Origin of the sequence: Streptomyces sp. NPDC003077 (assembly GCF_040611095.1) — a bacterium.
Classification (GTDB): domain Bacteria; phylum Actinomycetota; class Actinomycetes; order Streptomycetales; family Streptomycetaceae; genus Streptomyces.
Map to the genome: position 1 here is coordinate 1 of NZ_JBEXNM010000057.1, position 57659 is coordinate 57659.

Here is a 57659-nt window from a genome sequence, read left to right on the forward strand (position 1 = left end):
GGGGGGGGGGGGGGGGGGGGGGGGGGGCGGGGGGGGGGGGGGGGCCGCCGGGCGGCCCGCCCCCCCGCCCCCCGCCCCGCCCCGGCCGCCCCCCCCCGCCGGGGGGGGGCGCGCCCCGCCGGTGGGCCGGGGTGAGCCGCGGGGGGTACGGCTCACCAGGGCCGCGGGGATCAGGCTTCGACGCGGGGCTTGTCGTCGTCCGTGGCGTCCACGTCCCGCTTCGGGACCTCGGCCGCCTCTGCCGCGGCCTGCTTCTTCGAGGCCATGAGGCTGGTGATCGTCGTGACGACCAGGACGGCGCAGATGACGCCCAGCGAGACCGGGATGCTGATCTCCGGCACCGCGACCCCCGACTCGTGCAGGGCGTGCAGCACCAGCTTGACGCCGATGAAGCCGAGGATGACCGACAGGCCGTACGACAGGTGGACCAGCTTCTTCAGCAGACCGCCGATGAGGAAGTACAGCTGGCGCAGGCCCATCAGGGCGAAGGCGTTGGCCGTGAAGACGATGTACGGATCCTGCGTGAGGCCGAAGATCGCCGGGATGGAGTCCAGGGCGAACAGCACGTCGGTGGTGCCGATCGCCAGCATGACGATCAGCATCGGCGTCATCAGCCGCTTGCCGTTCTCCACGATGAACAGCTTCGTGCCGTGGTACTTGTCGGTCGACCGGAACCGCCTCTCGACCATCTTCAGGAAGCGGTTCTCCTCGAACTCCTCGTCCTCCTCGTCGGACCGCGCCTCCTGGATGAGCTTCCAGGCCGTCCAGATCAGGAAGGCGCCGAAGAGGTAGAAGACCCACGAGAAGTTGGCGATGATCGCGGCGCCAGCGCCGATGAAACCGGCCCGCAGCACGAGCGCGATCAGGACGCCGACCATCAGCACCCGCTGCTGGTAGATCGACGGCACCGCGAACTTGCCCATGATCAGGACGAAGACGAAGAGGTTGTCGACGCTCAGCGACTTCTCGGTGATGAAGCCCGCGAAGAACTCGCCCGCCGGCTGCCCGCCGCCGAAGACGAGGAGCCCGAGCCCGAAGAGCCCGGCGAGGGCGACCCACACGGCCGTCCAGATCCCGGCTTCCTTCAGGGAGACGTCGTGCGGTTTGCGTCCGCCGATGAAGAAATCGGCGGTGATGAGGGCGCCCAGACCAAGAACGGTCAGCACCCACAGGGTCAGGGAAACGTCCACTGCTCCTCCGGCAGAGTCGTACGGCACCAAACAGCGTCGTCGCTGCCGGAGGTCTCCTCCGCCCGGGACATCTGGCCGACCGCTCGACACGATCGCTGCCCGGACCGACGCCCCGGGATCTGTGCAGACTCGCGATCCGTGATGACGGGAACGTCGCAGTGGGAGTACTCCCCTCCGCACGATGAGAGTAAAGGAAATCCATAGGCAAGTAAAGAGATGGGCAAATTCCTTGGTGGGGGCGGTTAGGGGGCGGTTGTGGGGAGGGGGGTAGGCCGGTGGTCAGGAGCCGGCCCCATGGCTGTCCGGCTGGCCGGTGACCGGGGCCTCGCCGATGGCGGACACCGGCTGACGGCCGAGGTCGGCCCCATCGGCCCTGTTGGCCCCATCGGACCCATCGGCCCTGTTGGCTCTGTCGGCCCTGTGGCCGGGGCGGGCTCTCGGAGAGGGGCGCCGGGCGGGCGTTCACGCGGGTGCGGAGGGGCGGTCGCTTCCTGGCCGGTTCACGCGCTTCACGGGTTCACCGCCACGGCCTTGAAGAAGGTGTAGTGGAAGGTCCCGCCCTCGTCCGCCGCCCGCCGCAGCTCGGCAACCCCCCGGTCGAAGTCGGCCGCGGACGACAGACCGGCGGCCACCGCCTCCTCCCGGACCGACGCGACCATGGCGATGAAGGTGTTGCGGGTGAACCCCTCCACCAGGCCGGGTCGGGACGCGTCGGCGTAGACCGTCCGCGGCCGGACCTCGACGTCGGTGTACCCGGCCCGGGTCAGCAGCGGCTGCAGCTCCCGGCCGATCAGCGCATTGCCTCCGGCGACCGCCTGCAGCCGCACCTGGTGCCCGATCACCGCCTGGGCGCGGGCGCCGCGCGGGTGGAAGAACGCCGAGCCGTGGTCGCCCTCGATGACGGTGATCGTGCCGCCGGGCCGCAGCACCCGCCGCAGTCCGGCCAGCGCCCGCAGCGGTTCTCCGAGGTGTTCGAGGACGAAGCAGACGAAGACGTGGTCGAAGTATCCGTCGTCGAAGGGCAGGTCGTGCAGGTCGGCGCGGCGCCACTCCACCGCGGCGGCCGGATGGTGGGCCCGTATGCGGGCCCGGGCCTGGGCGAGGGAATCGGCCGAGACGTCGACGGCGGTGAAGCGCGCCCCGGGGCTGGCCGTCACCAGGTGCGCCGTCTGGGCGCCGACTCCGCACCCCGCCTCCAGCACCCGGCTGCCGGCCCGGTAGTGCGTGCCGGCGTGCAGCAGCGCCGCCAGGGTGTCGGCCTGGTCTCCCAGTCGGCGCGCCTCGTGTTCGGAGTAGCCGTGGACGTAGCCGGCGCCGGGCCGACGGGAGGGGGGTGCGCCCGGGGGCCGTCCTCCCGCGTTGCGCGGACGGTCGGGGCCCGGGGCGGTTCCGGGGCCCGGCGCGGTTCCGGGTCCCGGCGCGGTTCCGGGGCCGAGCCGGGGAGCGCTTCCCGGACCGGGGGCGGTGTCGGCACCGATCACCGGGTGATCGAGGGAGGCGGGTTCGTGGGCGGTGGGAGCCGAGTGATCACGTCGGACGGGGTGGTGCCCTGCGGGAAGGGAGAGATCGAGGGCGGCGGGGCCGGGTTCATGCGGGGTGGGGGTGGTCGGGTCCGTGTCCATGCGGTGATCGTTTCGCCACAATGGCCCGGTGAACAGGTCCAAAGAGAGCGCGAGTGACCGGTCCAAAGCGAGTGCGGGCGGCCGGTCCATATGGGATGCGGGCGGCACCGGCGCGGCGTCCGGCTCCGACTTCCTCCAGTTGGACACCGCGGACGCGCCGGTGGGCGGGCTGTCCGACTGGCTGGCCGGGCGGCTGCGGGAGGCGATCTCGGACGGCCGCCTGCCGGTGGGCAGCCGGTTGCCGGCCTCCCGGCTCCTGGCCGCCGAGCTGCGCGTGTCCCGCGGGGTGGTGACCGAGGCGTACCGGCGGCTGAGCGAGGACGGGCATGTCGCCGGGCGCGGCCGGAAGGGGACGGTCGTGGTCGCCGCGCCGCTGACGGCGCCGCCGTCCTCCCCCGCCACCGCGGCGACCGCGACCGGCGCGCTGTTCGCCGGGGAGCCCGGCGCGGAGATCTTCGACGCGCTGCGGGCCGCCCCCGCCCGCGTCGACCTGTCCCCCGGCCTCCCCGACCTCGCCGCCTTCCCCCGCGCGGCGTGGTTGCGGGCCGAACGCGCCGTCCTCGGCACGCTGTCGGCGTCCGGCTTCGGCTACGGCGACCCGCGCGGCACGCCCGCGCTCCGACGGGCCGTCGCGAACTGGCTGGCCCGCAACCGGGGCATCCGGGCTGACCCCGAGGACATCCTCGTCGTCGCCGGGACCGCCCAGGCGCTCACGCTGCTCGCGCGGGTCCTCCACCGGCGGGGAATCCGGCAGGTGGCGGTGGAGGACCCCGGTTCGCTCGGCGCCCGCCAGCACCTGCGCGACGGGCTGCTGGAGACGCCTCCCGTCCCGGTGGACTCCGAGGGGATCCGCGTCGACGCGCTGCGGGCCACGGGGGCTCCGGCGGTGGTCCTGACGCCCGCGCACCAGTTCCCGACCGGCGTGGTGCTCGGCGGCGAGCGGCGCCGCGAGCTGATCCGGTGGGCGGGCGAGGGCGGGCTGATCATCGAGGACGACTACGACGCGGAGCACCGTTACGACCGGCCGCCGGTCGCCGCCCTGCGGTCGATGCTCGCCGAGCAGGTCTGTTACGCGGGGAGCGTGTCCAAGCTGCTGGCACCGGCGCTGCGCGTGGGCTGGGTGCTCGCGCCGCCGCGGTACCGGGACGCGTTGCTTGACGCCAAGCGGTACGCGGACCTCGGCAACGCCGCGCTGCCGCAACTGGTGCTGGCCCACCTGATGGAGTCGGGCGAGTTGGAGCGCCACCTGCGACTGCTGCGCCGGCGCCACCGCCACCGCCGGGACGCGATGATCCGGGCGCTGGCGGCCCACCTCCCGGACGCTCGGGTGCACGGCGCGGCGGCGGGGCTGCACCTGATGATCACGCTGCCGGGCGAGGTCGCCGACCGGGACCTGGCCGCCGCCGCGCTCGCCAGGGGCGTGAAGACCCAGCCCCTTTCCTGGCACGCCCAGCGCCCGCACCCGCCGGGCCTCGTCCTGGGCTACGCGGCGAACACGCCCACCCTGATCACCGAGGGGGTCGCGGTCCTGGGTGAGGTGGTGCGGGAGTTCGTCGGGTGAGGGGGAAGGGACGGTGGGTGGGGTGGTGGGTAGCGGTCTGGGGGGAGCGGGTGCCTCGGTCGGCCGGAGGGGGTTCCGTCGGCCGGTGCGCGGAGAGGCCGGCACGCCGGTACGCGGAGAGGCCGGAATCCGTGTGCCGGCCGTCCCCGTCGGCGGGACGGGGGACGGGAGATGGGGACGAGGGACGGCCAGGTGGCCCAGCCGCCGGGAGCGCCCGGACCGCCGCCCGGCCGCTGCCCCCGGACACCGCGCCCCCGTCGCGGCGTCCCCTCGTTCTCGTCCCCCCGTCCTCGTCCTCCCCCTCGTCAGCGCAGGCCTGCCTCCTTCATCTGCCGCAGTTCCTTCTTGAGCTCGCCCACCTCGTCGCGCAGCCGGGCCGCGACCTCGAACTGGAGCTCCGCGGCGGCGGCGCGCATCCGGTCCGTCATCTGCTCGATGAGCTCGGCCAGTTCGGTGGCAGGGCGGTCCGTCGTGGTGGCACCTGCCTTTGCGGCCTTGCCTCCCTTGGCCGCGGCCTTGCCGCCCAGCGCCGGGACCGGTGCCTTGCCGCCCTTGGCCTCCTTGCCGTCGGCGCCCTTGCGGTAGCCGGTGCCCAGGAGTTCCTGGGTGTCGATCTCCTCGCGGGCGAGGGTGGCGACGATGTCGCCGATCTTCTTGCGCAGCGGCTGCGGGTCGATGCCGTGCTTCTTGTTGTACGCGAGCTGCTTCTCGCGGCGGCGGTTGGTCTCGTCGATGGCCTTCGCCATGGCGGGGGTGACCTTGTCGGCGTACATGTGGACCTGGCCGGAGACGTTGCGGGCCGCACGCCCGATCGTCTGGATCAGGGACGTGCCCGACCGGAGGAAGCCCTCCTTGTCGGCGTCCAGGATGGCCACCAGGGAGACCTCGGGCAGGTCGAGGCCCTCGCGGAGCAGGTTGATGCCGACCAGGACGTCGTACTCGCCGGCTCGCAGCTCGCGCAGCAGCTCCACGCGGCGCAGCGTGTCCACGTCGCTGTGCAGGTAGCGGACCCGGATGCCGAGCTCCAGGAAGTAGTCCGTCAGGTCCTCGGCCATCTTCTTGGTGAGCGTCGTCACCAGGACGCGCTCGTCCTTGTCGGTGCGCGTCCGGATCTCGTGGACCAGGTCGTCGATCTGCCCCTCGGTGGGCTTGACGATGACCTCCGGGTCGACCAGGCCCGTCGGACGGATGATCTGCTCCACGTACCCGTCGGAGCGCGAGAGTTCGTACGTGCCGGGGGTGGCGGACAGGTAGACCGTCTGGCCGACGCGCTCCAGGAACTCCTCCCACTTCAGCGGGCGGTTGTCGAGCGCGGACGGCAGCCGGAAGCCGTGCTCGACCAGGGTGCGCTTGCGGGAGGCGTCGCCCTCGTACATGGCGCCGATCTGCGGCACGGTGACGTGCGACTCGTCGATGACCAGGAGGAAGTCGTCCGGGAAGTAGTCCAGGAGGGTGTTGGGGGCCGTGCCGCGCTCCCGGCCGTCGATGTGCAGCGAGTAGTTCTCGATGCCGGAGCACGTGCCGATCTGGCGCATCATCTCGATGTCGTAGGTGGTGCGCATCCGCAGCCGCTGGGCTTCGAGGTGCTTGCCCTGCTTCTCCATCGTGGCAAGGCTGTCCGCCAGCTCGGCCTCGATGCCGGCGATCGCCTTCTCCATGCGCTCCGGCCCGGCGACGTAGTGGCTGGCCGGGAAGACGTAGAGCTGCTGATCCTCGCTGATGACCTCGCCGGTGAGCGGGTGGAGGGTGGACAGGGCCTCGATCTCATCACCGAACATCTCGATCCGCACGGCCAGCTCTTCGTAGACCGGGAAGATCTCGATGGTGTCGCCGCGCACCCGGAAGGTGCCGCGGGTGAACGCCAGGTCGTTGCGCGTGTACTGGATGTCCACGAACCGGCGCAGCAGGGCGTCCCGGTCGATCTCCTGGCCGACCTTGAGCGGCACCATCCGGTCGACGTACTCCTGGGGCGTGCCCAGGCCGTAGATGCAGGACACGGACGCGACGACGACCACGTCGCGGCGGGTCAGCAGCGAGTTCGTCGCGGAGTGGCGCAGCCGCTCGACCTCCTCGTTGATGGAGGAGTCCTTCTCGATGTAGGTGTCCGACTGAGGGACGTACGCCTCGGGCTGGTAGTAGTCGTAATACGAGACGAAATACTCGACGGCGTTGTTCGGCAGGAGCTCGCGGAATTCGTTGGCGAGCTGGGCCGCGAGGGTCTTGTTCGGTGCCATGACCAAGGTGGGCCGTTGCAGCTTCTCGATCATCCACGCGGTGGTCGCCGACTTTCCGGTGCCGGTCGCGCCGAGCAGGACGACGTCCTTCTCACCGCCCTGGATGCGCTGCGCGAGCTCGGCGATGGCCGCCGGCTGGTCGCCGCTGGGCTGATACGGGCTGACGACCTCGAAAGGTGCCACCGTGCGTTCGATCTGGGAAACGGGCCGCATGGAACCCACCGTACGACCCCCCACTGACAACCGACCGCAACAACGCTCTGACCAGCTACTTTTCCAGCGAACGCGGCCATGCCGACGCGCGGTCCGCCCGGCGGCGGGCGGGCACGGCGAGTAACCGCGCGGGTCTTGCCGACGCGGGCTTGAACGGCTTCGGGCACGGCTTGGGCAGCTTCGGCGCGGGCCTGGCCGACTTCGGCGCGGGCTTGAACGGCTTCGGCGCGAGGTCCGCTGTGGCATGGGCCTGATCGGCGCACGGGGTGGCGTTGCGGCGTGTGCGGCCGGTCACCGGGCTCGAAACGAAAGTACCGGCCTTGTTCCCTTTTCGGCCTTTGGCTCATCCGCACGCGGCCGTCCGCCCGCCCTGCCGTTTTCCCCGGACTTCCCGCTCCGCCGCATACGGACCCGGCACACCGGACACCTCTCGTTCCATATCTGTCCATCCCGCGCCTATCTTCCGGCCCGTCCCGGCTGCGAACCTCTGCCTCACCCCCCACGGTCCGCGTTCACGCCACCACGAGGAGTCCGTATGCGTATCCGCTCCATCGCCGCCGCCACCGGAGTGCTCATGGGTCTGTCCGCGCTCGCCCTCCCCACCGCCTCCGCGCAGCCCGCGGCACCGAAGCACCGCCCCGTGACGGTCGTGGCCCACCGTGGCGCCTCCGCGTACGCGCCGGAGAACACCATCGCCGCCGTGGACGCCGCCGAGAGACTCGGCATCGAGTGGGTGGAGAACGACGTCCAGCGCACCAAGGACGGCGAGTTGATCATCATGCACGACACCACGCTCGACCGGACGACGAACGTGGAGCAGGTCTTCCCCGACCGTGCCCCCTGGAAGATCTCCGACTTCACGCTGGACGAGATCGAGAAGCTGGACGCGGGGAGCTGGTTCGACCCCAAGTTCGCCGGCGAGCGGGTGCCGACGCTTGAGGAGTACATGGAGGCGGTCGAGGACAACGACCAGAAGCTCCTGATGGAGCTCAAGTCCCCGGAGCTCTACCCGGGTGTCGAGCGCCAGGCGCTCAGGGAACTGCGGAACCAGGGCTGGCTGGACCGCCACCACGTCAAGCACCGGCTGATCATCCAGAGCTTCAACGCCGACTCGGTGAAAAAGGTCCACGAACTGCGCCCCGACATCAAGACCGGTTTCCTCGGCACCCCGGCGGTGGCCGACCTCCCCGCGTACGCGAAGTTCTCGGACCAGATCAACCCGCAGTACAACTCGGCCACTCCGGCGTACGTCAAGGCCGTCCACGCCGTACGCGGCGCGCACGGCCGTCCCTTGGAGGTCTTCACCTGGACCGTCGACAGCGCCGCGACGGCGGTCAAGGTCGCGAAGGCGGGGGTGGACGGCATCATCTCCAACAAGCCGGACGTGATCCGTGACGCGCTGGAGAACACCCGGCGCTGACCTCCGGCGGGCCCCGGACCAGCGGCGCTCCGGAAGCGAGTCGGCGATCCGGAAGCGCGCGGGCGGTCCGGGGGTGCGCGGGCGGCAGCACGGAAGCGCGCGGGCGGCCCGGGCGGTTGGCCGCGGGTCGCCCGCCCGGGCCGGTCCGCGGTCGGCGTCCGCGGCGGACGTGCCCCTCCGAGGCCAAGGGAGCGGGTCACAGGCCGTTGTCAGTGGCTCGCCCTAGGCTGATTTCCGTGATGAACGCAGAGCGGGACATCGAGCCGGGCGCCGGCGCGGACACGGCTGTGGCGGCTGCGGCTACCACCCGGTCGGCACCGGACGTGGAGCGAGACGCGGGCACGGCACAGGGTGGGGCGCGCGACTGGGCCTGGCGGGTGCTGACCACACCGATAGGCCCCCTGCTGCTCGCGGCCACGCGCGCCGGCCTCGTCCTGGTCGCCTTCCACGCGGACCGGAAGACGACCGGCCGGACGCTGAGCCGTCTCCGGCACGCATTCGGCGGCGAACCGCTCGCCGAGCTCCCCCACCTGGCCACGGCCCGCGCCGAGTTCGCGGAGTACTTCGCTGGCACGCTGCGGGGCTTCACGGTTCCGCTGGACTGGTCGCTCTCCTCCGGGTTCAACGAACGCGTGTTGCGGGAGCTGGCCGCCCACGTCCCCTACGGCGCCGTCGTCGGCTACCAGGATCTGGCCGACCGGGTGGGCGAGCCGGGCGCGGCCCGCGCGGTGGGGGCCGCCATGGGCTCCAATCCGCTCCCGGTCATAGTCCCCTGCCACCGCGTGGTCGCGAGCGACGGTGGCATCGGCGGCTTCGGTGGCGGCCTGGAGACCAAGCGGCTGCTCCTGGCACTGGAGGGCGTCCTTCCGCAGCCCCTGTTTTGAGGCCGGGCCGCGTCTCTTCGAGAGGGCGAGGGCGTGCCCTTCGAGGGGGTGAGGGCGCATATCACGCCTCCATTCCCCCGCGGAGTGGTGGCTTCGTCCGCGCCGTGTCCGGCGACGGGCCGCAGCGGGACCCGGAGGGCCGTCGGGAGGTCGTGCAGCGGTTCCGGCGGCTCCGGTCCCTCAGCCGGCACCGCTCCACGCCGGGTGCCGCGGATCGTCCGCCCGTACGACAACGTCGGCGACCTCCTCCGGCCGCACCTCGTCCTCGTATCGCGCGAAGGCCGGCAGCGTCCACCGCTCGCCGTCCGGGGAGCGCCGGGCGAGGGCGGCGGGGGACAGCTTCACGTGGACCGACAGGTCGAAGGGGAACCAGTGGCCGAACAGCAGCGGACCGTGCAGGAGGAGCACCCCGCCGGGCGGCAGTTCCCGGTAGCCGCTGCGCGTGGCGCGGTCCGTCACCGGGTCCCACAGATCGGGCAGGACGCGCCCGGTGCCGCCCGGTTCCAGTGGCTGGAACACTTCCCGCCAAAGGGCGCGGCGGTCGAACCACTCGTCGTAATAGGCGTCCGGGTCCTCCTTGCCGTACTCCAGGCGGAGGGAGGCGGGCCGCAGGAAGCCATGGGTGCCGGCCTTGTGGACGGACCGCCCGCGCACGCGCAGCCCTTCGGCGAGCCGCGCGGCCAGGGCGTCCGGCCGGGCGGCGGGCGCCCCGTCGATCGCCACCCTCAGCCAGGGGCTCCCGTCGTCCGCCGTCGTCCTGAGGACGCGCTCGACCAGCGCGTCGGTCAGTCGCTCCCAGGTGATCGCTTCCAGCCGCACCCCCTCATTCTGCCGGGACCGGGGGATCAGCCGTTAGGGTGGCCGACCGGAACACGGGTGAAGGGGTGCCGTACGTGGGGGCGCAGGCGGAGGCAGGGAGAGGTCCGGGATGGCTCCGGGTGCCCGTGGGGCCCGAAGGCCAACGGTGGTCGACGCGGGCCGCGACCGAACGCGTGCTCCTCGTCGTGCACAACGTCACCTCGGCCACCCGCCTGCTGGACGTGCTGCCCCTGTTCGCCGGTGACACCCGTGTCCAGTGCCTGGCGACCTGCACGGGGTCCTCGCCCTTCCAGCACGGGGTCCCGGAGCTGCTGGCCGAGGCGGGGCTGCCCGTCGTGCCCTGGGAACAGGCCCGGGAGGTCTCCCCCGGCCTGGTGATCAGCGCCAGCTACGGCGGTCAACTGCACCATTTCAAGGGAAAGTTGGCCGTTCTCTCCCATGGCGTTGGCTACAATAAAAGACTCTCTACACCGGACACCGGACACCGGACACCGGACACCGGACACCGGACACCGGACACCGGACACCGGACACCGGACACCGGACACCGGACACCGGACCTCACCGCGTCGCCTTCGGCCGGGCAGGTGGCGGACGCTCCCCCGCCCGTCTTCGGGCTGTCTCCCGAGTGGCTGCTCCACGACGGCGAACCCCTCGCCACCGCGACCGTCCTGTCCCACCCGGAACAGCTCACCCGTCTCCGCCGTGCCTGCCCCCAAGCCGCGAGGACCGCGGTACTGGCCGGCGACCCCTGCTACGACCGGCTGCTGGCCGCGCTCCCCTACCGCGACCGCTTCCGCCGCGCGCTCGGGGTGTCCGCCGGTCAGCGTCTGATCGTCCTCAATTCCACCTGGGGTCCCCGCTCCCTCTTCGGTGACGGGAACGACGTCCTCCCGTGGCTGCTGCCCCGGCTCACCGACGAACTCCCCACCGACGAATACCGCCTCTGCGCCGTCCTGCACCCCAACATCTGGCACGGCCACGGGCCCGGCCAGGTCCGCGCCTGGCTCGCCCGCGCGGAGCGGGCCGGGCTCACCCTCGTGCCGCCGCTCGGGCCCTGGCGGCAGGTGCTCGCCGCCGCCGACGCCGTCATCGGCGACCACGGCAGCGTCACGTACTACGCCGCCGCCATCGGCACGCCCGTCCTCCTCGCCGCGTTCCCCGCGCAGGACCTGGACCCGGCGTCCCCCGTCGCCGAACTGGGCCGGCTGGCACCCCGCCTGCGCCCGCGCGGACCGCTCCGCCCTCAGCTCGACGCGCTCCTGGCCACCCACCGCCCGGACCGGTACGACCGGCTCACCGCCCAGGCCACGTCCGACCCGGGCGCCTCCGCCGCCCTGCTCCGCCGGGTCTTCTACGACATCCTCGGCATACCCGAGCCGGCCACGCCCGCCTTCCTGCCGCGCCTGCGCGAACCGACGCCGCTCACCGGCGACGCCGCGCTCGGGGCCCCGTTCCCGCCGCAGATACCGGGCCCGCCCGAGACCACTGCGGTGCCCGCGCCCCTGCGCCCGCCGCTGACGCCGCTCCGCGTGCTCACCCGGGTCGTCACCACCGGCGCCCCCGGCACGCCTCCCGAGATCGCCGTCACTCGCTACGCGGGCGGCACCCGGGACCCCGAACCCCCGTCCTCAGAGCCGTACGAGGGCACCCCGCCGCCCGGCGCATCGGGGGACGACGCCGAGATCCTCACCGGCGTGCACACCGCCGTCCACGAGGACACCCCGGACGCCGGCCGGCTGTCCCTCGCGGACCTCGTGCTGCACGACCGCCGAGACGAGCCCGAGGCATGGGCGCACGAGACCGTGCACCGCTATCCCCACAGCGCCATGGCCGTCTGCGTCACCGCCCCCGACCGGTGCCTCGTGCGGGTGGCGGACGGCAGCCTGGTCACGCTCGAAGCCTCCCGCGCGGCGGACGGCTACCGGGACGCCTGCGATCCCACCGCCTACGCCTCCGCCCTGTACGCCTGGTACGAACTCGGCCGGCCACTGGAAGACCTCGGCCCCGTCATGACCGTCCTGACCGGCGGCGCACGCCATCACGTCACGGTGTCGGTCAGCCGCGCGCGGCGGTGAGGACGAGTCCGGCGGCGGGCGACGAGGCCGGGGCCCGGCGGCGCGTGCCCCAGTCCGCCGGGCCTCCGCCTCCCGACGCCCCGGTGCGAGCCCGCCCCTTACGCCTCGCCCAGCTCCCCCAGCCGCCCCCGAACGGCCACTGCCCCCGGCGCCCCCGTCGCCTGATGGAAACCGAGCGCTTCCCGCAGGAAGCGGATCTCGGCCGCCCGGTCGCCCGTCATCCGGGCCGCGCGGGCGCGGAGCTCCGCGACATCCGCCTGCTGGACGACCGCGCCTTCGGCCGCCATCACCACCGCCGCCTCCGTGAGCAGCGGCTCCGCGCGGGCCGGGTCCCCCGCCGCCAGGTGCGTGCGGCCGAGGCTCATCAGGACGCGGGCCTCGTTGTAGGGGTCGGGGAGGGCGCGCATCAGCTCGCGCGCCCGCGTCAACCGGCCGAGGGCGGCCTCGTGGCGCCCGGCGCCTTCGAGGGCGCGGCCGAGGTGGTGTTCGAGGAGGGCGAGCGCCCGGGGGTCGCCGACCCGGCGGGCCAGGTCGCGCGCCGCCTCGAAGTGCCCGGTCGCCTCCGACCACCGCTCCTGTTTGAGGCTCAGCAGGCCCGACGACTCGACGGCGGTCGCCTCGCCCCGGACGTGCCCCGCGCGCCGATCGGCCTCGGCCGCCGCCGCGAACGCCTCCCGCGCCCGTTCGTGGTCCCCCAGGCCCATGTACGCGAAGCCCAGTTGCGTCCGCATCCGGCCCTCGGCCTCGGGGCACTCGTCCGCGCAGCGCGCCGCGGCTTCGACACCGAGCAGATGCGTCCGCACCCACTGCTCATGGAAGCCGAGCCGCAGGTGCAGCCCCCACATAGCCTCGCAGAGCTGCCACACCAACTCGTCGAGGCCGTACTCGGCGGCGGCCCGCACCGCCTCGGCCAGGTTCTCCCGTTCGCCGCGCAGCCAGTCCAGGGCGCGGTGCCCGTCCGGGTACGCCGGGGGCCTGCCCGCCAGTCGCGCGTAGGCGGGGCCCAGGTGCCAGCGGCCGGGGAGCACGCAGGCGTCCGCCGCGGCGGCGGCGCGCACGTACCAGAGGACGACCCTGCGGACGGCGCTCGCGACCCCCGCCGCGCCGTCCTCCGCGAGCGCGCGCTCCTCCGCGTGCCGTCGCCAGACGTCGTGCAGCCGGAATCGCGCCGAATCCGCCCCCGGGACCGTCACGTCCTCCACGACGCGGACCCGGGCCAGTTCGCCGAGGGCCGACCGCGCCGCGTCCTCGTCCACGCCCGCGGCGGCAGCCGCCGCGCCCGGCGTCACATGTGTCCACGGCCGCACCGCCATCCGGCGGTAGACCACGGCCGCGGTGTCCGACAGATCCGCGTACGAGGCGTCCAGGACACCGCGCAACGGCTCGTCGGGAACGGCGGGATCCGCGTCACCGGCCATGTCGCGCGCCACCGCCTCCCAGTCCAGGTGTTCGTGTTCCGCGACCCGCGCCCCGACCGCGCACAGGGCCAGGGGCACTCCGCCGCACCGCAGGGCCACCGTTTCGACCCCGCGCCCCGTCCCGCCCATCCGGGCCAGCAGCCGTACCGCGTCCGTCGTCGCCAGCGGCCCGATCCGCACCACCCGGGCGCCGTGCTCCATCACCAGGCGTCCCAGGTTCCACCGGCTGGTCACCAGCGTCAGCGATGCCGCGGACGGGGTCAGCAGCGGGGCCACCTGTGCCGCCGAATGCGCGTCGTCCAGCACCGTGAGCATCCGCCGCCCCGCCGTCAGGCTGCGGAACAGGCTCTCCTGGGCCTCCTGATCACCGCCGATCCAGTTCTGGTGGACACCCAGGTCGCGCAGGAAGCGCGGCAGGACCTCCGCCGGGCTCGCCGCCGTGTCCGCCGACGCGCCGCGCAACCGCGCGTACAGCTGCCCCTCCGGGAACCGCTCGCCCAGCGCCGCCGCCAGCCGCAGCGCGGTGGCCGTCTTGCCCACGCCGCCCGGCCCGCACAGCACCACCACGACGGGTGCGCCGCCGGCCTCGTCCAGCAGCGCGCCGACCTCGGCGAGGACGGCCTCGCGGTCGACGAAGAGCCGGGTCGCCCCCGGCACCGTCCGGGGCACGGGCGCCCCCGGCACGAGCGCGGGGACCGCGGCCTCCTGGAAGACCACCGTTCCGATGCTCCCTGCCTGGACGGCGTTCCCGTACACCGTCCCGCCGCTCAACTCGTTCCGTACGGCGCGCGTGTCCATTGCGGGGCTTGTATGTCTTACCTCGCGCCCGTGCTCGGCGGGGCGCGCCGGGCTCGCGTGCGGGATGGCAGGGGCGCCTTCCCGCTCGTCCGCGCCTGTGTCAGCCACGGGCGCGCCCTTCGGGTGCCGCGTGCAGGGTGAGTCCGGACACCACGCCCGCCTGGATGACGGTGCCGTGCTGCACCCCGCCGCTGATGACGTTGTGCACCTCGCCGACGCCGCCTTGTCCCACCTCCCGGCGCAGTTCGTCCACCAGGACGCGCAGTTCGGCCGCCCGGGCCGGGTCCTCCCGCAACAGCCGCCGCAGCCGCGTCCGCAACGCGGCCTCCACGTCCCGCACCCCGTCCTCGTCACCGCTCTCGCGGGCGTCGACGAGGTCTTCCCGGGTCCGTTCCAGCTCTCCTTCGAGCGCGTGGACGGTGTCGTCGGGGAGAGTGCGGGCGCTCTCTTCGGGGAGGGTTTCGGCCGATCCGTCCGCCGCCGCGCGCCGGCGCGCGAGGAAGGCCGCGACTCTTCCGCGTGTCCGCTCCCAGCCGTCGGTCACCATCTGCTGCATCAACGTCGTCGCCCCCGCCGTGACGAGCGCCGCCAACTCCGCTTCCACCCAGCCCCCTTGCGTCCGTGGCAGTCGTACGAGATTCCGACCAGCCGCCGATGCCACCGTAAAGAGCGCCTCCCGGTCTTGACCAGCCCGACCCGCGGTGACGGACGACGACCGACGCCGGTGGCCCCGCGCTAGGGGGGACTCCACGCCCCTTCCCCCGAGACATCCTCTGCTTCCTCCCGACACGTTGCCTGTCCCCCCGTCAGCGGCCATGCAGGTGGCGCGCGTCCGTCTCCATGCGCCCCGCACACCTCGTCAGCGCCCTGCCCGGCGCCCGGACCGCCTCCTAGCGTCGGCTGTCATGAGCGGGAAGAAGATCTGGCCCTACTGGGGGCTCGTCGTGTTCGTCTTCGCCATCACCGCATGGCTCACCTCCGATGTCGGGCCCGCCGGGCTGGCCGGGCTGTTCGGCCTGAGCTGCCTGTGGTTCCTCCTTCAGGCGCCCATCCCCTGCGGGGCGCCCATCCGGGCCGCCGGCCGCAGCTGCCGCAACAACGCGCGCGGCGTCCTGCGTGGCTGCCATCTGGAACAGCACAAGTGGCAGCGGGCGCGCGGCCTGTTCGTCCGCCCGAGTTGGCGCCGGGCGTGCGGCGCGCTGTTCGCCACCCCCGTCACCGGCCTGACCAGCCTCGGGGGCATCGTCACCCTGGTGTCCACGGTCCTCAACATCGTCCTGTCCGTCCTGGGCAAGGGCGGCGGAGGGTAGGGCGCGCACCGCCGTGGACGGGCCCTCGCAACGGGCCCTTTGCCAGGTCCTGCGGAGGGGCGCCTGCCTGCCGTTCGTCGGCAACCGGAGAGCGGGCGTCCTACGGGTTGCTTACCTACGGGTTGCTGACGGAGGTGCGTCCACACCCTCCTGTGACGAAACGGGCGCCCGAGGTCTCCCCTCACGAGGCCAGCAACCGTTCGGCGAGGGCCAGGGTGGTGTCGGGCCTGCGGGCCGGAGCGGGGGCGGCGGAACGGTGGTGGGCGAGCCGTTCGACCACCGTCGTCCCGGTCTCCGACTCCTGGGTGGGGGCGTACCCGGCCGTGCGGAGGGCTTCGAGGGTGGCGGCCGGCGGGCCGGCACTGACGAGGACCGTCGGCGCGATGAGCCGCAGGCCGAGGGAGCGCAGCCCGCGGTGGGCGACGAGTTCGCGCAACAGGGCCTCGTCGTCGGAGCGGACGCAGCACCCCGCGGACACGACCCGTATCCGGCCGTGCGTGCGCGCCACGTCCTGGACGAGGTAGCGGAGCGGCTGAGGCAGCGCACCGGTCGCCGAAGCCCCGGTCAGGTCGGCCAGGAGCGCTTCGGGGTCGTGACCTGCGTCCAGTGCGCGGCGGACGGAGGCCGGGGTGAACCGCCAGGTGACGGCCTGCCCTTCGGACTCCCGATCGGCGCAGGCCGCCAGCAGCCCGGCCAGCTCGGGCCCCGGTTGCCCCGGCACGACGGCCGTCAAGTCCGCCTGGAAGTGCGCCTGTCGCAAGGGTGGCGGCAGCAGGTCGTCCAGGGCGGCCCGGAGGGCGTCATCGCGGGTGGTGGGGTCCGGGGCCGTGAGGAGGAGGTGGCCCAAGGGTGTCCGGGCGCCGTGGGCGACAAGGGCGAGGAAGCCGGCTTCCTCCACCGTGTGCCGGGCCCGTTCCTCGATCATCGGCTGGCCGAGGACGGCGAGCGGCCGGTGCCAGGCGGCGGTGCTCAGCAGGGACGGCGACGGCGTGAGGCCGGACGAGGCCGCCGCGTCAGCCGACGGTGCTCCCCGATCGGGGGCGGGGTGGGCGGCGAGGAGGGCGTGCCGGAGGGCCGGGGCGTGGCGGTCGTGGCCGCGGACCAGGGCCGTGGCCGTCTCGCCGGGAGGGGTGTGGGTCGGGATGGACCGCAGGTCCCACCAGGCGGTGAGGACCGGAACCAGCCGCGCGCCGGGCGTACACGCCAGCCAGTCGTCGTACGCGGCGGTGGGGAGGGCGGTGGTGCCCTCGGGCGTGCGGGTCAGTGTGATCAGTTCGGCGGCGAGGGCCAGGTCGAGGAGCAGGCGGGTGTGGGCCTCCGTAGTCCCGGCCGCCTTGGCCAGCCGCTTGGTCTCGCGCAGGGCCAGGCCGCCCGCTTTGCGGAGCGCCGCGGGCCGGGCGGCCAGGGCGGCGAGGAGCCGGTCGAGGGCGGCGGCGAGCGTGGCCGCGGCGGCCTGGGCTTCCGCGCGCGGCGAGCGGGAGAAGGCGGCTGATGTGGGGATCCCTGGGGTGACGGCCCGGTCGGGGGCCGCGGGGGCCGTGGTCGCTCCGGAGCCGTCCGGGGGCGTCGGCCCGGAGCCGTCCGGGCGTGCCACTCGGGAGCCGTTGGGGTGCGTCGCTTCGGCGGGAACGTCGTCCACTGCCCGCGAGTCCGGCGAGGCGGAGCCCCCCGTCTCCCCGGGCGCGGCAGGCACGAAGGGGCCCAGGTCATGACCGGACAGGAGCTGGGCGGTGCGCGGGGGCACGACGACGCGGCCGTCCGGAACGGGGGCGGCCAGCCCGTCCTCGTACAGGCCCTCAAGCGCGGCGACGGCGGCATCCCGAGCCGGTCCGGGGGCCTCGGCACCGAGCTCCGCGTACACCCCCTCGACCGGGACGGGCTCGCTGGCCAGGTCGGGGAAGGACAGCCGGTGGGCCATCAGGGACTGGTAACCGGCTCCCGCGTCCGGGGCGGCAGGGGCGGCCGTCCTCACCTTCGCGAGCCGGCGGCTGAGGCGGGCGGCCGTGGCCAGCACGTGCAACCGCGGGTGGTCGAGGTGCAGGACCAGGTGGTGCAGGGTCTCGTACGACCACAGGGAGGTGGCCAGGGCGTGCAGCCCCGTGGGCGCGGGGCGCCGGGAGAGCGGTTCCGCGTGGCGGGTGAGCAGCGCGGCGAGCTGTTCGGGGGTGCGCTGCCCCAGTGATCGGGTGAGTGCGTCGAGACCTTCCACGGCCTTGAGGGTAGTCATCGGGCGAGGAGGGCGGTCAGCGCGCCCACGGGGTCGGGATCGGCGCCGCCCGTCGGCCACCATTCGTCGCTTCCGGGCTCGGCTTCGTACGGGTACCAGCGGTGGTCGCGGCCGAAGCGGAGCTGGATGCCCCGTTCGGGATCGGTGAGGTGGTTGTGCCAGGGGCGCAGGGCCGGGAGGTCGGCGGCGAGCAGGGCGCCCCGCGCCCGGTCGAAGTCGCCCGCCGGAGGGTTCCAGGTGGTGTCGAGCAGGGCGAGCCCCTCCGCCCCGCCCTGGCGCCAGGCGGCGACGCCGCGCGCCACGTCGGTGACGGTACGGCCGGTGGCCGCGGCGAGGTCGCGGTACAGCGCGCGGGTGGTGGAGGTCAGCCCGGCCGTGGGGTGCGCGCGGGCGGCCAGCCGGACGGCGTCCTGCCAGAGGCCGAGCCGCGGGAACGGGGACGGGACGGGCTCCTGGACTGCGCCTTCGCGTCCGTGGCTCGCCGACGCGGGCCCCTGCACGGCATTTCCCCGCCCACGGCTCGCCTGGGCGGAGTGCAGGTAGGCGTGGGCGCGGGACGCCGCGTCGGCCGCGAGGAACTCCAGTGCCCCGGCGTCGAAGGGCAGCCCTTCGACGCCCGGCAGCACCGGGCCGGATCCGGCGTGCTCCGGCAGCGGCATCGGCGGCGGGAGCCCCGGGCGCAGCCGCTCGGCCAGGGCCGCGCGCGCCATGATCCCCGGGTACGGGTCCGAGGCGCCCGAGGCTTCCGGGACCACGAGGGGTCCCCCGTGGGCGCCCGCCCCGTCGTCGGCCCGTGGACCGGCCGGGCCCGGGGACGGCGACGGATCCGTGGACGGGGCCGTGGTCGGGGCCGTGGTCGGTGGCGGAGCCGGGGGCTCGGTGCTGCCGCGTGCCTCTCCGGCGGCGTGGGCGGCGCTGCGGCGGGCCAGCTCGTCGAGGAGTTCCCGTTCGCCGCGACCGCGCATGAGGAGCAGCACGAACGGATCGGCGTCCAGCAGGCGGGCCGTCTGGAAGCAGAGGGCCGCCGCGTGCTTGCAGGGGTACCCGGCGTCGGGGCAGGAACAGCGGGGCACGAGGTCGCCGGGTCCCGGCAGCAGGCGCGTGCCGCTCTCGGCGAAGGCGCGCGGGAGTTCCTTGGCCAGGAGGGCGGCGAGCTGGACGGGATCGGCGGTGACGGCGTCGAGGAGGGCGGACCACTCACGGTCGGTGAGGACCTGCAGCCGCACCTCCGCGCTGTACGGGCGGGGGCGGCTGCCGCGCACCGAGGCGGCGATGCGTCCCGGCGTGATGTTGATCGTGTCGACGTGGCCGTCGCGGGCGTAGGCGCGGCCCCGTTCGAGCCGGCCGGCGTCCAGGGCCGTCGTCCGCAGCGCGTCCAGCCACGCGTCCCCCCACCAGGTCGCCGCGAAGGGCGTGTCGGCGTCGCCGTGCGGCGGCAGGGGCGGGAACGTGCGCGAACGTTCCGAGCGGTCGTAGCGGTTCGGCCGGGCCGAACGGCCCGCGCGCCCGGAGCCGGCGACGCGCACCGGAGCGGTGGAGTGGACGACGGGGCCGGGATCGCCCGGCCTGTGGGCGGGGCGGGGGCGGCGCGGGCTCATGCGGGCCTCCTCAGCTTCACCAGGTCGGCCAGCTCGGCGTCGGTGAGTTCGGTGAACGCGGTCTCGCCGCCGGTGAGGACCGCGTCGGCCAGCGCGCGCTTGGCCGCGAGAAGTTCGGCGATGTTGTCCTCGACCGTGCCCTCGGCGATCAGGCGGTGCACCTGGACGGGTTGGGTCTGGCCGATGCGGTAGGCGCGGTCGGTCGCCTGTTCCTCCACCGCCGGGTTCCACCAACGGTCGTAGTGGATCACGTGACCGGCGCGGGTCAGGTTGAGGCCGGTGCCCGCGGCTTTCAGGGAGAGCAGGAAGACGGGCACCTCACCCGCTTGGAAGCGGTCGACCATCTGTTCGCGCTGGGCGACCGGGGTGCCGCCGTGCAGAAGTTGGGCGGTGACGCCGCGGCCGGCGAGGTGCCGTTCGAGCAGCCGTGCCATCTCCACGTACTGCGTGAAGACCAGCGTGGCGCCGCCCTCGGCGAGGATCGTGTCGAGGAGTTCGTCGAGCAGTTCCAGCTTGCCCGAGCGCGCGGCCAGCCCCGGCGCCACCTCCTTGAGGTACTGCGCGGGGTGGTTGCAGATCTGCTTGAGGGAGGTGAGCAGCTTCATCACGAGCCCCCGACGGGCCATGCCCTCGGCCGCCTCGATCCGTGCCAGCGTCTCGCGGACCACCGCTTCGTAGAGCGCGGCCTGCTCGCGGCCCAGCGCCACCGGGTGGTCCGTCTCCGTCTTCGGTGGCAGTTCGGGGGCGATGCCCGGGTCGGACTTCTTGCGGCGCAGGACGAAGGGCCGGACCAGTCCGGCCAGGCGTTCGGCCGCGGCCGGGTCCTCGCCGCCCTCGATCGCGCGGGCGTACAGGGCACGGAAGGTCTTCAGGGGCCCCAGCAGCCCCGGAGTGGTCCAGTCCAGCAGCGACCACAGCTCGGACAGGTTGTTCTCGACCGGGGTGCCGGTGAGGGCGATCCGGGCGGGCGCCTTGATGCCGCGGAGCGCCCTGGCCGTGGACGACCGGGCGTTCTTGATGTGCTGGGCCTCGTCCGCGACCACCCACGCCCAGGCCTGGGCGGCCAGTTCCGTGGCGCTCGTCCGCATCGTGCCGTACGTCGTCAGGACGAAGCCGCCTTCCAGGCCCTCCAGGCTGCGCCCGGCCCCGTGGAAACGGCGGACGGGCGTGCCGGGCGCGAAGCGTTCGATCTCGCGCTGCCAGTTGCCCAGGAGGGAGGCCGGGCAGACCACCAGGACGGGCGCGGCGGGCCGTCGGTGCAGGTGGAGGGCGATGACGGTGATGGTCTTGCCCAGGCCCATGTCGTCGGCGAGGCAGCCGCCGAGCCCGAGGGAGGTCATCAGGTCCAGCCAGGCCAGGCCGCGTGCCTGGTAGTCGCGCAGGGTGGCGCGCAACCCGGCGGGGCGCGGCAGCGGACGCGCCTCCGTGGTGAGGCGGGACCGCAGGTCGGCGAGCGCGCCCAGGGGCACCACCTCCACCTCCTCGCCGTCCACTTCGGCGGTGCCGTGCAAGGCGGTGGCGAGGGCGTCGACCGGCTCCAGGTGCCCCAGTTCCCGCTTACGTGCCTTGCGGACGAGGGCCGGGTCCACCAGTACCCACTGGTCGCGCAGCCGCACGACCGGGCGGTGCGCCTCCGCCAGGGTGTCCATCTCCGCCTCGGAGAGCGGCAGGCCGTCCAGCGCGAGTTGCCAGCGGAAGGTGGCGAGGCGTTCGACGTCGAAGAAGCCGAAGCCGTCGGCGGCCGACCCGGGCGCGGGGCGGAGCACCGCCGTGGCCGTCAGCCCCCGGGCCAGTTCCTTCGGCCAGTGGAGCGTCACGCCCGCGGCTCCCAGGCGGGGTGCCGTCTCACCCAGGAGCTCGTACAACTCGTCCTCGGACAGCGGCAGGACGTCCGGCACCGGCCGTTTCAGCAGACGGCCCAGCGGCGGCCACACCCGGGCCGCGCGGCGCACGGCGAGCAGGGTGTCGACCCTGGCCCGGGGGCCGAACAGGGCGGAGCCCTCGCCCTCCCACAGGTCACGGGCGTCCGCCATCAGCGTCGGGTCCGCGAGGCTCTGCACCTGGAGGACGGCCGCCGCGGCGCTGCGCTCCTCGAAACGTCGGTCGGCCAAGGCTCCGCCGGCCCTCCGGCCGTCCTGGGCTTCCCCGGTGGCCCGGCCGTCTTGGGTTTCCTCGGTGCCCTGATGGGTCTCGGCGGGGTACTCGTGATCCGACGACGCACCGCCCGGCCGGTCCCGCCCTCGGGCGGCCCCGGGCACCAGGCCGTCGCCCGGTCCGCCGAGCGGCTGCCCGTGATGCGGCTCACCGAACGCAGGCCCCGGGCCGTCACCGGACGCCACCAGGGTGTCGTCCGCCTCCGGGGTGTCGTCCCGCCGGTCGAAGAGGCGGTCCGGGCTCAGGTCCAGGCGCAGCGCGAGCCGCACGCCGGCGTCCACCCCCGCTGCCACCTCGGCGGCCCAGTCCCGGGCGCCCGGGACGCGGTGGGGGCCCGTACCGGCGTACGGGGCTCCCGCCACCCGGGCCGCGGCCGGGGTGCGGGGCAGCGTGTCGATCACCGCGTCCACGAACATCCGCACCAGGGAGGCGGGGTCGTGCACCTGGAGCGGGCGCCGGCCGCGGAGCGGCACCGCGTACGCCTCGGGGGGCATGGCCGCCGCGATGGCCCGCAGGTGCGCCACATCCTCCGGGTCGAGCGGCCCGGCCCGCCACGCGTCGACGTCGTCCGGACCCAGCCCCGGAAGCAGCCGTCCGCGCGCGGCGAGGTGCAGGGCGTGCAGGGCCGCCGCGCCCCAGCACGCCGTTGCCGGATGCGCGGACGGATCGTGCCGGGCGCGTGCCAGCAGGGGGACGGCCTCGGCGAGGGACAACAGGACAGCGGGGACCGTGCGGCTGCGGGCACCGGCACCGTGCCGCCGGGCGACCGTCAGCTCCACGCGGACCCCGGACACGGCCGGATCGACGCTCGGGGTGGTGCCGTCCGCACCGGATGCGCCGGCCGGCAGGGGCCCGCCATCGGGGCACCAGAAAGCGACCTTGCCGTCCCGCGGCACCGGGGCGGGCAGGAAGACCGCGGCACACCGGGCCGACGCACCGTAGTGGAGGCCGTCCCCGCTGCCGGGCTCCTCGTGGATCCCGGCCGACGGCCGCTGTACGCCCGCGGGCGTCCCGCGCCGCCGCGCTGTCATGCCGCTCCTCTCCCTCTCTGCCATCCGCCCCGCCACTCCCACCCCGACCTGCGAGTCTACGGGCGCACGCAGGGGGCTCCCCCGTCGTACGGAGCCCGCCTCCGCCGACCCCGCACGGCCGGTCTTCCGTGGCCGCGTGGGCCCCTCCGGGAGACGGGCCCCAGGAGAGCGGGCATCAGGCGGCCGAGGCCGCGACGCGCCCGCCCGCGCCCTCCGCCCTCTCCCTGCTCGTCCCCATCCGACGTCCCGTGCCAGCCCGTCCCGCGTCCGCCGTTCCGAAGCCTCGGGCCTCGGCCCTCCGGGTCGACCGCCCGGCGGCCCGTCGTCGACCGCGCGGCCCGCACGTCCCGGTCCCCGTCCCGCCCGCGCCGGCCCCCGCACCGGTGGCGTGCTTCCGGGTACCCGCCGCATCCCGTCGTCGCGGGCGGTGACGAAGAACGGCCCCCTGAGAAAGAACCGAGCGGAAGTCTGCTGCATGTCGTCCTCACCCCCCGTCGTCTGCCGCGGGACCGGGATTCCGACCTCGCGACGTTGCGTGAAAACGATGAAAGCAGACGGCACTGACAACGCCCCGCGAACAACCCCACCATCCCCCGGACCGGCCACCGTTTACCCAGCTCAGAGGCCCTATGCGGAAACATTCACCGGGCTCGCGCACCACCCCCGCGCCACCCCGCCGGACGGCGTCCGGCGTCGCGCTCGGTAATCCCCGCAGGCCGCCGCGAAGGAACCGAGCGACGGCGGCGGAAGCGGATGACGAGCGTGCGGATCAGGAGGATCCTGGAGACAGGGATTGTCGCGATGTGTGGTGATGTGTCGTGGTACACCGAGCAGGAAACGAGCCTCTGCAGGCACGCAGCCCCCTGCGGCTGCGCTCGGGGCTGGCAGCGTTCGGCGTGGTGTGCGCCGCGGCCGGCGCGGTGGCCTTCGCCATGATCGACCATCCGGGGTGGGCGCTCGTCTGCGCCATCGTGGCCGTAGTGGCCGCCCTGGACCTCGTCATCGTCATCTGGCGCATCCGCCAGGGCCCGCACTACCAGCCCGGCAGGGACGTACCGCCTTACGAGCCCGCTCGGTCGCAGGACATCGGGCGCACCACGGGCAGGCATCGCAAGAAACGCTGAGATCGGCCATCGCAACAAACGCTGGGATCGACGAAATCGATCGACGTCCGGAGCACGCGGACAGCGGTCAGGCTCAGGCGAAGACTACGGATCTCCGCCGGTGAAAGACCCGTGAACTGGGCCTTTCACCGGCGGAGAGGCAGCACGGCGCCTGAATTCTCCGCAACAACGTCGTATTCGGATCCTCCGCGACATCGCATACGGGTTCTCAACGGCCGACCGCCGCCGACCGACCACCGACCTCAGTTGCCGGTCGGCCCTTCACCCGACCCCGGTCCCCGTCCATCCGGCCACCGCTCGTCGGCGTCGGCGTCGGCGGCCTCGGTCGGCCGCTCCTTCGAGAAATTGGCGGCTTGAATGAATTCCGGGCTCGGGTCGAGCGCCGCCGCCAGCCGGAAGTGGCGCCGGGCCTCCCCGGCCCGGTTGGCCCGCTCCAAAGTGCGCGCCAGCGCGAAGTGGGCGAAGGCGTTGTCCGGCTCGCGTTCCAGGACGAAAGCGAACTCCTTCTCCGCCGACTTCAATCGCGCCGCGAGGAAGAACGCCCGGGCGCGCAGCAGCCGCGCGGCGGTGTTCTCCGGGTGCTCGGCGATGACCGGGTCCAGCAACTGGATGGCACCGCGCGGATCGCGCGCCGCCAGCAGGTGCTCCGCGGCGCGGAAACCGATGACATGGGTCTGCGGGCTGCTCTCGGACATGGCCATCTCCTCTCCCACCCCATCGGACGGGCCTTCGCCGTCCCGCACTCCGGGAGGGTCGTCACGCGCCCTACAACAACCCGCCCTCCCTCCGCATTCCTCGCCTCGCCCGCACCACGCTTTCGTCCCGCACCGCGCGGACGCGACACCCCGCCCGCATCACATGAGAGCGGCTTCCGCCACCAGCCACGCGCGACGGGCCCGGACCCGAGCGGCATCATCACGCCCGCGCCCCCGGCCTGTCCCACCCGCTCGAACGCCTCCCTTCGCCTACCGCGCGTCGGCCTCCTCCTCATAGGGGAACCGCGCCGGCGGAGTCTCCCGCTCGAAGAAGGTCTTGGCCCGCACCATCGCCCGCTCGTCGTTCCGCACCTGGCCAGGCCGCGAACCGTTGCCGAACAGCACCCCGCCGAACCGCATCCGCATGTACGCCGCCGTGTTGTTGAGCGTGGTCACCAGCCCGTCGCCGACGGCATCGTCGCGGTCCGCCATGACCGTGACCCCCCACAGCGTCCGGCCCGCCATCCGCTGCTTGAAGTCCGAGCCGGGCTCCGTGAGCCAGCCCGACCAGTAGTCGAGGTAGCGCTTGGTCTGCGCGGACAGGGTGTACCAGTACAGGGGCGAGACCAGGACGACATCGGTGGCCTCCACGGTCGCCTGCCGCAGCGTCTCCTCGTTCTCCACGGCCGGCCAGGTCTCGGTCTCGTGCCGCCCGTCCTGGAAGTCCGGCAGCGGCAGTTGGTTCAGGTCCACCCAGCGCTGCGAGATGCCGGCGGGCAACTGCTCGGCTGCGGCCCGGGCGAGGATCTCGGTGTTGCCCTCAGGGCGGGAGCTGCCGAGAACGAAGAGGAACGAGCGGTCGCTCGCCGCCCGGTCGGCGCGGTGAGCAGCGGAAGCGGTCATGTCTCACTCCAGTGGTGTGCGATCCATTGGTACGCGGTCACGGCAACGGAACAACCGGCCCGGCCACGGCGGCGACCGGTTGGCCGACGACCCGTCCGGGACGGGCGGCCGTCCCCTCATGCGACGTGCCGCCGGTGTCCGGGTCTGGGCCGACCGCGGCAGGGCTGCGGAACAGGGCTTCGCCGACCACCCCCAGGCCACCGGCGAATGCCGCCGGACGCGGACAGCCGCCCGACGCCGGCACCGCCGTCACGAGCGCGGAATGCGCGCTCGTGCAGTGACGTTAAGGCTTGACACTGGTGAGAAGGTCAACAACCTCGGAGGGGGCGGGTTACATGCTGATCGGAGAATTGTCCCGGCGCACGGGAGTCAGCCCGCGATTGCTGCGGTACTACGAGGCACAGGGGTTGCTCGCCGCCGGCCGCAGTCCCAACGGCTACCGCGACTACGACGAGGACGCGGTGGACACCGTGCGGCAGGTGCGTGCCTTGCTCGACGCGGGCCTGTCCACCGAGGTGATCCGTTCGGTGCTGCCGTGCGTCCGGGACGGCGAGGGCGGGACCCCGGAGTTCGACTGGTGCGCGGGCCTGCGGGCCACCCTGCACCGGGAGTTGGCCGCCACGGACGAACGCATCAACAGCCTTCAGCGCAACCGCAACGCTCTCGCCGGCTATTTGGCACAGTCCTCAACTGCCGCTCGTTAGGACGAGGGCGGCCCGGACGGCTCTTGAAGCCGTCCGACGGCAGCCGAAGACGCGCCTGGTGAGGTGGCGGGTTTCGCCCGTCTGCCTGCACGACGGCTACTGATGGGGCGTCAGCCATCAAGCGCCGTTGAAGAAACCACCAGGCCACGCGCCGACGGCCCTCGGACGGCTACCGACCCGGTCACCACATACCGCGGGCCCAGACACGGCGTCAGCCATCCTGCCGGGCGCGCCGATGACACCGATCGCGTCGAGGAGGCGAGGAAGCGCGTCCTTGCTCCTGACCCACCCATGGCATCGACTACGGGCGCCCGAAACCCCGCCCCGCAGCACGCCTACCAGCACGGCAAGGCCACCGCCGCCAAAACACGACGGGCGCGGGCAGCCGCCCGCCCCGGCATCATCGGCCCGCGCTCTCCCTGAGCCGCTCCCACACGGCACGCACCTGCGGCTCCAACGCCTCCAGCGGACCATCGTTGTCGATCACCAGGTCCGCGACCGCGAGCCGCTTCTCCCGGCTCGCCTGCGCCGCCATGCGGGCCCTCGCGTCCTCTTCCGTCATGCCGCGCAGCCGCACCAACCGGTCCAGTTGCGTCTCCGGCGCGGCATCGACCACGACCACCAGGTCGTACAGCGGCGCGAGCCCGTTCTCCGCCAGCAGCGGCACGTCGTTGACCACCACGGCGTGCGGCCCGGCCGCCGCCTCCAGTTCGTCCGAGCGGGCACGCACCAAGGGGTGCACGATCGCGTTCAGCGCCTTGAGCTTCTCCGCGTCGTTGAAGACGATGCCGCCCAGCTTGGGCCGGTCGAGTATGCCCTCGGGCGTCAGCACCTCCGCCCCGAACTCCGCGACCACCGCCGCCAGTCCGGGCGTACCCGGCTCGACCACCTCGCGGGCGATCTTGTCGGCGTCCACGATCACCGCGCCGTACGACTCCAGCAACCGGGAGACCTCGCTCTTCCCGGCGCCGATCCCACCCGTCAGTCCCACCTTCACCATGAGCCCACGCTATACGGCCCCACTGACAACGGCATCGGGCCCGCCGGAACCCGGCACCACTCCTGCGGCCGAGCGCCCGACGCCGACCCCACCCGCAAGTCCGACGCGTCCGGCATCGGCACCGCTCCCGTCGGCAAGTAGTCCGACGCGTCAGGCGCCGCCCTCCCCTTCGCGCTCCGCCAGGAAGCGCTCGAACTCCATCCCGATCTCGTCGGCCGAGGGAAGCTCGATCGGTTCGGCCACCAGGTTGCCCCGGGTCTCCGCCCCCGCCACCGCGTCGTACTGGTGCTCAAGCCCGCTCACGAGCGCGACGAGTTCCTCGTCGCCCTCCGAGATCTGACGCTCGATCTCCTCCTGGGTGCGCAGCGCCTCCGTCCGCAGGGAGTGCGCGGCCGTGGGCAGCACGAGGCCGGTGGCGGCCGTCACCGCCTCCAGGGCCGTGAGCGCGGCGTCGGGGTAGGGCGACCGGGCCACGTAGTGCGGTACGTGCGCGGCGACGCCCAGGACATCGTGCCCGGCCTCCGCGAGCCGGAACTCGATCAGCGCCTCGACGCTGCCCGGCACCTGTGCCTCGTCGAAGAAGGTGGTGTGACCGGGCATCAGGTCGATGCGGTTGCCGTGCGGAGTGAGTCCTACGGGGCGGGTGTGCGGCACGCCCATCGGGATGCCGTGGAAGTTCATGGACAGCCGCACGCCGAGTCGCTCCACCATCTGCCGCACGGCGGCGGCGAACCGCTCCCACTCCACGTCCGGTTCGGGACCGGACAGCAGGAGGAAGGGCGCACCCGTGGTGTCCTGGATCAGCCGCAGGGTGATCTCCGGGGTCTCGTACTTCGTCCAGCGGTGCTTCTGGAAGGTGAGCAGCGGACGGCGGGCCCGGTAGTCGACCAACCGGTCGTGGTCGAAGCGGGCGACGACCTGGTGCGGCAGTTCGTCCAGCAGCCGTTGGACGATCTGGTCGCCGGTCTCCCCGGCGTCGATGTAGCCGTCGAAGTGGTACAGCAGCACCAGTCCGGCGGAGTCCCTGGCGGCGATCGCCTCGACCGCCGCGAGCCCGCTCGACTCCCATGCGTACAAACCCTGGGGATCCAACACAGTGACCGCTCCTCCTCTTGTCCGCCTCGGAAAACGTGGGGCGGCGGCAGAACATTCCCGGCGGTAGTAAGCACCCGCTATCCGGACGCACCTGACGCGGCACCGGCAGACGGCCGATCGCGCCCGCTCGCACCCCACACCGCCACGCTGGTGCCCGCTCCCGCGCGCCACGCCACATTCTCGTACGTGAACACCGCAAAGGAGGAAGCGATTTCGGAGCGGCCCACCGATCTCGCCCCCCTCTCCGCCCTTCTCGACGACCGATCCGGCCCGCCCCTGGCTCCTCCAAGGCCACCACCGCCCCAAGCACCCCCACACCCGTCGCCCGGAAGGGACGTGAGTCGTGTACGAGTTCCCTTCCGGCACATCCCGTCCCCGCGGACGCCCCAGCCCCTCACCGCCCCACGAACAGCGCCTCGCTCATCCGCACGTCCGGCAAGAACGGCGTCCTCAAGAACTTCCGGATCCACGACATCGGCCGGAACGGCGGCAGCATCGGCGACGAGATCCACTTTGGCAGCGTGAGCGCCACCGAGAACCGAGGCGACAACGTCCAGAGCCCGGGCAACGCCACCGAACCGGGGACCCCCCTCACAGTCGGCATCACCGTCACGCCCGTCCGCTCATCCATACGGCCCGCCCCGGACCTCCCGCCCCGGACCTCCCGCGCCGCCCATCCCCGGACGCGCCGTTTTCGCTCATGGCGAAGGCCCGCCCCCCGAATGGGGGACGGGCCTTCGCAGCAGATCAGCTACCGCCGACTAGCAGCGGCGTGTGGTCAGCTCTGGCCGCCGGCCAGCTTCTCGCGGAGGGCAGCCAGGGCCTCGTCCGACGCCAGGGCGCCGGAGTTGTCCGCCGACTCCGAGGAGTACGAGCCACCGGAGACGTTGCCACCGGCGTTGCCGGCCGCCGGGGCCGCCGCGCCCTCGGCCGCCGCCTGCTCGTCCGCCTCGCGGGACTTGATGACCTGAGCCTGGTGCTGCTCGAAGCGCTGCTGCGCCTCGGCGTACTGGGTCTCCCACGCCTCGCGCTGGGCCTCGTAGCCCGGCAGCCAGTCGTTGGTCTCGGGGTCGAAGCCCTCGGGGTAGATGTAGTTGCCCTGGTCGTCGTAGGACGCGGCCATGCCGTACAGGGTCGGGTCGAACTCGACCGCCGTCGGGTCGGCGCCGAAGGACTCGTTGGCCTGCTTCAGCGAGAGGCTGATGCGACGGCGCTCCAGGTCGATGTCGATGACCTTGACGAAGATCTCGTCGTTGACCTGGACGACCTGCTCCGGGATCTCCACGTGGCGCTCGGCCAGCTCGGAGATGTGGACCAGGCCCTCGATGCCCTCGTCGACGCGCACGAACGCACCGAACGGAACGAGCTTGGTGACCTTACCCGGGACGACCTGACCGATCTGGTGGGTCCGGGCGAACTGCTGCCACGGGTCTTCCTGGGTCGCCTTGAGCGACAGGGACACGCGCTCGCGGTCCATGTCGACGTCCAGGACCTCGACCGTGACCTCCTGGCCGACCTCGACAACCTCGGACGGGTGGTCGATGTGCTTCCAGGACAGCTCGGAGACGTGGACCAGACCGTCCACGCCACCCAGGTCCACGAAGGCACCGAAGTTGACGATGGAGGAGACGACGCCGGAGCGCACCTGACCCTTCTGCAGGGTGGTGAGGAAGGTCTGGCGGACCTCGCTCTGGGTCTGCTCCAGCCAGGCGCGGCGGGACAGGACCACGTTGTTGCGGTTCTTGTCCAGCTCGATGATCTTGGCCTCGAGCTCCTTGCCCACGTAGGGCTGAAGGTCGCGGACACGGCGCATCTCGACCAGGGAGGCCGGGAGGAAGCCGCGGAGGCCGATGTCGAGGATGAGACCACCCTTGACGACCTCGATGACGGTACCGGTAACGATCCCGTCCTCTTCCTTGATCTTCTCGATGGTGCCCCAGGCACGCTCGTACTGGGCGCGCTTCTTCGAGAGGATCAGGCGGCCTTCCTTGTCCTCCTTCTGGAGGACCAGGGCCTCGATCTCGTCGCCCACGGCGACGACCTCGTTCGGGTCGACGTCGTGCTTGATCGAGAGCTCACGGCTCGGGATGACGCCTTCGGTCTTGTAACCGATGTCGAGCAGGACCTCGTCCCGGTCGACCTTCACGATGACGCCGTCGACGATGTCGCCGTCGTTGAAGTACTTGATCGTCTCGTCGATCGCGGCGAGGAAGGCTTCCTCGTTACCGATGTCGTTGACCGCAACCTGCGGGGTGGTGGCGGTGGTCTCGGTGCTGCTCGTCATGTGGGAAAGGGCTCCGGTACGGACATTGAAGTCGTAGGTACTGCTACGCCGGGAGCCTTTATCGCCTCTGCAATAAGCCGGACAGCGTCAGAGGCGCTTCCTTCTTGGGACTCCGGCCGACCGGAATCCCGAAAACGCCCCGAAAACCGAGGGGACATACTTACAGATGCGAGCGCGACCTGCTCCGTCTGAGGCGCGCAGGCCCGCAGCGCAACTTGTAGCATACGGGGGCAGCCGGACACGGTCAATGCACGAAGGCGCACACCCGGGGCAGATCACCCCATAACCGGCACATACGAGGTTCCAGGAGGCCACAGCGCCTCGCTATCCTGCGCGAGCCGTAGCGGGCCGATCCGCTCGCTACAAGCTTCAACCAAACATACGGCGACGGGCACGATGATCCAAGAGTTCGAACCGGAAGCGACCCGGCGTACCGCCTCGGCTGCGGAGAGCAGCCGGGCCAACCGTGGCTGGTGGGACCGCAACGCGGACGAGTACCAGAACGACCACGGCGCCTTCCTCGGAGACGACCGCTTCGTGTGGGGCCCGGAAGGGCTGGACGAGGCGGAGGCCGGCCTGCTCGGCCCGGTCACCGAGCTGAAGGGACGGCGCGTCCTGGAGATCGGCGCCGGCGCGGCGCAGTGCTCGCGCTGGCTCGCCGCGCAGGGAGCGCACCCCGTCGCCCTGGACCTCTCCCACCGCCAGCTCCAGCACGCCCTGCGGATCGGCGCGCAGGACGTGTCCCTGGTCGAGGCGGACGCGGGAGCGCTGCCCTTCCGGGACGGCGCCTTCGACCTGGCCTGCTCCTCGTACGGCGCGATCCCCTTCGTCGCCGATCCGGTGCGCGTGATGCGCGAGGTGCGGCGCGTGCTGCGGCCCGGTGGGCGCTGGGTCTTCTCGGTCACCCACCCGATCCGCTGGGCCTTCCCCGACGAGCCCGGCCCCGAAGGGCTGTCGGTGGCCGCCTCCTACTTCGACCGCACGCCCTACGTGGAGCAGGACGAGACCGGGCAGGCGGTGTACGTGGAGCACCACCGGACCCTGGGCGACCGGGTGCGTGACGTCGTGGCCGCCGGGCTGCGCCTGGTGGACCTCGTGGAACCGGAGTGGCCGGACTGGAACGCGCAGGAGTGGGGCGGCTGGTCCCCGCTGCGCGGACGGCTGATCCCGGGCACCGCGATCTTCGTGTGCGAAGCGCCGTAGGGCGCCACTCGGAGTAGAGCACCCCCGGCCCCCCGATGTCCCCGCTCCGGAGGGCAGGCGCTGGGGGCCGGGACGCGGTGGGCCGCGGCGACCGCCCGCCGCGGGGCGGTGGTGTGCCGTCCGGGAAACTGGGCGGGTGATCCGCCACGACGTTCTCGGACAGCTTCCCGTACGGAGCGCCCTGCCACCCCTGGCCGAGGCGCTGGACCGGCGCGGGGCCGCAGTGCTGTGCGCCCCGCCCGGCACCGGCAAGACCACGCTGGTGCCCCTGGCGCTGGCCGGGCTGCTCGGCGGGACGGCGGGCCCGCACGCCTCCGGCCGGGATGGGGCGGACGCGGTGCGCCGGGTGATCGTCGCCGAGCCGCGGCGGATCGCCGCGCGCGCCGCCGCCGCGCGGATGGCGTGGCTGCTGGGTGAGGGGGTCGGCGAACGGGTCGGCTTCACCGTGCGGGGCGAGCGGCGGGTGGGGCCGCGGACCGTCGTGGAGGTCGTGACGACCGGCGTCCTGCTGCAGCGGCTCCAGCGTGACCCGGAACTGGCCGGCTGCGAGGTCGTCGTCCTGGACGAGTGCCACGAGCGGCACCTGGACGCCGACACGGCGGCGGCCTTCTTGCTGGACGTGCGCGAAACGCTCCGCCCGGACCTGCGGCTGGTGGCCGCCTCGGCGACCACGGACGCGGAGGGCTGGGCCGGGCTGCTGGGCGGCGGCGAGGGGCCGGTGCCGGTGGTCGAGGCGGCCGGGGTGTCGCATCCCGTCGAGGTGGTCTGGGCGCCTCCGGAGAAGCCGGTGCGTCCCGCCCATGGGACGTGGGTCGATCCGGCGTTGCTGGGACACGTCGCGGCGGTGGTGCGGCGGGCGCTGGGCGAGCGGACGGGGGACGTGCTGTGCTTCCTGCCCGGGGTCGGGGAGATCGGGCGGGTGGCCGGGCTGCTGGGTGATCTCGGCGCGGCCGGTGTGGAGGTGCTCCAGGTACACGGCCGGGCGCCCGCCGCCGTCCAGGACGCCGTGCTGGCCGGCGGCGCCGGCGGGCGGCGGGTGGTGCTCGCCACCTCGGTGGCGGAGTCGAGCCTGACGGTGCCGGGGGTGCGGGTAGTCGTGGACTGCGGGCTGTCCCGTGAGCCCCGGATGGATCACGCACGCGGGCTCGGCGCGCTGGCGACCGTCCGGGCGTCCCGGGCGGCGGCCCGGCAGCGGGCCGGGCGGGCCGGGCGGGAGGCCCCTGGGACCGTCTACCGCTGCTGGTCGGAGGGCGAGGACGCGCGGTCGCCGCGCTTCCCGGCTCCGGAGATCCAGATCGCGGACCTGACGGCGTTCGCGCTGCAGGCGTCCTGCTGGGGCGCCCCCGACGGGGCCGGGCTGGCCCTGCTCGACCCGCCGCCGGGCGGGGCGCTGGCCGCGGCGCGGGAGGTCCTCACGGCGATCGGCGCGGTGGACGCGGCGGGCCGGGCCACCGAGCGGGGCGTGCGGATGGCACGGATGGGGGTGCATCCCCGCTTGGCGCGCGCCCTGCTGGACGGCGCTCCCGAGGTCGGTGCCCGGCGGGCCGCCGAGGTGGTGGCCCTGCTGAGTGAGGAACCACCGCGCGGATACGGGGACGACCTGGCGGCGGCGTGGCGCACGGCCCGGCGGGGCGGTGACGCCTACGCGGCGCGCTGGCGGCAGGAGGCCCGCCGCCTGGCCACGGCCGCGGGCGAGCGGGAAGAGGAGCGTCGCAAGAGGAACGAGGACCGCCACGGCAAGGACCAGGACCACCGCGGCAAGGGCGACGGACGGGCGGCGGGGCACGGGGCGGGCGGCGACGACGCGGCGGCCGGGCTGATCGCCGCCCTCGCCTTTCCCGAGCGGGTCGCCAAGGCGCGCGGCGGCGGGGCGTACCTGATGACGTCCGGCACCGGGGCCGAACTGTCGGGGACCGGGGGCCGCCCGGACGCCGGGGACGGCACCCGGTTGCGCGACGCTCCGTGGCTGGCGGTGGCGGTCGCGGACCGGCCGGTCTCCGCGGCGTCCGCGCGGGTGCGGCTGGCCGCCGTGATCGACGAGGAGACGGCGTGCCTGGCCGCCCGGGCGCTGCACTCCTCGGGTGAGGAGGTCGGGTGGGCCGACGGGGACGTCGTCGCGCGCGACGTGCGCCGGCTGGGCGCCATCGAGCTGGCGGTCCGGCCGCTGGCCGCGCCCGATCCCGTTCTCGTCCGGGACGCGCTGTGCACCGGGCTGCGGCGGGAGGGGCTGGGGCTGCTGCGGTGGTCCGAGGGCGCGCGGTCGACACGGCAGCGGATGGCCTTCCTGCACCGCGAACTGGGCGGGGAGTGGCCGGACGTCTCGGACGCGGCCTTGCTCGCGCGCCTGGACGAGTGGCTGGACGTGGAACTGGGGCGGGCGCGGCGGCGCGCCGACCTGGAGCGGATCGACGCCGGTCAGGCGCTGGCGCGCCTGCTGCCGTGGGCGAGTGGTGCGGCCACCCGGTTCGACGAACTGGCGCCGGAGCGGATCGAGGTGCCGAGCGGCTCGCGGATCCGCGTCGACTACAGCGGTGATCAGCCGGTGCTGGCGGTCAAGCTGCAGGAGTTGTTCGGCCTGCGGGCCTCGCCGCGGGTCGCCGACGGGCGGGTGCCCGTACTCGTCCACCTGCTGTCGCCCGCCGGGCGGCCGGCGGCGGTGACGGCGGACCTCGCCTCCTTCTGGAGCGACGGCTACCGGTCCGTACGCGCCGAACTGCGCGGCCGTTACCCCAAGCACCCCTGGCCCGAGGACCCCACGACGGCGGAACCGACCCGGCACACGACGGCCCGCCTCAAGCGCGGCTGAGAGCGTCCGGACGGCCCGGCGTCGGCGGCCCGCCGCGGCGTGCGCCGTGCGGAACGGCGACGGCGGTGGGTGGTGGTGGGGTGTGCGGCGGGGCGTGGGAGGCGTCATGTGCGGCACGCTACGGGTCGGGACTGACAGTGGGAGGGGTTTGCGGGGCTTGGCGGCAGGGTTCGGGGTGGAATCCGGGTTCGGGTCCGGGATGGGTCAGGGACGGGGGTGGTTCCCGGTCCGGGTTCGGTCGGGGGAAGGCATCCGGGTCGGTGTCAGGGGCACGGGTGTTGGGTCTGCGCGGGGTGGTCCCGCGGGTGCGCGGGTGGCGGGTGCGCGAGGGTCGGCGGCCGAGCGACCGGGCCGGGGTCCGCGGTGGGGGCCGTGCGGGTTGCTGGGGGGTGACCCGCGAGCAGGCGCGATGGGCTGGAACGGGCAGTCGGCGAGGAACGCCCCGCCGGAGGTGGGGGGTCTCCGGGGAGCGCACCGGGCAGTCGGCGGGAACGCCTGCCGGGAGCGGGGACCTCCAGGAAGCGCGCCGGGCGGTCCGCGAGAACACCCGGCAGAGGCGGGACACCTCCGGAAAGCGCACCGGGCAGTCGGCGGGAGCGCCTACAGGAAACGGGGGGCTCACGGAACGCGTCCGCGAGAGGGGCGGCTCGTGGGAACAGGCATCAACGGCGAGGCACGGAGCGGCAGCCCAAAACGCAGCCGCCCCACCCGGCGAACCGGGCGGGGCGGGCAAGCGGCCTGGGGCGCGCGGTGCCGGGGCGGCTACCGCGAGGCCGGCGGGGCCACCGTCAGCTGGACCAGGAGGACGGCGCCGTCGGCGGTGGTGAGGCGGAGGGTGAACGTGCCCGTCTGGCCGTCGGTGAAGATGCGCGGGAGGACGAGCAGGCCGTGGGCGTCGGTCTTCAGGCCGGTGAGCGTACGGACGGGCTTGCCCTCGGGGCTGTTGGCGGCCGGGGTGCCCGGCTCGCCGGTGACGGGGGCGCCGTCCGCGCCGACCTTGAAGTACGGGCCCTTGTCGTTCTCCACGGGGTTGTTCGCGTCGCCGGTGACCATCGTCGCGGTCACCGCCGCGCCCGCCGCGGCCTTGCCCTTGTAGGTGGCCATGACCTGCACCGCGTCCACCGCGAAGGCACCGTCGGCCGGGGCCTGGAGCTTCACGTCGGAGGTACGGGCGAGCTTGTCGGCCTTGGGGGTCGGCGTGGGAGTCGGGGTCGGCGTGGTCGCGCCGCGAACGGTCGCCCAGACCTCGGCGGCCGGGAGGCGGTGGCCCACGGCCAGCGCCCGGATGACGAACGTGCCGGCCTTGCGCCCCGCGTGGATGACGGGCGGGGTGGCGACGCCGTCGCGGCCGGTCGTCACCGTGACGCCGGTCGCGTCGTTCGCGAACCGCGCCTCCGTGGCACCGACGATCTGGTACCGCACCCGGACGCCCGCGACCGGCTTGCCCTCCGCGTTCTCGACGCGGACGCGCACCGGGTCCGTGAAGTCCCGGCCGGCCGTGGCCTCGATCCGGTCCTTGCCCACGAGTTCGAGGGCGGCCGGCGGGGCGGGCTTCTGCGGGGGCTTCGGTGTGGGCTTGTGGCTGCCGCCGGGAGAGGGCTCGCCGGTGGGGGGCGGGGTCGTGGTGCCGCCGTCGCCGGGCCGGGGGGTCTCCGGCTTCGGCGTGCCCGGACGGTCCGTGCCGGGACGCTCCGTGCCCGGGCGAGGAGTGCCGGGGCGGTCGGTGCCCGGGCGCTCGGTACCCGGACGCGAAGTGCCGGGCGAGGGCTGCGGCGTGTGCCCGCGCCCCGCACCACCGTTGCCGCCGTCGTTCTTGTCCCCGCCGTCTCCGCCGTTCTTGCCACCGCCGCCGCGGTTGACCGGCAGGACACCGGTGCCGTCCGGCACCTCGAAGGTGCCCTTGCGGTAGTACTCGAACCAGGCCAGGACCCGGCGCAGGTAGTCCTGGGAGTGGTTGTACCCGAGGATGGCGCGGTTCCGGTCCTCCGGTACCGACAGGTCGCGGTCGCCGGCGCACAGGTAGCGTCCGGCGGCCAGCGCCGCGTCGTAGATGTTGTTGGGGTCCTTCTCGCCGTCGCCGTTGCCGTCGGCGCCCCAGCCCTGGCCGTCGGGACCGCCGGTCGACCAGGTGGAGGGGATGAACTGCATCGGGCCCACGGCCCGGTCATGGGTGACGTCCCCGTCGTACCGGCCCTGGTCGGTGTCGGTGATGCGCGCGAAGCCGTCGCCGTTGAGCTGCGGGCCGCGGATCGGCTGGAGGGTCGTGCCCTCGGTGTCCACCGCGCCGCCGCGCGCGTGCCCGGACTCGACCTTGCCGATCGCGGCGAGCAGTTGCCAGGGCAGCCGGCAGCCGGGGTGGGACTCGGCCAGCGTCGCTTCCGCCTTCTTGTAGGCGGCCAGGACGGTCGCGGGGATGCCCGCCTCCGGGGCGCCGATGGCGATCGGAGTACCCCCGGTGGGGCCGGGCTTGGGGGTGGCTCCGGGGGGCACCGGGCTGTTGAGGGGGGGCAGGTCGGTGTAGTAGGACGATCCGCCGTCGATCGGGGGGTGTGCGGGCGGGGTCGGCTCCTCGGCGCTGTTGACGGACGTCTCCAGGGCGCTCGGCGCCTGGGAGGCCGTCAGCGCGGCGAGCGCTACCGCCGCCACCGCCGTCGTGGCCGCTCCCCTGCGGAACCGCCGACCGAATATGGCTGTCATGCCTGCCCATCCCCTCCGCGTCGAGCAACCGCCCCGTGTGGTTCCGCGCTCCCCGGCGCACCAACCCACCTGACACTACGACAACTCATGGCGCGCATCCACTGGTCGCAACGCACTACATACTGATCCGAATCGATCAGGGAGGGGCCTATGCCGTTCACACTCAGCCACGCCGCCGCGGTTCTGCCGGCCATGCGCCGAACGGGAGCGGCGCGCGGTCCGCTGATCGCATCGGCGCTGGTGGCCGGGTCGTTCGCCCCAGACCTAACCTACTTCGCGGGCACCGTCGTTCCCGGCGCCATGCTGTTCGGGGCCTTCACCCACTCCCCCATGGGTGTCCTGACGGTGGACGTCCTGATCACCGCCGCGCTCGTCGGCGTCTGGCTGCTGCTGCGCGAGCCCCTGCTCGCCCTGCTGCCCCGGTCCTGGCGCGGACCGGCGTACGCGCTGGCCCGGGGCCGGCCCTGGCGCACCCGGCGGCCCGTGGCGCTCGCCGGCTGGTTCTTCGTCTCGGCGGTGCTGGGATCGGTGACCCACGTCGTCTGGGACGCCTTCACCCACCAGGGGCGCTGGGGCACCCGGCTGCTGCCGGTCCTCGAACGGGTGGTCGAAGGTTTTCCGCTCACCACGTACGTGCAGTACGGCACCTCGGCGCTGGCGCTGGGAGTGATCGGGTGGTTCCTGTACTCCGGCACACGACGGGCGCGGCGCGCGGAGGCCGGTACCGGGGGTGCGCCGGGACCGCGTTCCCCTGGCGTCCCCGGGCAGTGGGCGGGCCGCGCGGCGGCGCGGCGGCGGAGCGCCGCCCCGGCGGTGCCGGGCCTGCCGGACCTCTCCGGTGGGCAACGGGCGGGCGCCTGGCTGTTCCTGGGGCTGTGCCTGCTCGCCGGCACCGTGCACCGCGTCCTGCGGGCGCGCTCCGTGTACGGGGACGCGGCGACCTGGTTCGACTACGTCCCCACGGTGGCCTTCGGTGCCGGGGCGGGGCTGGCGGCCGGACTGCCGCTGTACGCCCTGGCGGTACGGGCCCTGCACCGGACACCGGGCGTGGCGGCCACGCCCGGCCCTCACCAGGAAGCCGGACGGCCGTACCAGGAGCCCGGACGCCCGCGCCGCGAGGTGGACCGGGACGTCCCGGCGGAGCCGAGCGCGGCACGGGAGCGTACGTGAGACCGCACGCCCCCTGACGACGAGCGCCACGCGCCCCGCGGGAGCGGCGGACGGGAGCGCCCCGCCCGCCGCATCCCTCAGTGCGCCGCCGACTCCCAGTCGGTGCCCGCGCCGACCGACACGTCCAGCGGGGCGCGCAGCGAGACGGCCCCGGACATCTCGCGGCGGAGGATCTCCTCGACCCGCTCCCGCTCGCCCGGCGCGACCTCCACCACGATTTCGTCGTGCACCTGGAGGAGCATCCGGGAGGACAAAGCGGCGGCGCGCATCGCCTCGTCCACCCGCAGCATCGCGATCTTGACGATGTCCGCGGCGGTGCCCTGGATCGGGGCGTTCAGCGCCATCCGCTCGGCCATCTCGCGGCGCTGGCGGTTGTCGCTGTTCAGGTCGGGGAGGTACCGGCGGCGGCCCAGGATCGTCTCCGTGTAGCCCGTGGCGCGGGCCTGGTCGACCACCCGCTGGAGGTAGTCGCGCACCCCGCCGAAGCGCTCGAAGAAGTTGTCCATCAGCCTGCGGGCCTCGTCCGGCTGGATGCCGAGCTGCTGGGACAGGCCGAAGGCCGAGAGGCCGTACGCGAGCCCGTAGGACATCGCCTTGATCTTGCGGCGCATCTCCGGGTCGACCTGGTCCTTGGCCACCGAGAACACCTGCGAGGCCACCGTGGTGTGCAGGTCCTCGCCGGAGGTGAACGCCTCGATCAGGCCCTCGTCCTCCGAGAGGTGCGCCATCACGCGCAGCTCGATCTGGCTGTAGTCGGCGGTCAGCAGCGTCTCGTAGCCCTCGCCGACGACGAAGCCGCGGCGGATGGCCCGGCCCTCGTCCGTACGGACGGGGATGTTCTGAAGGTTGGGGTCCGTGGAGGACAGCCGGCCGGTGGCCGCCACCGTCTGGTTGAAGGTGGTGTGGATGCGGCCGTCGGTGGCGACCGTCTTGATCAGGCCCTCGACCGTGGTGCGCAGCTTGGCCTGCTCGCGGTGGCGCAGCATGATCACGGGCAGTTCGTTCTCGGTCTGGGCCGCCAGCCAGGCCAGGGCGTCCGCGTCCGTGGTGTAGCCCGTCTTGGTCTTCTTCGTCTTGGGCAGGCCCAGCTCGCCGAAGAGGACTTCCTGAAGCTGCTTGGGCGAGCCGAGGTTGAACTCGTGGCCCGCCGCGGCGTGCGCCTCCTGCACGGCCTGCTGCACCGCGCCGGCGAACTGCTGCTCGATGCGCTCCAGCCAGCCGCGGTCCGCGGCGATGCCGGCGCGCTCCATCCGGGCCAGCAGGGCGCTGGTGGGCAGCTCCACGTCGCGCAGCAGCTCGGCCGCGCCGACCTCGACGAGCCGCGTCTCGAACGCCGTGCCGAGGTCCAGGATCGTGCGGGCCTGGCTCATCAGGGCGTCCGCCGCGGCCTGCTCGTCCGCGCCGAAGGCCAGCTGGCCGCTGTCCGCGGCGGCGGCCGGGGCGACCTCGCGGCCCAGGTACTCGATGGAGAGGGCGTCCAGGGCGAAGGAGCGGCGGCCCGGCTTGACCAGGTAGGCGGCGAGCGCGGTGTCCATGCCGACGCCCTCGACGCTCCAGTGGTGCTCGGCGAAGACCCGCATCAGGCTCTTGGCGTCGTGCATCACCTTGGGGCGGGACGCGTCCGCGAGCCAGGCGGCGAACGCCTTGTCGTCGGCCTCGTCCAGCTCGGAGGGGTCGAACCAGGCGGCCGGCCCGTCGGCGGCGGCCAGCGCCACCTCGGAGACGTTGCCGGTGCCCAGCGCCCAGGTGTCGACCGTGGCGACGCCGAGCGGCCCGGTGCCGTGCTCCTCCAGCCAGGGGGCCAGCTCGCCGGTGCCCAGCACCGTGCCGTCCACCTCGACGCCGGCGGACGGGGCCGCCTCCTCGTCACCCTGCTCGGTGCCCGGGTCGGCGGCCAGCAGGCGATCCCGCAGCCCCTGGTTGCGGATCTCCAGCGCCTCCAGGAACACGGTCAGCGCCTTGCGGTCGTACGGCGCCCGGGACAGCTCGTCGGGGCCGCAGGGCAGCTCGACGTCGCGCACCATCTCGGTGAGGCGGCGGTTGAGCTTGACGGCCTCCAGGTGATCGCGGAAGTTCTGGCCCGCCTTGCCCTTGACCTCGTCGGCCCGCTCGACCAGCTCCGCGAAGGAACCGAACTGGTTGATCCACTTGGCGGCGGTCTTCTCGCCGACGCCCGGGATGCCCGGGAGGTTGTCGGACGGGTCGCCGCGCAGCGCGGCGAAGTCCGGGTACTGGGCGGGGGTGAGCCCGTACTTCTCCTGGATCTTCTCCGGGGTGAAGCGGGTCAGCTCGGACACGCCCTTGGTGGGGTACAGGACCGTGACGTCCTCGGTGACGAGCTGGAAGGAATCCCGGTCGCCCGTGACGATGGAGACCTCGAACCCCTGGGCCGCGGCCTGCGTGGCGAGCGTGGCGATGACGTCGTCGGCCTCGTAGCCCTCTATGGCGAAGCGCTTGACGCCCATCGCGTCCAGCATCTCGCCGATCAGCTCCACCTGGCCCTTGAACTCGTCGGGCGTCTTGGAGCGCGTCGCCTTGTACTCGGGGAACTCCTCGGACCGCCAGGTCTTGCGGGAGACGTCGAACGCCACCGCGAAGTGCGTGGGCGCCTCGTCACGGAGCGTGTTCGCCAGCATGGAGGCGAAGCCGTAGATCGCGTTGGTCGACTGCCCCGAGGCGGTCGTGAAATTCTCCACCGGCAGGGCGAAGTACGCCCGGTACGCCATGGAGTGCCCGTCCATGAGGAGCAGGCGGGGACGACCTCCCCCCGCCGCTTCGGTGCCGGTCGGTCCGCTCTTCTTCACTGCCTTTGCTGCCACGTCCCCGATCCTGCCACGCCCCACTGACAATCCCCGCCGCGACCGCCGGGCGGGCCGGCGGTGTCCGGTGCGAGGGTGATCCGGCCCACCCCGTCGGGCCGCGGACGGGCACCACGCACCGGGCGGCAGCGGACGGCGCCCCGGCCCCGTACGAACGAGCGCCCGCACGCGCCGGGCGGGGCCACCACCCACCGAACGGCACCCCGCCCCAGGCCCGTCCCCAGGCCCTCCTCCGGCGAGCGCCCCTCCCGCCCCTGACCCCGCCCCCGTCCGCCGTGACAGGATGCGAACGCGTGCGCCGTCGCCGTACGCACCCACAACGACCCGCCGCCCACCGGCGGGATCGGCACCACTCACGGCACACAGGGAGAGCGCCATGGCAGCCAAGCCGCCCGCCTCGGACCCCATCCAGGACGCCCCGGAGACCGGCGGCCCCGAGCACTCCGCCGTGGGGCTGCCCGCCATCACGAACGCGCTGAAGATCTCGCGGCAGCAGATGGGCGTCCGCCGGACCGCCCTGACCCTGCTGCGGGTGAACCAGAAGGACGGGTTCGACTGCCCCGGCTGCGCCTGGCCCGAGGGTGACAAGCGGCACACCGCCGAGTTCTGCGAGAACGGCGCGAAGGCGGTGGCCGAGGAGGCCACCCTGCGCCGGGTCACCGAGGCGTTCTTCGCCGAGCACCCCGTATCCTCCCTGGCGCGGTGCAGCGGCTACTGGCTCGGCCAGCAGGGCCGCCTGACCCGGCCCATGTACCTGGCCGAGGGCGCCGACCACTACGTGCCCGTCTCCTGGGACCGCGCGTTCGACATCGTCGCCGAGGAACTGGCCGCGCTGGACTCCCCCGACGAGGCGGTCTTCTACACCTCCGGCCGGACCAGCAACGAGGCCGCGTTCCTCTACCAGCTCTTCGCCCGCGAGTTCGGCACGAACAACCTGCCCGACTGCTCCAACATGTGCCACGAGTCCTCGGGGTCCGCGCTCACCGAGACCATCGGCGTGGGCAAGGGCAGCGTCCTGCTGGAGGACCTCTACAAGGCCGACCTGATCATCGTCGCCGGGCAGAACCCCGGCACCAACCACCCCCGGATGCTGACCGCCCTGGAGAAGGCCAAGGCCGGCGGCGCGAAGATCATCTCGATCAACCCGCTGCCCGAGGCGGGCCTGGAGCGCTTCAAGAACCCGCAGACCCCGCGCGGCCTCGTGGGCGGCGGCACCGCCCTGACCGACCTGTTCCTCCAGGTGCGCATCGGCGGCGACCAGGCCCTCTTCCGGGCGCTGAACCGGCTGGTCCTGGACACCGACGGCGCGCTGGACGAGGCGTTCATCCGGGAGCACACGCACGGCTTCGAGGAGTTCGCCGCCGCCGTACGGGGCGAGGGTCCGCAGGACGCGCACTGGGACGAGACGCTGCGCGCCACCGGCCTGACGCGCGCCGAGATCGAACGCGCCCTGAGGATGGTGCTGGACTCCAAGCGCACCATCGTGTGCTGGGCGATGGGCCTGACCCAGCACAAGCACTCCGTGCCCACCATCAAGGAGGTCGTCAACTTCCTCCTGCTGCGCGGCAACATCGGCCGCCCGGGGGCCGGCGTGTGCCCCGTACGCGGCCACAGCAACGTGCAAGGCGACCGCACCATGGGCATCTTCGAGCGGCCCGCCCCCGCGTTCCTGGACGCGCTGGAGAAGGAGTTCGGCTTCGCGCCGCCGCGCGCCCACGGGTACGACGTGGTGCGCGCCATCAGGGCGCTGCGCGACGGACAGGCCAAGGTCTTCTTCGCCATGGGCGGCAACTTCGTGGCCGCCACCCCCGACACCGACGTCACCGAGGCCGCGATCCGCCGCGCCCGGCTGACCGTGCACGTCTCCACCAAACTGAACCGCTCGCACGTCGTCACCGGGGCCCGCGCGCTGATCCTGCCCACCCTCGGGCGCACCGAGCGCGACATACAGGCGGGCGGCGAGCAGTTCGTCACCGTCGAGGACTCCATGGGCATGGTGCACGCCTCGCGCGGGCGGCTGGCGCCCGCGAGCCCGCAACTGCTGTCCGAGCCGGCCATCGTCGCCCGCCTCGCGCGCCGCGTGCTGGGGCCGGACAGCGCCACGCCCTGGGAGGAGTTCGCCGGGGACTACGCGAGGATCCGGGACCGCATCGCCCGCGTCATCCCGGGGTTCGAGGACTTCAACGCCAAGGTCGCCCGGCCCGGCGGGTTCGCGCTGCCGCACGCGCCGCGCGACGACCGCCGCTTCCCCACCGCCACGGGGAAGGCCAATTTCACCGCCGCCCCCGTGGAGTACCCCGAGGTGCCCGAAGGGCGGCTGCTCCTCCAGACGCTGCGCTCGCACGACCAGTACAACACCACGATCTACGGCCTGGACGACCGCTACCGGGGCATCAAGAACGGCCGCCGGGTGGTGCTCGTCCACCCCGAGGACGCGCGGGCCCTGGGGCTGCCGGACGGCGCGTACGCCGACCTGATCAGCGAGTGGAAGGACGGCAGCGAGCGCCGCGCGCCCGGTTTCCGCGTCGTGCACTACCCGACGGCGCGCGGCTGCGCGGCGGCGTACTACCCCGAGACCAACGTCCTGGTCCCGCTCGACCACACCGCCGACACCAGCAACACCCCCGCCTCCAAGTCGCTGGTGATCCGCCTGGAGCGGACGCCGGAGCCGGGGCTGCGCTCCTGAGGCGCCCATAGGGCCGAGCCGTACGGGCAGACCCGTCCGCCCCTCGGCCCGGGGAACCGGACGAGCCCGACGAGCCCGACGAGCCCGACGAGTTCAAGGAACCCGACGAGCCCGGGGAATACCACCCCCGGGCCGAGCGCTTGCTCAGGCGCTTGATAAAAACCAGTGACCAGGCAAGAACATGCACAGCCCTGACAAGACCGATCAGGTCTTCGTCAGGTACGCGCACTCGACAGGCGGGTGCGTCCCTCGACCGCCCGGCCGGGCCGACCTCCGGACCGGGGCGGCGGCCAAGGCGAGTCGAACGGAGCGGCAGGGCATGGGCGAGCAGAAGGCGACCGAGTTCCCCCAGGAGATCGTCGACCAGTGGGCCGGGCTCGGCCTGGACCTCCCCTCGCTGTTCTCGGCGGGCCACCTCGGCGCGCGGATGAGCGTGCACGTCGTTACGGCCTCCCCCGAGCGGGTCGTGGGCACCATGCCCGTCGAGGGCAACACCCAGCCGTACGGGCTCCTGCACGGCGGAGCCTCGGCGGTGCTGGCCGAGACGCTCGGCTCGGTCGGCTCCATGCTGCACGGCGGCCCCACCAAGATCGCGGTGGGCGTGGACCTCAACTGCACCCACCACCGGGGCGTCCGCTCCGGGCTGGTCACCGGCGTCGCCACGCCGGTGCACCGCGGCCGGTCCTCGGCCACGTACGAGATCGTCATCACGGACGAGGACGACCGCCGGGTCTGCAGCGCCCGCCTGACCTGCGCGCTGCGCGAGGTGGACGCCTCCGCCTACCGCGCCTGAACCGGCGGCGGCGCCCCCGCCCGTACCGGCCCGGAAAGACCGCCGCCCCTCACACCCGGCCCCGCCGCCCCTCCTCTGGGCAGCGGGGCCGTTCGCGTTCCGCCGCCACCCGCGCGCCCCCGTGCACCGGCGCCCGGCGCGTCACGCCCGCGCGCTCTCGTCCCCCAGCGCCTCTTCCCGCCTCCCGAGCCCGTTTTCGTAACACTCCGTGACTCTCCCGAGTTGCGGAACGCTCGCCTCACCCCCATCCCCGCACCCCGCGGCCATCCTGTCCGCCATGCGGACACAAAACCGACTCACGTTTCCACATTCCTTACCGGAAGTGCGAGTTCACGCTCCGCTCCGCCGGCGACCGACCGGTAAGGAGCATGGCACGGGGACGCTCGTCAACGGTCATAACAAGAGCGTCACATCCTCTTCAGCGCCTCTGCCACGTTGCAGCTCACCGCTCTAGAGTCACCGCCAGTCACCGCGCCGCCGGGCGGCCCGTCGACACGGTCCCCGGACCACGTACGGCCCGGAGCGCGAAGAGGTCACGCGCGACGACCGCGCCAAGGAAAGGACTGATCGTGCATCACCGTTCCTTGTTCCTCCTCACCACAGCGGTCACCGCCGGCGCTCTCACGCTCTCCGCCTGCGGCTCCCGCGACGACGACAAGAACGGCGGCGGAGGCGGCAAGACGACCGTCGTCATCGGACTGGACGCCCCGATAACCGGCGACTTGTCCGCGCTGGGCCTGGGCATACGCAACTCGGCCCAACTCGCCGTCAACAACGCCAACAAGGCCAACGAGGTCAGCGGCATCACCTTCAAGCTCGAACCGCTGGACGACAAGGCGCAGCCCAACGTGGGCCAGCAGAACGCCACCAAACTCGCCGGCGACAAGGACGTGGTGGGCATCGTCGGCCCCCTGAACTCCAGCGTCGCCCAGTCGATGCAGCAGGTCGCCCAGCAGAACGGCGTCACCCTGATCTCCCCGGCGAACACCACGCCCGACCTCACCCAGGGCAAGGACTGGAAGCAGGACAAGCGGACCCGCCAGTTCTCCACCTACTTCCGCACCGCCACCACCGACGAGGTGCAGGGCGCGTTCGACGGGCAGTTCGCCTGGGAGAAGGGCAAGTTCAAGACCGTCTACGTCATCGACGACCAGAAGACCTACGGCGCCGGGCTGGCCGCGTCCTTCCGCACCCAGTTCACCAAGCTCGGCGGCAAGGTCGTCGGGACCGAGCACGTCAACCCCGAGGACCGGGACTTCAAGGCCATCGTCTCCAAGGTCCGCGCCGCCGGCCCCGACCTGGTCTTCTACGGCGGCGAGTACCCTGCCTCCGGGCCGCTGAGCCAGCAGCTCAAGGACGGCGGCGTCACCGTGCCCCTCATGGGCGGCGACGGCATGTACAGCGCCGACTACATCACGCTCAACAAGAAGGCCCAGGGCGACTACGCCTCCTCCGTGGGCAAGCCCGTCGAGGCGCTGCCCTCCGCGAAGAAGTTCATCGAGGACTACAAGGCGGCCGGGTTCAAGGACCGCTACGAGGCCTACGGCGGCTCCACCTACGACGCCACCTGGTCCGTCATCCAGGCCGTCAAGAAGGTCGTCTCCGACAACAACGGCAAGGTCCCCGACGACATGCGCAAGAAGGTCGTCGACGCCATGAACCAGGTCTCCTTCGACGGCGTCACCGGCCACGTCTCCTTCGACAAGTACGGCGACACCACCAACACCATGATCACCGCGTACCAGGTGGACCAGGGCAAGTGGGTCGCCCGGTTCAGCGCGGAATTCAAGAAGTTCGACAAGGCAGGCCGGAGCTGACACCGGCGGCACCCCACCGATCACTGCCCCCGGGCCGCGACCGGACGCCACAAGCGCCCCCGGAGCGGCCCGCGGCGGCACGCGGGCTGCCCGCGGCGCCCGTACCGTCTTCCCACCCCACGGAGGCCCCGCGGTGAACGAGCTGCCGCAACAGCTGGCCAACGGACTCATCCTCGGCGCGATGTACGGGCTCATCGCGATCGGCTACACGATGGTCTACGGCATCGTCCAGCTCATCAACTTCGCCCACGGCGAGATCTTCATGGTCGGCGGCTTCGGCGCGCTCACCGTCTACCTCGCCTTCCCCTCGGACGTCTCGCTCGCGGCGGCGCTCCCGCTGATGCTGGTCGGCGGCATCGTCGTCGCCGTCCTCGTCGGCGTCGCGGCGGAACGCTTCGCCTACCGGCCGCTGCGCAACGCGCCCCGCCTCGCCCCGCTCATCACCGCCATCGGCCTGTCCATCGCCCTCCAGCAGGCGATCTGGAAGTGGTACCCCGGAGGCAACAAGGCCCGCGTCTTCCCCCAGTTCAAGGGCGACGCCTTCCACATCCTGGGCGCCACCGTGCAGCGCGGCGACATCTTCGTCCTGGTCGCCGCCCCGGTCTGCATGATCGCCCTGGGGGTCTTCGTCTCCAAGACCCGCAACGGCCGCGCCATGCAGGCCACCGCCCAGGACCCGGACACCGCCAAGCTCATGGGCGTCAACACCGACCGGGTCATCGTGCTCGCCTTCGCCATCGGCGCGGCCTTCGCCGGCGTCGCGGCCGTCGCGTACGGCCTGCGGACCGGCGAAGTGCAGTTCCGCATGGGTTTCATCATGGGCCTCAAAGCCTTCACCGCCGCCGTGCTCGGCGGCATCGGCAACATCTACGGCGCCATGCTCGGCGGCGTGGTCCTCGGCGTCGCCGAAGCCCTCGCCACCGGATACATCGAGGAGATACCCGGGATGCAGCAGTTCGGCGGCGGCGCCTGGAAGGACGTGTGGGCCTTCGTCCTCCTCATCCTCGTCCTGCTGCTGCGGCCCCAGGGCCTCCTGGGCGAACGCGTCGCGGATCGGGCGTGATCACGATGACGACCACGGCCCCGAACCCGGCGCGCCACCCCGGCACCCTCCCGCTCCCCGAGAACGGCGCCCGCGTCACCACCGCCGTCGCGGCGCTCGCCACCGCCGCCTCCACCGCCCTCCCCTGGACGTGGAGCAGCGACTTCCCCGGCGACCTGACCTATTACGGGTCCCCCGCCGGGCTCCAGCTCATCACCCTCGCCGGCGGCGTCCTCACCCTCCTGTTCGCCCTCGCGAGCCTGGGGGTGCGCGGCTTCGCGGTGCTGACCCCGGCCGGCCGCAACGCGCCCGTGGTGCTGGCCGCGCTGGCGACCCTGGCCGCCACCTGGTTCACCCTCGGCGCCATCGCCGTGGACCTCGGCGGCCTGGTCAACCTCGAACCCGGCGGCTACATCGCCGGGGTGACCGCGCTCGCCGCGTTCCTGGCCGCCCTCGGCCTGCCCGCCGACCGCACCGGCGGCGACCCGCCCGCCGGGCCCTGGCAGCGGTTCACCCGCACCCTCGCGCCCGTCCCCGTCCGCCGCCCGGCCGCTCCCCTGCCCGCCTGGGCGGAGATCGTGCTGATCGCCGCCGCCTTCGGAGCCGGACTGTACGTCTTCGTCTTCGGCGTCGACGCCGAGGACGGGCCGCCCTTCCTCGGCTACCTGATCTTCCTGGCCCTGGCCGTCCCCGCGCTCCAGCGCTCCGGACTGACCACCCGGCTCACCGCCCTCACCGCCCGGCACCGGGGCGTCTCCCTGCTGCTGGCGTTCCTCGTCGCCGCCTGCTTCCCCTTCACCCAGGACACCGACCAGTACACGCTGATCGGCGCGAACATCCTGGTCTTCGCGACCGTCGCGCTCGGCCTCAACGTCGTCGTCGGCCTGGCCGGCCTCCTCGACCTCGGATACGTCGCCTTCCTCGGCGTCGGCGCCTACGCCGCCGCCCTGGTCTCCGGCTCCCCCGAATCCGCCCTCGACGTCCAATTCCCCTTCTGGGCCGCACTGCTGACCGGCGCCGCCGCCTCGCTCGTCTTCGGCGTCCTCATCGGCGCGCCGACGCTGCGCCTGAGGGGCGACTACCTCGCCATCGTCACCCTCGGATTCGGCGAGATCTTCCGCATCGTCATGCTGAACCTCAATGGCACCACGGGACCCGACGTCACCAACGGTTCCATGGGCATCCCCAACATCCCCAACCTGGAGATCTTCGGGTTCAACTTCGGCGAGTCCCACGTCATCCTCGGCTTCACCATCGCCCCCTACGGCAACTACTACCTCCTGATGATCCTGGTCACCGCGCTGGTCGTGCTGGTCTTCCGGCGCGCCTCCCGCTCCCGCATCGGGCGCGCCTGGATCGCCATCCGCGAGGACGAGACCGCCGCCGTCGCCATGGGCGTCAACAGCTTCCGGCTGCGGCTGCTGGCCTTCGCCCTCGGCGCCACGCTCGCCGGGCTGGCCGGCACCGTCCACGTCCACATCGTCACCACCGCCACCCCCGAACAGTTCCAGTTCGCCGGGCCCACCCCGCCCAACTCCGCCTTCCTCCTGGCCGCCGTCATCCTGGGCGGCATGGGCACCCTCAGCGGACCGCTGGTCGGCGCGGCGCTGCTCTTCCTCATCCCGGCCAAGCTGGACTTCCTGGAGGACTACCAGTTGCTCCTCTTCGGCCTCGCGCTCGTCCTGCTCATGCGCTTCCGGCCCGAGGGCCTGATCCCCGACCGCAGGAAGCAGCTCGAATTCCACGAGACCGGCCAGCTCGACGTGCCGGAACAACGCCTCCCCAACGGAGGCACGGCACTGGGCACGACCAAGGCGACGTGAGGAGACCATGACCACACCCACCGCCAACGGCACCCGCACGGTCCTGGAAGCCTCCGGCGTCACCATGCGGTTCGGCGGCCTCACCGCCGTGCGCGGCGTCGACCTCACCGTCGACGCCGGCGAGATCGTCGGCCTCATCGGCCCCAACGGTGCCGGCAAGACCACGTTCTTCAACTGCCTCACCGGCCTCTACGTCCCCACCGAAGGCACCGTCCGCTACAAAGGCGCCCGGCTCTCCCGCAAACCCCACCTGGTCACCCAGGCCGGCATCGCCCGCACCTTCCAGAACATCCGCCTCTTCGCCAACATGACCGTCCTGGAGAACACCCTCGTCGGCCGGCACACCCGCACCAAAGAGGGCCTGTGGTCCGCCCTCCTCCGCGGCCCCGGCTTCCGCAAGGCCGAACGCACCTCCGAAGAACGCGCCATGGACCTCCTCGCCTTCACCGGCCTCGCCGCCAAACGCGACCACCTCGCCCGCAACCTCCCCTACGGCGAACAGCGCAAGCTCGAAATCGCCCGCGCCCTGGCCAGCGAACCCGGCCTGCTCCTCCTCGACGAACCCACCGCCGGCATGAACGCCCAGGAAACCCGCGCCACCCGCGAACTCGTCCTGGCCATCCGCGACCAGGGCACCGCCATCCTCGTCATCGAGCACGACATGCGCTTCATCTTCAGCCTCTGCGACCGGGTCGCGGTCCTCGTCCAGGGCGAGAAGCTGGTCGAAGGCACCTCCGAGACCGTCCAGGCCGACGAACGGGTCGTCGCCGCCTACCTCGGCACACCCTTCGAGGACGCCCCCGGCGCGGAAGAGGCCGCCGAGGTCCGCGCCGCCGAGGAACAGGCCCGCGCGGGCGCGCCGGGGGACAGGGGGGGCGGGGGCCCGGCGGGCGGACCGGGCCGGGGTGCCGGCGGGCCGGGGGACGGGGCGCGCGGGGGTGCCGGTGGCTCCGGCTCCGGTTCCGGTTCCGGCCCTGGTTCCGGTTCCGGTTCCGGTTCCGGCTTCGAAGGGGGGCCGCGATGAGCGCCCTGCTGGAGGTCGAGGAGCTGCGCGTGGCCTACGGAAAGATCGAAGCCGTCAAAGGCATCTCGTTCTCCGTCGAGACCGGCCAGGTCGTCACCCTCATCGGAACCAACGGCGCGGGCAAGACCACCACCCTGCGCACCCTCTCCGGCCTGCTCAAACCCGTCGCCGGAAAGATCACCTTCGACGGTGCCCCGCTCGTCGGCACCCCTGCCCACAAGATCGTCGAGCGCGGCCTGGCCCACTCCCCCGAAGGCCGCCGCCTCTTCCCCCGCCTCACCATCGTCGAGAACCTCAAGCTCGGCGCGTTCCTCCGCAAGGACACCGCCGGCATCGACAAGGACATCCAGCGCGTCTACGAGCTCTTCCCCATCCTCGGCGAACGCAGCAAACAGCCCTCCGGCACCCTCTCCGGCGGCGAACAGCAGATGCTCGCCATGGGCAGGGCCCTGATGTCCCGCCCCAAACTCCTCATGCTGGACGAGCCCTCCATGGGCCTGTCGCCGATCATGATGCAGCGCATCATGGAGACCATCCGCGAACTCCGCTCCCAAGGCACCACCATCCTCCTCGTCGAACAGAACGCCCAGGCCGCCCTCTCCCTCGCCGACCACGGCTACGTGATGGAGGTGGGCACGATCTCCCTGTCCGGCACCGGCGAACAGCTCCTGCACGACGAGTCGGTGCGGAAGGCGTATCTGGGGGAGGACTGAGGGACGGCGGTTCCGGGAGAGGACTGGGGGTGGTTCCGGGAGAGGGCCGAAGTCCGGTTCCGGGGAAGGACTGGGGATGGTGCCGGGAGAGGGCCGAGATCCGGTTCCAGGGAAGGGCCGAGGAACGGTTCCGGGTGAAGGCTGCGGGACGGTTCCGGGAGAGGCGCGAGGGGCGGGGATCGCCGCTGCTCGGGGCGGGTGCGCGGCCCGCCGGGGCGGACCGGGCGTACCGGCTCGCCGGGCCGGTCGGCGGGCGCCCGTCGGCCGGCGGCGCGCACCAGAAGGCGAGCGGCCGGAGACCGACCGCCCGCCAGGGCTGGACGCACGAACGTAGGGGAAGGCGAGCGCGGCCTACTTCTCCCGCTGCTCCTTTTCCCGCTCCTTCTGCTCCTTCTTCTCCTCCGCGTCCTCGATGACCGCCTGGGCGACCTGCTGCATCGACAGCCGGCGGTCCATGGACGTCTTCTGGATCCAGCGGAAGGCCGCGGGCTCCGTCAGCCCGTACTGGGTCTGCAGGATGCTCTTCGCCCGGTCCACGAGCTTGCGGGTCTCCAGCCGCTGGGTGAGGTCGGCGACCTCCTTCTCCAGCGTCTTCAGCTCCGTGAAGCGGCTGACGGCCATCTCGATGGCCGGCACCACGTCGCTCTTGGAGAACGGCTTGACGAGGTACGCCATGGCCCCGGCGTCCCGCGCCCGCTCCACCAGCTCGCGCTGCGAGAAGGCGGTGAGCATCAGCACCGGGGCGATGCTCTCCTCGGCGATCTTCTCGGCGGCCGAGATGCCGTCCAGGATCGGCATCTTCACGTCGAGGATCACCAGGTCCGGCCGGTGCTCCCGGGCCAGCTCCACGGCTTTCTCACCGTCTCCGGCCTCACCGACGACGGTGTAGCCCTCTTCCTCCAGCATCTCTTTGAGGTCGAGGCGGATGAGGGCCTCGTCCTCGGCGATCACCACGCGGGTGGTCTGCGGCGGGACGTGCGACTGCTCGTCGGCGACGGGCTGCTCGGGCTCGGCGGCGCTCACGGGACTCCTCATTACAGGCAGGTGGTGCCCCATGAGCCTACCTAGCTCCTGTAAGGTAGTCCCACAGCAGGTAGGCGTTAGCCTTAGATCTGTTGGCCCCGGTAGCCCAATTGGCAGCAGGCAATGGATTCAAAACCCATACAGTGTCGGTTCGAGTCCGACCCGGGGCACTTTTCCTTCGTTTCCATGGTCACGTAAGAACGCCAAAAGTTCACCCGTTCTGACGCCTTCGACGTTGAACGCGTACACGATGACCCGTCCCCGGCCCATGCTCGTGGCCATGTACGACCAACCGGTACGGCAGCGCGCTCTGACCCTCCTCGCCGAGGGCCGCAGCCTTCGTTCCGTGAGCGACATCACGGGGGTCTCGCGCTCCGCGATCCGCGACTGGCGGCAGCGGATCGACCCGCTGCGGCGCGGGACCGCGTGCCCCCGCTGCGCGGCAGAGCCACGGCTCCCCGACGAGCCGGAGGCGTACGTCTACCTCCTGGGCCTCTACCTCGGGGACGGCTGTCTCAGTGCGCAGTCGGGCCGCGACGTGCACGCGCTGCGGATCGCCTGCGCCGAGGCATGGCCAGGTCTGGTCGAGTCCTGTCGCACGGCGATCACGAAAGTGCGCCCGGCGAACAAGGTCTGCCTGGTCCGGCAGCAGGGCTGCGTCATGGTGACGAGCTACGCCCGTCATTGGCCCTGCTACTTCCCGCAGCACGGTCCCGGAAAGAAGCACGAGCGCCCCATCACGCTCCAGCCGTGGCAGCGGACGCTGGTGGACGCGCACCCCTGGGAGCTGCTCCGCGGTCTCATCCACTCCGACGGCTGCCGGATCACCAACTGGGCGACCCGCACCGTGGGCGGCGAGCGGAAGAGGTACGAGTACCCGCGGTATTTCTTCACCAACGCGTCCGAGGACATCCTGCGGCTCTGCACGGACACCTTCGACCGCGTCGGGGTGGAGTGGAAGCGCAGCCGCCACGGCCGGAAGACGCACAACGTGTCCGTCGCGAGAAGAGCGTCCGTGGCCCTCATGGACCTCCACATAGGCCCGAAGCACTGACGACTCGTCAGCACGCGCCCCCGCACCGATCCGGCCGGACCACCACCCCGCACGCCCGCCGACGCGGACTCACCGCACCGGCGCGTCATCCTCCCCGATCCGGTGCACGCGCACGAGGTTCGTCGAGCCGGCCACGCCCGGCGGGGAGCCGGCGGTGATGATGACCAGGTCGCCCCGCTCGCAGCGGCCGAGGCGCAGGAGCATCTCGTCGACCTGGGCGACCATCTCGTCGGTGGAGTTCACCCTCGGGCCGAGGAAGGTCTCCACGCCCCAGGTCAGGTTGAGCTGGGAGCGGGTGGCCGGTTCGGGGGTGAAGGCGAGGAGGGGGATGGGTGAGCGGTAGCGGGACAGGCGGCGGACGGTGTCGCCGGACTGGGTGAAGGCGACGAGGAACTTGGCGCCGAGGAAGTCGCCCATCTCGGCCGCCGCGCGGGCCACGGCGCCGCCCTGGGTGCGGGGCTTGCTGCGTTCGGCGAGGGGGGAGAGCCCCTTGGCGAGGATGTCCTCCTCGGCGGCCCGCACGATGCGGCTCATCGTGCGCACCGTCTCGGTCGGGTATTTGCCGACGCTGGTCTCGCCGGAGAGCATCACCGCGTCCGTGCCGTCGATGACGGCGTTGGCGACGTCGGATGCCTCGGCGCGGGTGGGGCGGGAGTTGTCGATCATCGAGTCGAGCATCTGCGTGGCGACGATGACCGGTTTGGCGTTGCGCCTGGCGAGCTTGATGGCCCGCTTCTGCACGATCGGGACCGCTTCGAGCGGCATTTCGACGCCCAGGTCGCCGCGCGCGACCATGATGCCGTCGAAGGCGGCGACGATCTCGTCGATGTCGTCGACGGCCTGCGGCTTCTCGATCTTGGCGATGACGGGGAGGACGCGGCCCTCCTCCCGCATGATGCGGTGCACGTCCTCGACGTCCCGGCCGTTGCGTACGAAGGAGAGGGCGATGACGTCGGCGCCGGTGCGCAGCGCCCAGCGCAGGTCGTCCTCGTCCTTCTCCGACAGCGCCGGGACGGAGACCGCCACGCCGGGCAGGTTGAGCCCTTTGTGGTCGGAGACCATGCCGCCCTCGACGACCCGGGTACACACCTTCGGCCCTTGGACGGCGGTGACCTCCAGCGTCACCTTGCCGTCGTCGACGAGGATGAGTTCACCGGGGGTGACGTCCGCCGCGAGCCCTTTGTACGTGGTGCCGCAGAGGTGGCGGTCGCCTTCGACGGCGGGTTCGACGGTGATGGCGAACTCGTCGTCGCGTTCAAGGAGTACAGGCCCTTCACGGAAACGGCCGAGTCGGATCTTCGGACCTTGAAGGTCGGCGAGGATGCCGACGCTGTGGCCGGTCTCCTCGGATGCCTTGCGGACCCGCTCGTACCGCGCCTCGTGGTCGGCGTAGGTGCCGTGGCTGAGGTTGAAGCGGGCCACGTCCATTCCGGCTTCGACGAGCGCCTTGATCTGCTCGTACGAGTCGGTGGCTGGTCCCAGTGTGCAAACGATCTTGGCTCGGCGCATGCCTTCGACCCTATGACCTACCCACTGGTAGAGAACTGTGTGGAAGTGACGGTCCAACAGCCGTCACGTGAAAGCCTCTTGACAAATAATTGAATGCGCACAACGCCGCTCCGATGAGCGGATAACCCCTGTTCCGTCCACTGCCCGTCACAGTGACGGCGGCGTCATCGTGAAGCGCGCGGTGACGCGCGCGGAGACGGTCTGCCGTTCGGGTTCCAGGCTGAGTTCGGGGGCGTCGTCGGCCTTGTCGCCGCCGAACATGGCGCGGGTCTGCACCATCCCGCCGGCGAACGGAACGAACTCGTCCTCGCCATCCGCGTCGGACAGCTCCGCGAGCGCGACCAGCCGCGCGCCGAGCGCGTCGGCGTACTCGCGGGCGCGCTGCACCGCCTCCCGGACCGCCTGCTGCCGGGCCGTGCGGTGGGCGGGCGAGTCGGGGCGCAGCCCCCACCAGGGCCCGTGGACACTGGTGAGCTCATTCTCGGCCAGGCGGGTGGTGAGTTCGCCCAGGACCGCGAAGTCGGCGACCGTCACGTTGATGTTGACGTGCCCGTGGTAGGCGCGGACGCGTTCCCGGCGGCCTCCGGTGGTGAGCTGGGGGGTGACGGTGAAAGCGCCGGTCTCCCGCTTCTCCACCGCCTCGCCGTACGTCGTGATGAGGGCGAGAACCTGGTCGTTGCGGTGCGTGAGGTCCTTCAGCGCGGCCTCCCGGCCGGTGTTGCGGGCCCGCACGGTGATGGAGAGCCGGGCGATCTCCGGTTCGACCTCCAGGCGGGCGGTGCCGCGGACGGTCAGGCGCGGGGTGTCGGGGGTCCCGTAGGGCAGGGCGGTGTGGGGCGGAACAGGAGCGGCGGGGGCGGGATCGGTCATGGGGCGGCTCCCTTGAGTGGTGGGCTGGGCGGGACGCCGTGGCGTACGGGCCTGTGACGTCCCAACCCTGCGAGGCGGCGTGCGGCGTCAGCACACGGCTTTCGGTACGCGGCGGGGCTGACGGGGTGCAGCTTGGCACGCGTTCCCCCGTTTGTCAGGGACCGGTGGTCACCTGATCGCAACCTGTCAGGGGTGTTGCGCGGGAGGCCCCTGCGTCAGAATCTACGCGCGTTGTACGGGACCCCGTTGTCCCGCAGCGCTGATCGACGCAAGGTTTTCAAGGGAGAAACGACATGCCGCTCGACCGCCGGACGTTTTTGGGGAGTTCCATGGCCACGGGAGCCGGGGTCGCGCTCGTCGGTACGGGCGCGGACACCGCCGCGGCGCACGGCGGCGGGCACGGCCGTCACGGTGGTCGCGGAAAGAAGCGGTACGCGTTCACCGTCATGGGCACCACCGACCTGCACGGCAACGTCTTCAACTGGGACTACGCCACCGACGCCGAATTCGACGACAAGAACCACAATGACGTCGGGCTGGCGAAGATATCCTCCTTGGTGAACGACGTCCGGGAGGAAAAAGGGCGGCACAATACGCTGCTGATCGACGCGGGCGACACCATCCAGGGCACGCAACTGGCCTATTACTACGCCAAGGTCGACCCGATCACCGGCGCCCATGGCCCGGTGCACCCCATGGCACAGGCGATGAACGCCATCGGTTACGACGCGGCGGCGCTGGGGAACCACGAATTCAATTACGGCATTCCCGTGCTGCGGAAGTTCGAGGAGCAGTGCCGTTTCCCGCTGCTGGGCGCCAACGCGGTGGACGCCAAGTCGCTGCGCCCGGCCTTTCCCCCGTATGTCGTCAAGCGGATGCGCACACCGCACGGCCGGGATGTGAAGGTGGCGGTGCTGGGACTGACCAATCCCGGTATCGCGATCTGGGACAAGGCCCATGTCCAGGGAAAGCTGGCGTTCCCCGGGCTGGTGGAGCAGGCCGCGAAATGGGTGCCGAAGCTGCGTTCCATGGGCGCGGACGTGGTGCTCGTCTCCGCGCATTCCGGCACGTCGGGCACCTCGTCCTACGGTGACCAGCTGCCGCACGTGGAGAACGCGGCGGTGCTGGTGGCGGAGCAGGTGCCGGGGATCGACGCGATCCTCGTCGGGCACGCGCACGTGGAGATTCCCGAGCGCCGGGTCGTGAACAAGAAGACGGGGAAGGAAGTCGTCCTTTCCGAGCCGCTGAAGTGGGGACAGCGGCTGACCCTCTTCGACATCGAGGTGGTGTGGGAGAAGGGCCGCTGGCAGGTGGAATCGCTGTCCTCGAAGGTGCTCGATTCGCGTACCGTGCCGGAGGACCCCCGGATCACGTCTTTGCTGCGGGACGAGCACCAAAAGGTCGTGGCCTACGTCAATCAGGTCATCGGTCAGTCCAAGGCAGCGATGACGGCGACCGAGGCCCCGTACAAGGACACGCCCATTCTCGATTTCATCGCGTACGTGCAGGCCGAAGTGGTGCGCAAGGCGTTGGCGGGCACCGAGCACGCCGGTCTCCCGGTGCTTTCCCAGGCGTCCTGTTTCTCCCGGACGGCCGAGGTCCCCGCCGGGGACGTGACGATTCGCGCGATGGCGTCGCTGTACCCGTTCGACAACACGCTGGAAGCGCGGCTGCTGACCGGAAAGCAGCTGAAGGAGTACCTGGAGTTCTCGGCCCGCTATTACGCGCGGACCCCCGCCGGCGCTCCGGTCGATCCGGCGAAGCTGACCAACGCGGAGAACACGCCGGACTACAACTACGACGCGGTGAGCGGTGTTTCGTATGACATCGACATCGCGCAGCCGGTGGGCAGCCGCATCGGGAAGCTGAGCTTCCAGGGGAAGCCGATCGCCGACGGTGACCGTTTCGTGCTGGCGGTGAACAACTACCGGGCCGGGGGCGGCGGCAACTTCCCGCACGTGGCGGCGGCCCCGCAGCTGTGGTCGACGTCCGAGGAGATCCGGAACCTCATCATCGGGTGGGTGAAGGAGACCGGCGAGATCGACGGCGCCCGGTTCGCGTCGGTGGACTGGCGGCTGACCCGCGAGGGCGTCCCGGTCTTCTGACGCTCGGGGCCTCGGCCCTGTCCTCTGATCGCTTGAGCGGGGGCGTGTCGAGCGGATCGCGCTGACCGGCAACACGGTCGTGGAGGTGGTGCGCCGCCACCTGCCGGACGCCGGCCGCCGTGCCGCGCTGCTGGACGCGTACG

The 57659-nt window shown here is 72.6% G+C and carries 39 protein-coding genes and 1 tRNA gene; 20 read left to right on the forward strand and 20 right to left on the reverse strand.

Features of this window, described 5'->3' with window-relative positions; all coding sequences use genetic code 11:
- Positions 1–170 precede the first annotated feature (170 nt).
- Together ABZX96_RS29005 and ABZX96_RS29010 are read right to left on the reverse strand one after the other, a co-directional pair.
- Entirely contained in the window at positions 171–1190 is a 1020-nt protein-coding gene (locus ABZX96_RS29005) for a TerC family protein (RefSeq protein ID WP_355550083.1), read from the reverse strand.
- Positions 1191–1699: 509 nt separating this feature from the next.
- On the reverse strand, positions 1700–2812 hold the full coding sequence (locus ABZX96_RS29010; RefSeq protein ID WP_355550085.1) for an L-histidine N(alpha)-methyltransferase: 1113 nt from the start codon (positions 2810–2812) through the stop codon (positions 1700–1702).
- A gap of 88 nt (positions 2813–2900) precedes the next feature.
- Between ABZX96_RS29010 and ABZX96_RS29015 the strand changes: the two genes are divergently transcribed.
- The gene (locus tag ABZX96_RS29015; RefSeq protein ID WP_355550152.1) at positions 2901–4373 is read left to right on the forward strand and encodes a PLP-dependent aminotransferase family protein; all 1473 of its coding nucleotides are present in this window, start codon (positions 2901–2903) and stop codon (positions 4371–4373) included.
- Positions 4374–4678: 305 nt separating this feature from the next.
- Here ABZX96_RS29015 and uvrB read toward each other — a convergent pair whose 3' ends face one another.
- On the reverse strand, positions 4679–6820 hold the full coding sequence (gene uvrB, locus ABZX96_RS29020; RefSeq protein WP_355550087.1) for an excinuclease ABC subunit UvrB: 2142 nt from the start codon (positions 6818–6820) through the stop codon (positions 4679–4681).
- A 535-nt stretch (positions 6821–7355) separates the two neighbouring features.
- Between uvrB and ABZX96_RS29025 the strand changes: the two genes are divergently transcribed.
- Together ABZX96_RS29025 and ABZX96_RS29030 are read left to right on the forward strand one after the other, a co-directional pair.
- Positions 7356–8240, forward strand: coding sequence for a glycerophosphodiester phosphodiesterase family protein (locus ABZX96_RS29025; protein WP_355550089.1), 885 nt, complete (start codon positions 7356–7358; stop codon positions 8238–8240).
- 236 nt (positions 8241–8476) lie between these two features.
- Positions 8477–9124 carry a methylated-DNA--[protein]-cysteine S-methyltransferase gene (locus ABZX96_RS29030; protein ID WP_355550091.1) on the forward strand — a complete coding sequence of 216 codons (648 nt, stop codon included), beginning with the start codon at positions 8477–8479 and terminating at the stop codon, positions 9122–9124.
- A 180-nt stretch (positions 9125–9304) separates the two neighbouring features.
- On the opposite strand, the gene ABZX96_RS29035 is transcribed toward ABZX96_RS29030, so the two are convergent.
- A complete protein-coding gene (locus ABZX96_RS29035) occupies positions 9305–9943 on the reverse strand; it encodes a uridine kinase (RefSeq protein WP_355550092.1) in 639 nt (212 codons plus the stop codon).
- Between the two features lie 119 nt (positions 9944–10062).
- On the opposite strand from ABZX96_RS29035, the gene ABZX96_RS29040 reads away from it, so the two are divergent.
- Positions 10063–12021 (forward strand): hypothetical protein, encoded by a 1959-nt coding sequence (locus ABZX96_RS29040; RefSeq protein WP_355550094.1) that lies wholly within the window; start codon positions 10063–10065, stop codon positions 12019–12021.
- Between the two features lie 98 nt (positions 12022–12119).
- On the opposite strand, the gene ABZX96_RS29045 is transcribed toward ABZX96_RS29040, so the two are convergent.
- Positions 12120–14237 (reverse strand): tetratricopeptide repeat protein, encoded by a 2118-nt coding sequence (locus ABZX96_RS29045; RefSeq protein ID WP_355550096.1) that lies wholly within the window; start codon positions 14235–14237, stop codon positions 12120–12122.
- Between the two features lie 100 nt (positions 14238–14337).
- Positions 14338–14841 carry a hypothetical protein gene (locus tag ABZX96_RS29050; RefSeq protein ID WP_355550098.1) on the reverse strand — a complete coding sequence of 168 codons (504 nt, stop codon included), beginning with the start codon at positions 14839–14841 and terminating at the stop codon, positions 14338–14340.
- Positions 14842–15142: 301 nt separating this feature from the next.
- Here ABZX96_RS29050 and ABZX96_RS29055 point away from each other — a divergent pair, with 301 nt between their 5' ends.
- On the forward strand, positions 15143–15547 hold the full coding sequence (locus ABZX96_RS29055) for a hypothetical protein (protein ID WP_355550100.1): 405 nt from the start codon (positions 15143–15145) through the stop codon (positions 15545–15547).
- A gap of 181 nt (positions 15548–15728) precedes the next feature.
- Here ABZX96_RS29055 and ABZX96_RS29060 read toward each other — a convergent pair whose 3' ends face one another.
- Genes ABZX96_RS29060 through ABZX96_RS29070 form a run of 3 tightly spaced genes read right to left on the reverse strand, consistent with a single transcriptional unit; the run spans position 15729 to position 22557 of the window.
- Positions 15729–17756, reverse strand: coding sequence for a helicase-associated domain-containing protein (locus ABZX96_RS29060; RefSeq protein WP_355550102.1), 2028 nt, complete (start codon positions 17754–17756; stop codon positions 15729–15731).
- A 14-nt stretch (positions 17757–17770) separates the two neighbouring features.
- Complete coding sequence (locus ABZX96_RS29065; RefSeq protein WP_355550104.1) at positions 17771–19372, reverse strand: SWIM zinc finger family protein; 1602 nt, start codon at positions 19370–19372, stop codon at positions 17771–17773.
- Positions 19369–22557 carry an SNF2-related protein gene (locus ABZX96_RS29070; RefSeq protein WP_355550106.1) on the reverse strand — a complete coding sequence of 1063 codons (3189 nt, stop codon included), beginning with the start codon at positions 22555–22557 and terminating at the stop codon, positions 19369–19371. Before ABZX96_RS29070 ends, ABZX96_RS29065 begins: the two co-directional genes overlap by 4 nt.
- An 818-nt stretch (positions 22558–23375) precedes the next feature.
- Here ABZX96_RS29070 and ABZX96_RS29075 point away from each other — a divergent pair.
- On the forward strand, positions 23376–23681 hold the full coding sequence (locus ABZX96_RS29075; protein WP_355550107.1) for a DUF6343 family protein: 306 nt from the start codon (positions 23376–23378) through the stop codon (positions 23679–23681).
- 242 nt (positions 23682–23923) lie between these two features.
- Here ABZX96_RS29075 and ABZX96_RS29080 read toward each other — a convergent pair whose 3' ends face one another.
- Both ABZX96_RS29080 and ABZX96_RS29085 read right to left on the reverse strand, forming a co-directional pair.
- On the reverse strand, positions 23924–24376 hold the full coding sequence (locus ABZX96_RS29080; RefSeq protein WP_355550109.1) for a tetratricopeptide repeat protein: 453 nt from the start codon (positions 24374–24376) through the stop codon (positions 23924–23926).
- A 270-nt stretch (positions 24377–24646) separates the two neighbouring features.
- A complete protein-coding gene (locus ABZX96_RS29085; protein WP_355550111.1) occupies positions 24647–25279 on the reverse strand; it encodes an NAD(P)H-dependent oxidoreductase in 633 nt (210 codons plus the stop codon).
- 335 nt (positions 25280–25614) lie between these two features.
- Here ABZX96_RS29085 and ABZX96_RS29090 point away from each other — a divergent pair, with 335 nt between their 5' ends.
- A complete protein-coding gene (locus ABZX96_RS29090; protein WP_355550113.1) occupies positions 25615–25983 on the forward strand; it encodes a MerR family transcriptional regulator in 369 nt (122 codons plus the stop codon).
- A 400-nt stretch (positions 25984–26383) separates the two neighbouring features.
- Here the strand turns inward: ABZX96_RS29090 and coaE are convergent, their stop codons facing one another.
- From coaE to rpsA, 4 genes are all read right to left on the reverse strand, one after another.
- Complete coding sequence (gene coaE / locus ABZX96_RS29095) at positions 26384–26983, reverse strand: dephospho-CoA kinase (protein ID WP_355550114.1); 600 nt, start codon at positions 26981–26983, stop codon at positions 26384–26386.
- Between the two features lie 150 nt (positions 26984–27133).
- Positions 27134–28078, reverse strand: a complete 945-nt coding sequence (locus tag ABZX96_RS29100; RefSeq protein WP_355550116.1) for a PAC2 family protein — start codon at positions 28076–28078, stop codon at positions 27134–27136.
- A gap of 394 nt (positions 28079–28472) precedes the next feature.
- The gene (locus tag ABZX96_RS29105) at positions 28473–28709 is read right to left on the reverse strand and encodes a hypothetical protein (protein ID WP_355550118.1); all 237 of its coding nucleotides are present in this window, start codon (positions 28707–28709) and stop codon (positions 28473–28475) included.
- Positions 28710–28856: 147 nt separating this feature from the next.
- Positions 28857–30362, reverse strand: a complete 1506-nt coding sequence (rpsA, locus tag ABZX96_RS29110) for a 30S ribosomal protein S1 (RefSeq protein WP_355550120.1) — start codon at positions 30360–30362, stop codon at positions 28857–28859.
- A 396-nt stretch (positions 30363–30758) separates the two neighbouring features.
- Here rpsA and ABZX96_RS29115 point away from each other — a divergent pair, with 396 nt between their 5' ends.
- Positions 30759–31565, forward strand: coding sequence for a class I SAM-dependent methyltransferase (locus ABZX96_RS29115; protein ID WP_355550122.1), 807 nt, complete (start codon positions 30759–30761; stop codon positions 31563–31565).
- A 136-nt stretch (positions 31566–31701) separates the two neighbouring features.
- Positions 31702–34371 carry an ATP-dependent helicase HrpB gene (gene hrpB, locus ABZX96_RS29120; protein WP_355550124.1) on the forward strand — a complete coding sequence of 890 codons (2670 nt, stop codon included), beginning with the start codon at positions 31702–31704 and terminating at the stop codon, positions 34369–34371.
- A gap of 762 nt (positions 34372–35133) precedes the next feature.
- On the opposite strand, the gene ABZX96_RS29125 is transcribed toward hrpB, so the two are convergent.
- Positions 35134–37068, reverse strand: coding sequence for a lytic transglycosylase (locus ABZX96_RS29125; RefSeq protein ID WP_355550126.1), 1935 nt, complete (start codon positions 37066–37068; stop codon positions 35134–35136).
- A 150-nt stretch (positions 37069–37218) separates the two neighbouring features.
- Here ABZX96_RS29125 and ABZX96_RS29130 point away from each other — a divergent pair, with 150 nt between their 5' ends.
- Entirely contained in the window at positions 37219–38238 is a 1020-nt protein-coding gene (locus ABZX96_RS29130) for a DUF4184 family protein (RefSeq protein ID WP_355550128.1), read from the forward strand.
- 77 nt (positions 38239–38315) lie between these two features.
- Here ABZX96_RS29130 and polA read toward each other — a convergent pair whose 3' ends face one another.
- Positions 38316–41057, reverse strand: coding sequence for a DNA polymerase I (gene polA / locus ABZX96_RS29135; RefSeq protein WP_355550130.1), 2742 nt, complete (start codon positions 41055–41057; stop codon positions 38316–38318).
- Between the two features lie 376 nt (positions 41058–41433).
- Here polA and ABZX96_RS29140 point away from each other — a divergent pair, with 376 nt between their 5' ends.
- The 7 genes from ABZX96_RS29140 (at position 41434) to ABZX96_RS29170 (ending at position 50955) form a co-directional block, all read left to right on the forward strand.
- Positions 41434–43743 carry an FdhF/YdeP family oxidoreductase gene (locus ABZX96_RS29140; protein WP_355550132.1) on the forward strand — a complete coding sequence of 770 codons (2310 nt, stop codon included), beginning with the start codon at positions 41434–41436 and terminating at the stop codon, positions 43741–43743.
- A 319-nt stretch (positions 43744–44062) separates the two neighbouring features.
- The gene (locus tag ABZX96_RS29145; RefSeq protein WP_355550134.1) at positions 44063–44536 is read left to right on the forward strand and encodes a hotdog fold thioesterase; all 474 of its coding nucleotides are present in this window, start codon (positions 44063–44065) and stop codon (positions 44534–44536) included.
- A 584-nt stretch (positions 44537–45120) separates the two neighbouring features.
- Positions 45121–46353: a branched-chain amino acid ABC transporter substrate-binding protein gene (locus ABZX96_RS29150; protein ID WP_355550154.1), complete on the forward strand. Its 1233-nt coding sequence runs from the start codon at positions 45121–45123 to the stop codon at positions 46351–46353.
- Between the two features lie 133 nt (positions 46354–46486).
- Complete coding sequence (locus tag ABZX96_RS29155) at positions 46487–47416, forward strand: branched-chain amino acid ABC transporter permease (protein ID WP_355550136.1); 930 nt, start codon at positions 46487–46489, stop codon at positions 47414–47416.
- A 5-nt stretch (positions 47417–47421) separates the two neighbouring features.
- The gene (locus ABZX96_RS29160; protein ID WP_355550155.1) at positions 47422–49218 is read left to right on the forward strand and encodes a branched-chain amino acid ABC transporter permease; all 1797 of its coding nucleotides are present in this window, start codon (positions 47422–47424) and stop codon (positions 49216–49218) included.
- A 7-nt stretch (positions 49219–49225) separates the two neighbouring features.
- A complete protein-coding gene (locus ABZX96_RS29165; protein WP_355550138.1) occupies positions 49226–50242 on the forward strand; it encodes an ABC transporter ATP-binding protein in 1017 nt (338 codons plus the stop codon).
- Positions 50239–50955 carry an ABC transporter ATP-binding protein gene (locus ABZX96_RS29170; RefSeq protein WP_355550140.1) on the forward strand — a complete coding sequence of 239 codons (717 nt, stop codon included), beginning with the start codon at positions 50239–50241 and terminating at the stop codon, positions 50953–50955. Before ABZX96_RS29165 ends, ABZX96_RS29170 begins: the two co-directional genes overlap by 4 nt.
- A gap of 351 nt (positions 50956–51306) precedes the next feature.
- On the opposite strand, the gene ABZX96_RS29175 is transcribed toward ABZX96_RS29170, so the two are convergent.
- Positions 51307–51978 (reverse strand): response regulator, encoded by a 672-nt coding sequence (locus ABZX96_RS29175; protein ID WP_355550142.1) that lies wholly within the window; start codon positions 51976–51978, stop codon positions 51307–51309.
- A 95-nt stretch (positions 51979–52073) separates the two neighbouring features.
- Between ABZX96_RS29175 and ABZX96_RS29180 the strand changes: the two genes are divergently transcribed.
- Both ABZX96_RS29180 and ABZX96_RS29185 read left to right on the forward strand, forming a co-directional pair.
- Positions 52074–52148 (forward strand) — tRNA-Leu (locus ABZX96_RS29180).
- 110 nt (positions 52149–52258) lie between these two features.
- Positions 52259–53032 (forward strand): helix-turn-helix domain-containing protein, encoded by a 774-nt coding sequence (locus ABZX96_RS29185; RefSeq protein ID WP_355550144.1) that lies wholly within the window; start codon positions 52259–52261, stop codon positions 53030–53032.
- Positions 53033–53101: 69 nt separating this feature from the next.
- Here ABZX96_RS29185 and pyk read toward each other — a convergent pair whose 3' ends face one another.
- Together pyk and ABZX96_RS29195 are read right to left on the reverse strand one after the other, a co-directional pair.
- A complete protein-coding gene (gene pyk, locus ABZX96_RS29190; RefSeq protein WP_355550146.1) occupies positions 53102–54541 on the reverse strand; it encodes a pyruvate kinase in 1440 nt (479 codons plus the stop codon).
- Positions 54542–54688: 147 nt separating this feature from the next.
- On the reverse strand, positions 54689–55411 hold the full coding sequence (locus ABZX96_RS29195; RefSeq protein ID WP_355550148.1) for an SIMPL domain-containing protein: 723 nt from the start codon (positions 55409–55411) through the stop codon (positions 54689–54691).
- A gap of 293 nt (positions 55412–55704) precedes the next feature.
- Here ABZX96_RS29195 and ABZX96_RS29200 point away from each other — a divergent pair, with 293 nt between their 5' ends.
- Positions 55705–57516 carry a 5'-nucleotidase C-terminal domain-containing protein gene (locus ABZX96_RS29200; RefSeq protein ID WP_355550150.1) on the forward strand — a complete coding sequence of 604 codons (1812 nt, stop codon included), beginning with the start codon at positions 55705–55707 and terminating at the stop codon, positions 57514–57516.
- Positions 57517–57659 lie beyond the last annotated feature (143 nt).

Bases quoted from the DNA above. Each gene is read 5' to 3' on its own strand.
- ABZX96_RS29085 (WP_355550111.1), bottom strand. From the start codon at position 25,279: ATGACCGCTTCCGCTGCTCACCGCGCCGACCGGGCGGCGAGCGACCGC.
- ABZX96_RS29055 (WP_355550100.1), top strand. From the start codon at position 15,143: ATGAGCGGGAAGAAGATCTGGCCCTACTGGGGGCTCGTCGTGTTCGTC.
- ABZX96_RS29010 (WP_355550085.1), bottom strand. From the start codon at position 2,812: ATGGACACGGACCCGACCACCCCCACCCCGCATGAACCCGGCCCCGCC.
- ABZX96_RS29090 (WP_355550113.1), top strand. From the start codon at position 25,615: ATGCTGATCGGAGAATTGTCCCGGCGCACGGGAGTCAGCCCGCGATTG.
- uvrB (WP_355550087.1), bottom strand. From the start codon at position 6,820: ATGCGGCCCGTTTCCCAGATCGAACGCACGGTGGCACCTTTCGAGGTC.
- ABZX96_RS29025 (WP_355550089.1), top strand. From the start codon at position 7,356: ATGCGTATCCGCTCCATCGCCGCCGCCACCGGAGTGCTCATGGGTCTG.
- rpsA (WP_355550120.1), bottom strand. From the start codon at position 30,362: ATGACGAGCAGCACCGAGACCACCGCCACCACCCCGCAGGTTGCGGTC.
- ABZX96_RS29130 (WP_355550128.1), top strand. From the start codon at position 37,219: ATGCCGTTCACACTCAGCCACGCCGCCGCGGTTCTGCCGGCCATGCGC.
- ABZX96_RS29070 (WP_355550106.1), bottom strand. From the start codon at position 22,557: ATGACAGCGCGGCGGCGCGGGACGCCCGCGGGCGTACAGCGGCCGTCG.
- ABZX96_RS29045 (WP_355550096.1), bottom strand. From the start codon at position 14,237: ATGGACACGCGCGCCGTACGGAACGAGTTGAGCGGCGGGACGGTGTAC.
- pyk (WP_355550146.1), bottom strand. From the start codon at position 54,541: ATGCGCCGAGCCAAGATCGTTTGCACACTGGGACCAGCCACCGACTCG.
- ABZX96_RS29065 (WP_355550104.1), bottom strand. From the start codon at position 19,372: ATGAGCCCGCGCCGCCCCCGCCCCGCCCACAGGCCGGGCGATCCCGGC.
- ABZX96_RS29195 (WP_355550148.1), bottom strand. From the start codon at position 55,411: ATGACCGATCCCGCCCCCGCCGCTCCTGTTCCGCCCCACACCGCCCTG.
- ABZX96_RS29145 (WP_355550134.1), top strand. From the start codon at position 44,063: ATGGGCGAGCAGAAGGCGACCGAGTTCCCCCAGGAGATCGTCGACCAG.
- ABZX96_RS29115 (WP_355550122.1), top strand. From the start codon at position 30,759: ATGATCCAAGAGTTCGAACCGGAAGCGACCCGGCGTACCGCCTCGGCT.
- ABZX96_RS29170 (WP_355550140.1), top strand. From the start codon at position 50,239: ATGAGCGCCCTGCTGGAGGTCGAGGAGCTGCGCGTGGCCTACGGAAAG.
- ABZX96_RS29080 (WP_355550109.1), bottom strand. From the start codon at position 24,376: ATGTCCGAGAGCAGCCCGCAGACCCATGTCATCGGTTTCCGCGCCGCG.
- ABZX96_RS29105 (WP_355550118.1), bottom strand. From the start codon at position 28,709: ATGGATGAGCGGACGGGCGTGACGGTGATGCCGACTGTGAGGGGGGTC.
- ABZX96_RS29160 (WP_355550155.1), top strand. From the start codon at position 47,422: ATGACGACCACGGCCCCGAACCCGGCGCGCCACCCCGGCACCCTCCCG.
- ABZX96_RS29185 (WP_355550144.1), top strand. From the start codon at position 52,259: ATGTACGACCAACCGGTACGGCAGCGCGCTCTGACCCTCCTCGCCGAG.
- coaE (WP_355550114.1), bottom strand. From the start codon at position 26,983: ATGGTGAAGGTGGGACTGACGGGTGGGATCGGCGCCGGGAAGAGCGAG.
- ABZX96_RS29140 (WP_355550132.1), top strand. From the start codon at position 41,434: ATGGCAGCCAAGCCGCCCGCCTCGGACCCCATCCAGGACGCCCCGGAG.
- ABZX96_RS29125 (WP_355550126.1), bottom strand. From the start codon at position 37,068: ATGACAGCCATATTCGGTCGGCGGTTCCGCAGGGGAGCGGCCACGACG.
- ABZX96_RS29165 (WP_355550138.1), top strand. From the start codon at position 49,226: ATGACCACACCCACCGCCAACGGCACCCGCACGGTCCTGGAAGCCTCC.
- ABZX96_RS29200 (WP_355550150.1), top strand. From the start codon at position 55,705: ATGCCGCTCGACCGCCGGACGTTTTTGGGGAGTTCCATGGCCACGGGA.